The 57,671-nt window shown below is 29.1% G+C and carries 60 protein-coding genes and 4 tRNA genes (1 of these 64 running past the window's edge); 48 read left to right on the forward strand and 16 right to left on the reverse strand.

The genetic code is table 11. The features are described 5' to 3' along the window. Window positions 1-83: 83 nt before the first annotated feature. The 11 genes from Q3223_RS12715 to dnaA all read right to left on the reverse strand — a co-directional run bounded on the left by Q3223_RS12715 (window position 84) and on the right by dnaA (window position 10,713). A complete protein-coding gene (locus Q3223_RS12715; RefSeq protein ID WP_021386626.1) occupies window positions 84-857 on the reverse strand; it encodes a SigB/SigF/SigG family RNA polymerase sigma factor in 774 nt (257 codons plus the stop codon). After that, complete coding sequence (locus Q3223_RS12720; RefSeq protein ID WP_021386612.1) at window positions 857-1,264, reverse strand: ATP-binding protein; 408 nt, start codon at window positions 1,262-1,264, stop codon at window positions 857-859. The genes Q3223_RS12715 and Q3223_RS12720 overlap by 1 nt, the downstream gene beginning before the upstream one ends. Window positions 1,265-1,267: 3 nt before the next feature. Beyond that, entirely contained in the window at window positions 1,268-1,585 is a 318-nt protein-coding gene (locus Q3223_RS12725; RefSeq protein ID WP_054268631.1) for an STAS domain-containing protein, read from the reverse strand. 11 nt (window positions 1,586-1,596) lie between these two features. Then, on the reverse strand, window positions 1,597-1,857 hold the full coding sequence (locus tag Q3223_RS12730; protein ID WP_021386594.1) for a hypothetical protein: 261 nt from the start codon (window positions 1,855-1,857) through the stop codon (window positions 1,597-1,599). Next, window positions 1,857-2,153: a YtxH domain-containing protein gene (locus tag Q3223_RS12735; RefSeq protein WP_054268630.1), complete on the reverse strand. Its 297-nt coding sequence runs from the start codon at window positions 2,151-2,153 to the stop codon at window positions 1,857-1,859. Before Q3223_RS12735 ends, Q3223_RS12730 begins: the two co-directional genes overlap by 1 nt. A gap of 68 nt (window positions 2,154-2,221) precedes the next feature. Next, window positions 2,222-4,648: a DNA gyrase subunit A gene (gene gyrA / locus Q3223_RS12740; RefSeq protein ID WP_054268629.1), complete on the reverse strand. Its 2,427-nt coding sequence runs from the start codon at window positions 4,646-4,648 to the stop codon at window positions 2,222-2,224. 19 nt (window positions 4,649-4,667) lie between these two features. Next, window positions 4,668-6,569 (reverse strand): DNA topoisomerase (ATP-hydrolyzing) subunit B, encoded by a 1,902-nt coding sequence (gene gyrB, locus Q3223_RS12745; RefSeq protein ID WP_054268628.1) that lies wholly within the window; start codon window positions 6,567-6,569, stop codon window positions 4,668-4,670. Continuing rightward, a complete protein-coding gene (gene recF / locus Q3223_RS12750; protein WP_407812070.1) occupies window positions 6,570-7,685 on the reverse strand; it encodes a DNA replication/repair protein RecF in 1,116 nt (371 codons plus the stop codon). A gap of 16 nt (window positions 7,686-7,701) precedes the next feature. Then, window positions 7,702-7,908 carry a S4 domain-containing protein YaaA gene (gene yaaA / locus Q3223_RS12755; protein WP_003420479.1) on the reverse strand — a complete coding sequence of 69 codons (207 nt, stop codon included), beginning with the start codon at window positions 7,906-7,908 and terminating at the stop codon, window positions 7,702-7,704. Window positions 7,909-8,045: 137 nt separating this feature from the next. Next, window positions 8,046-9,152 (reverse strand): DNA polymerase III subunit beta, encoded by a 1,107-nt coding sequence (dnaN, locus tag Q3223_RS12760; protein WP_021408963.1) that lies wholly within the window; start codon window positions 9,150-9,152, stop codon window positions 8,046-8,048. Between the two features lie 241 nt (window positions 9,153-9,393). After that, window positions 9,394-10,713 carry a chromosomal replication initiator protein DnaA gene (gene dnaA / locus Q3223_RS12765; protein WP_054268626.1) on the reverse strand — a complete coding sequence of 440 codons (1,320 nt, stop codon included), beginning with the start codon at window positions 10,711-10,713 and terminating at the stop codon, window positions 9,394-9,396. 658 nt (window positions 10,714-11,371) lie between these two features. Here dnaA and rpmH point away from each other — a divergent pair. From rpmH to Q3223_RS12825, 12 genes are all read left to right on the forward strand, one after another. Further along, on the forward strand, window positions 11,372-11,509 hold the full coding sequence (gene rpmH / locus Q3223_RS12770) for a 50S ribosomal protein L34 (RefSeq protein ID WP_003420485.1): 138 nt from the start codon (window positions 11,372-11,374) through the stop codon (window positions 11,507-11,509). Window positions 11,510-11,586: 77 nt separating this feature from the next. Further along, the gene (gene rnpA, locus Q3223_RS12775) at window positions 11,587-11,931 is read left to right on the forward strand and encodes a ribonuclease P protein component (protein WP_003420486.1); all 345 of its coding nucleotides are present in this window, start codon (window positions 11,587-11,589) and stop codon (window positions 11,929-11,931) included. A gap of 32 nt (window positions 11,932-11,963) precedes the next feature. After that, complete coding sequence (gene yidD / locus Q3223_RS12780; protein ID WP_021386578.1) at window positions 11,964-12,215, forward strand: membrane protein insertion efficiency factor YidD; 252 nt, start codon at window positions 11,964-11,966, stop codon at window positions 12,213-12,215. A 31-nt stretch (window positions 12,216-12,246) separates the two neighbouring features. Further along, window positions 12,247-12,954: a YidC/Oxa1 family membrane protein insertase gene (locus tag Q3223_RS12785; RefSeq protein WP_021386599.1), complete on the forward strand. Its 708-nt coding sequence runs from the start codon at window positions 12,247-12,249 to the stop codon at window positions 12,952-12,954. Next, the gene (jag, locus tag Q3223_RS12790) at window positions 12,923-13,552 is read left to right on the forward strand and encodes an RNA-binding cell elongation regulator Jag/EloR (protein WP_407812072.1); all 630 of its coding nucleotides are present in this window, start codon (window positions 12,923-12,925) and stop codon (window positions 13,550-13,552) included. The genes Q3223_RS12785 and jag overlap by 32 nt, the downstream gene beginning before the upstream one ends. A gap of 110 nt (window positions 13,553-13,662) precedes the next feature. Next, on the forward strand, window positions 13,663-15,042 hold the full coding sequence (gene mnmE, locus Q3223_RS12795; protein WP_054272091.1) for a tRNA uridine-5-carboxymethylaminomethyl(34) synthesis GTPase MnmE: 1,380 nt from the start codon (window positions 13,663-13,665) through the stop codon (window positions 15,040-15,042). Window positions 15,043-15,134: 92 nt separating this feature from the next. Next, window positions 15,135-17,030: a tRNA uridine-5-carboxymethylaminomethyl(34) synthesis enzyme MnmG gene (gene mnmG / locus Q3223_RS12800; protein WP_407812073.1), complete on the forward strand. Its 1,896-nt coding sequence runs from the start codon at window positions 15,135-15,137 to the stop codon at window positions 17,028-17,030. Then, window positions 17,023-17,742, forward strand: a complete 720-nt coding sequence (gene rsmG, locus Q3223_RS12805; protein ID WP_407812074.1) for a 16S rRNA (guanine(527)-N(7))-methyltransferase RsmG — start codon at window positions 17,023-17,025, stop codon at window positions 17,740-17,742. The genes mnmG and rsmG overlap by 8 nt, the downstream gene beginning before the upstream one ends. A gap of 162 nt (window positions 17,743-17,904) precedes the next feature. Then, window positions 17,905-18,690, forward strand: a complete 786-nt coding sequence (gene noc / locus Q3223_RS12810; RefSeq protein WP_054272088.1) for a nucleoid occlusion protein — start codon at window positions 17,905-17,907, stop codon at window positions 18,688-18,690. Between the two features lie 136 nt (window positions 18,691-18,826). Beyond that, window positions 18,827-19,600, forward strand: coding sequence for a ParA family protein (locus Q3223_RS12815; protein WP_054272087.1), 774 nt, complete (start codon window positions 18,827-18,829; stop codon window positions 19,598-19,600). Window position 19,601: 1 nt separating this feature from the next. Then, the gene (locus tag Q3223_RS12820) at window positions 19,602-20,465 is read left to right on the forward strand and encodes a ParB/RepB/Spo0J family partition protein (protein ID WP_054272086.1); all 864 of its coding nucleotides are present in this window, start codon (window positions 19,602-19,604) and stop codon (window positions 20,463-20,465) included. Window positions 20,466-20,497: 32 nt separating this feature from the next. After that, on the forward strand, window positions 20,498-21,643 hold the full coding sequence (locus Q3223_RS12825; RefSeq protein WP_054272085.1) for an aminotransferase class V-fold PLP-dependent enzyme: 1,146 nt from the start codon (window positions 20,498-20,500) through the stop codon (window positions 21,641-21,643). 103 nt (window positions 21,644-21,746) lie between these two features. Here the strand turns inward: Q3223_RS12825 and Q3223_RS12830 are convergent, their stop codons facing one another. Continuing rightward, window positions 21,747-22,322 (reverse strand): GerMN domain-containing protein, encoded by a 576-nt coding sequence (locus tag Q3223_RS12830; protein ID WP_167640168.1) that lies wholly within the window; start codon window positions 22,320-22,322, stop codon window positions 21,747-21,749. Between the two features lie 259 nt (window positions 22,323-22,581). Between Q3223_RS12830 and rstA the strand changes: the two genes are divergently transcribed. The 19 genes from rstA (at window position 22,582) to Q3223_RS12925 (ending at window position 35,417) form a co-directional block, all read left to right on the forward strand. After that, window positions 22,582-23,874: a toxin production/motility transcriptional repressor RstA gene (gene rstA, locus Q3223_RS12835; protein ID WP_054272083.1), complete on the forward strand. Its 1,293-nt coding sequence runs from the start codon at window positions 22,582-22,584 to the stop codon at window positions 23,872-23,874. Between the two features lie 104 nt (window positions 23,875-23,978). After that, a complete protein-coding gene (gene yedF / locus Q3223_RS12840; RefSeq protein ID WP_054272082.1) occupies window positions 23,979-24,581 on the forward strand; it encodes a sulfurtransferase-like selenium metabolism protein YedF in 603 nt (200 codons plus the stop codon). A 79-nt stretch (window positions 24,582-24,660) separates the two neighbouring features. Then, window positions 24,661-24,924 (forward strand): DUF3343 domain-containing protein, encoded by a 264-nt coding sequence (locus tag Q3223_RS12845; RefSeq protein WP_054272081.1) that lies wholly within the window; start codon window positions 24,661-24,663, stop codon window positions 24,922-24,924. A gap of 14 nt (window positions 24,925-24,938) precedes the next feature. After that, entirely contained in the window at window positions 24,939-25,124 is a 186-nt protein-coding gene (locus Q3223_RS12850) for a DUF951 domain-containing protein (RefSeq protein ID WP_021386561.1), read from the forward strand. A 102-nt stretch (window positions 25,125-25,226) separates the two neighbouring features. Next, the gene (locus Q3223_RS12855) at window positions 25,227-26,423 is read left to right on the forward strand and encodes a PLP-dependent aminotransferase family protein (RefSeq protein WP_054272080.1); all 1,197 of its coding nucleotides are present in this window, start codon (window positions 25,227-25,229) and stop codon (window positions 26,421-26,423) included. Between the two features lie 216 nt (window positions 26,424-26,639). Then, window positions 26,640-26,918 (forward strand): 30S ribosomal protein S6, encoded by a 279-nt coding sequence (gene rpsF / locus Q3223_RS12860; RefSeq protein ID WP_003420522.1) that lies wholly within the window; start codon window positions 26,640-26,642, stop codon window positions 26,916-26,918. A 36-nt stretch (window positions 26,919-26,954) separates the two neighbouring features. Next, complete coding sequence (locus Q3223_RS12865) at window positions 26,955-27,389, forward strand: single-stranded DNA-binding protein (protein WP_021386628.1); 435 nt, start codon at window positions 26,955-26,957, stop codon at window positions 27,387-27,389. 18 nt (window positions 27,390-27,407) lie between these two features. Next, complete coding sequence (rpsR, locus tag Q3223_RS12870; protein ID WP_003420527.1) at window positions 27,408-27,635, forward strand: 30S ribosomal protein S18; 228 nt, start codon at window positions 27,408-27,410, stop codon at window positions 27,633-27,635. A 142-nt stretch (window positions 27,636-27,777) separates the two neighbouring features. Continuing rightward, the gene (locus Q3223_RS12875) at window positions 27,778-28,098 is read left to right on the forward strand and encodes a MazG-like family protein (RefSeq protein ID WP_054272079.1); all 321 of its coding nucleotides are present in this window, start codon (window positions 27,778-27,780) and stop codon (window positions 28,096-28,098) included. A gap of 7 nt (window positions 28,099-28,105) precedes the next feature. Then, a complete protein-coding gene (locus Q3223_RS12880; protein ID WP_054272078.1) occupies window positions 28,106-29,062 on the forward strand; it encodes a YybS family protein in 957 nt (318 codons plus the stop codon). A gap of 10 nt (window positions 29,063-29,072) precedes the next feature. Further along, a complete protein-coding gene (locus Q3223_RS12885) occupies window positions 29,073-31,067 on the forward strand; it encodes a DHH family phosphoesterase (RefSeq protein ID WP_054272077.1) in 1,995 nt (664 codons plus the stop codon). Beyond that, window positions 31,068-31,517, forward strand: coding sequence for a 50S ribosomal protein L9 (gene rplI / locus Q3223_RS12890; RefSeq protein ID WP_054272076.1), 450 nt, complete (start codon window positions 31,068-31,070; stop codon window positions 31,515-31,517). Window positions 31,518-31,535: 18 nt separating this feature from the next. Further along, on the forward strand, window positions 31,536-32,864 hold the full coding sequence (dnaB, locus tag Q3223_RS12895) for a replicative DNA helicase (RefSeq protein WP_054272075.1): 1,329 nt from the start codon (window positions 31,536-31,538) through the stop codon (window positions 32,862-32,864). Window positions 32,865-33,068: 204 nt separating this feature from the next. After that, the gene (locus Q3223_RS12900; RefSeq protein WP_231301228.1) at window positions 33,069-33,377 is read left to right on the forward strand and encodes a hypothetical protein; all 309 of its coding nucleotides are present in this window, start codon (window positions 33,069-33,071) and stop codon (window positions 33,375-33,377) included. Window positions 33,378-33,458: 81 nt separating this feature from the next. Next, window positions 33,459-34,748 (forward strand): adenylosuccinate synthase, encoded by a 1,290-nt coding sequence (locus Q3223_RS12905; RefSeq protein ID WP_074179470.1) that lies wholly within the window; start codon window positions 33,459-33,461, stop codon window positions 34,746-34,748. 327 nt (window positions 34,749-35,075) lie between these two features. After that, window positions 35,076-35,151: transfer RNA gene (locus Q3223_RS12910), tRNA-Lys, on the forward strand. A gap of 4 nt (window positions 35,152-35,155) precedes the next feature. Beyond that, a tRNA-Glu gene (locus Q3223_RS12915) sits at window positions 35,156-35,230 on the forward strand. Window positions 35,231-35,234: 4 nt separating this feature from the next. Next, window positions 35,235-35,310: transfer RNA gene (locus Q3223_RS12920), tRNA-Val, on the forward strand. 32 nt (window positions 35,311-35,342) lie between these two features. Then, window positions 35,343-35,417, forward strand: a tRNA-Thr gene (locus Q3223_RS12925). A 348-nt stretch (window positions 35,418-35,765) separates the two neighbouring features. Here the strand turns inward: Q3223_RS12925 and Q3223_RS12930 are convergent. Beyond that, complete coding sequence (locus Q3223_RS12930; protein ID WP_167640163.1) at window positions 35,766-36,758, reverse strand: ATP-binding protein; 993 nt, start codon at window positions 36,756-36,758, stop codon at window positions 35,766-35,768. Between the two features lie 8 nt (window positions 36,759-36,766). Then, window positions 36,767-37,825, reverse strand: coding sequence for a DnaD domain protein (locus Q3223_RS12935; protein ID WP_054272071.1), 1,059 nt, complete (start codon window positions 37,823-37,825; stop codon window positions 36,767-36,769). Window positions 37,826-37,949: 124 nt separating this feature from the next. Between Q3223_RS12935 and Q3223_RS12940 the strand changes: the two genes are divergently transcribed. The 5 genes from Q3223_RS12940 to rlmH all read left to right on the forward strand — a co-directional run bounded on the left by Q3223_RS12940 (window position 37,950) and on the right by rlmH (window position 44,204). Continuing rightward, on the forward strand, window positions 37,950-39,413 hold the full coding sequence (locus tag Q3223_RS12940; protein WP_054272070.1) for a M1 family metallopeptidase: 1,464 nt from the start codon (window positions 37,950-37,952) through the stop codon (window positions 39,411-39,413). A gap of 732 nt (window positions 39,414-40,145) precedes the next feature. Continuing rightward, window positions 40,146-40,610, forward strand: coding sequence for a GyrI-like domain-containing protein (locus tag Q3223_RS12945; protein ID WP_054272069.1), 465 nt, complete (start codon window positions 40,146-40,148; stop codon window positions 40,608-40,610). 137 nt (window positions 40,611-40,747) lie between these two features. Beyond that, the gene (locus Q3223_RS12950) at window positions 40,748-41,545 is read left to right on the forward strand and encodes an MBL fold metallo-hydrolase (protein ID WP_021386601.1); all 798 of its coding nucleotides are present in this window, start codon (window positions 40,748-40,750) and stop codon (window positions 41,543-41,545) included. Between the two features lie 12 nt (window positions 41,546-41,557). Next, window positions 41,558-43,657, forward strand: a complete 2,100-nt coding sequence (locus Q3223_RS12955; RefSeq protein WP_054272068.1) for an EAL domain-containing protein — start codon at window positions 41,558-41,560, stop codon at window positions 43,655-43,657. A gap of 67 nt (window positions 43,658-43,724) precedes the next feature. Next, window positions 43,725-44,204, forward strand: coding sequence for a 23S rRNA (pseudouridine(1915)-N(3))-methyltransferase RlmH (rlmH, locus tag Q3223_RS12960; protein WP_054272067.1), 480 nt, complete (start codon window positions 43,725-43,727; stop codon window positions 44,202-44,204). Window positions 44,205-44,269: 65 nt separating this feature from the next. Here the strand turns inward: rlmH and dpaL are convergent, their stop codons facing one another. Then, on the reverse strand, window positions 44,270-45,487 hold the full coding sequence (gene dpaL / locus Q3223_RS12965) for a diaminopropionate ammonia-lyase (protein ID WP_407812090.1): 1,218 nt from the start codon (window positions 45,485-45,487) through the stop codon (window positions 44,270-44,272). Window positions 45,488-45,655: 168 nt separating this feature from the next. On the opposite strand from dpaL, the gene Q3223_RS12970 reads away from it, so the two are divergent. Further along, entirely contained in the window at window positions 45,656-46,549 is an 894-nt protein-coding gene (locus Q3223_RS12970) for an AraC family transcriptional regulator (RefSeq protein WP_074179473.1), read from the forward strand. Between the two features lie 107 nt (window positions 46,550-46,656). Here Q3223_RS12970 and Q3223_RS12975 read toward each other — a convergent pair whose 3' ends face one another. After that, complete coding sequence (locus Q3223_RS12975; RefSeq protein ID WP_407812075.1) at window positions 46,657-47,538, reverse strand: LysR family transcriptional regulator; 882 nt, start codon at window positions 47,536-47,538, stop codon at window positions 46,657-46,659. Between the two features lie 270 nt (window positions 47,539-47,808). Between Q3223_RS12975 and Q3223_RS12980 the strand changes: the two genes are divergently transcribed. From Q3223_RS12980 to dapA, 11 genes are all read left to right on the forward strand, one after another. Beyond that, window positions 47,809-49,197 carry an LVIVD repeat-containing protein gene (locus Q3223_RS12980; RefSeq protein ID WP_407812076.1) on the forward strand — a complete coding sequence of 463 codons (1,389 nt, stop codon included), beginning with the start codon at window positions 47,809-47,811 and terminating at the stop codon, window positions 49,195-49,197. 26 nt (window positions 49,198-49,223) lie between these two features. Continuing rightward, a complete protein-coding gene (locus tag Q3223_RS12985; RefSeq protein ID WP_219674270.1) occupies window positions 49,224-50,180 on the forward strand; it encodes an NAD(P)H-dependent oxidoreductase in 957 nt (318 codons plus the stop codon). A gap of 48 nt (window positions 50,181-50,228) precedes the next feature. Next, window positions 50,229-50,438 carry a hypothetical protein gene (locus Q3223_RS12990; RefSeq protein ID WP_219674269.1) on the forward strand — a complete coding sequence of 70 codons (210 nt, stop codon included), beginning with the start codon at window positions 50,229-50,231 and terminating at the stop codon, window positions 50,436-50,438. Next, window positions 50,431-50,943, forward strand: coding sequence for a DUF1097 domain-containing protein (locus Q3223_RS12995; protein ID WP_074179484.1), 513 nt, complete (start codon window positions 50,431-50,433; stop codon window positions 50,941-50,943). Before Q3223_RS12990 ends, Q3223_RS12995 begins: the two co-directional genes overlap by 8 nt. Window positions 50,944-50,974: 31 nt before the next feature. Next, window positions 50,975-51,829: an acetyl-CoA hydrolase gene (locus Q3223_RS13000; RefSeq protein WP_407812077.1), complete on the forward strand. Its 855-nt coding sequence runs from the start codon at window positions 50,975-50,977 to the stop codon at window positions 51,827-51,829. 273 nt (window positions 51,830-52,102) lie between these two features. After that, window positions 52,103-52,630, forward strand: coding sequence for a cysteine hydrolase family protein (locus tag Q3223_RS13005; RefSeq protein WP_219674267.1), 528 nt, complete (start codon window positions 52,103-52,105; stop codon window positions 52,628-52,630). Between the two features lie 480 nt (window positions 52,631-53,110). Further along, the gene (locus Q3223_RS13010) at window positions 53,111-55,198 is read left to right on the forward strand and encodes a BglG family transcription antiterminator (protein ID WP_207713619.1); all 2,088 of its coding nucleotides are present in this window, start codon (window positions 53,111-53,113) and stop codon (window positions 55,196-55,198) included. Window positions 55,199-55,212: 14 nt separating this feature from the next. After that, window positions 55,213-55,500 carry a PTS sugar transporter subunit IIB gene (locus Q3223_RS13015; protein ID WP_054272057.1) on the forward strand — a complete coding sequence of 96 codons (288 nt, stop codon included), beginning with the start codon at window positions 55,213-55,215 and terminating at the stop codon, window positions 55,498-55,500. 26 nt (window positions 55,501-55,526) lie between these two features. Then, entirely contained in the window at window positions 55,527-56,798 is a 1,272-nt protein-coding gene (locus tag Q3223_RS13020; RefSeq protein ID WP_054272056.1) for a PTS ascorbate transporter subunit IIC, read from the forward strand. Window positions 56,799-56,862: 64 nt separating this feature from the next. After that, window positions 56,863-57,462: an SIS domain-containing protein gene (locus tag Q3223_RS13025; protein WP_054272055.1), complete on the forward strand. Its 600-nt coding sequence runs from the start codon at window positions 56,863-56,865 to the stop codon at window positions 57,460-57,462. A gap of 4 nt (window positions 57,463-57,466) precedes the next feature. After that, window positions 57,467-57,671: the beginning of a 4-hydroxy-tetrahydrodipicolinate synthase gene (gene dapA / locus Q3223_RS13030; RefSeq protein ID WP_219674282.1), read on the forward strand. It continues 692 nt past the right edge of the window; only the first 205 of its 897 coding nucleotides appear in the window; the start codon lies at window positions 57,467-57,469; the stop codon falls past the right edge of the window.

The raw sequence follows: 57,671 nt of genomic DNA on the forward strand, positions 1-57,671 counted from the left end.
ATTTATTTCTTTTTCCTTTTTTCAAGGACAAGTAATACTATACCACCTTTAAAACAGTAGGTCAATACTTTTTTTATATTTTTTTATAAATTCTTTTCATATTCTTTTTTTAGCTTTTCTACTACTTTTTTCTCCAGTCTAGAAACAGTCATCTGAGATATCTCTAATTCCTTAGCTATACTAGATTGTGTTTTATCAAAGAAAAATCTATCTTTAAATATTTTTACTTCCAATTCATTCAAAGTTTTAATAAACTTATTAATAAAATCTTCATACTCTATACTTCCAAAATTACCTTCTTCTTTTCCTATCTTGTCAATAAGAGTTATATCTTTATCTTCTGAATCATCATTACTTGATGAATCTAAAGACATAGGTTGATACCCGTAAGAAGCTTCCATAGCCTCTAGAACATCTTCTTCACTAACTCCTATATAATCAGCTATATCTTTTACTTTCGGATGCTTTTTATTTTCTTGCTCCAATTTAATCTTTGCATCACTTATCTTTTTACTTAGTTCCTGTATTCTTCTTGGTACTCTAAGTGTCCATACTTTATCTCTAAAATATTTTTTTATTTCTCCTACTATAGTTGGTGTCGCGAAACTGGAGAATTCAAATCCTTTTTCAACATCATATCTATCAATAGCATAAATTAACGCTAATGAAGCAACTTGATATATATCTTCAAAATCAACACCCTTATTTATATACTTCTTAGCTAACAATCTTGCTAAATACAGATGCCTTTCAATAAGAATATTCCTAATATCTACATTTTTATTTTTATTATATAAATTAAATAGCTCTTTTGTATCCATATTTAGGTAATGTGTAGCATTAGCTACATTTTTCATTAAATATCAACTCCTAAATATTTAGTCATTTTTATTTTTGTTCCTTGATTGTGTTCCGATTCAATATCTACATCATCCATTAAAGTTCTAATTATAAATAGTCCAAGACCACTCTCTTTTGGATTCTCTAAATCTGGTGTACTTATTGAGCTAACATCGTATCCTTTTCCATTATCCTGAATTTCTATATTAATTGCATTGTCTAAGATATTAAATACTATATTGAACACATCATCTTTACTGTGCTTTATTGCGTTTGTACACGCTTCTGATACTGCTACCTTTATATCTTCTATATCATCTATTGGAAATCCCATTTTATTAGCAATTCCAGACGCTGTTAATCTTATTATACTAACATAATCCGGATTTGTAGTAATTTCCATCTTTATAGTCTCACAAGCCAAAGTCTATCCCTCCACTTTAAATATTTTATCTAGACCTGTTATAGTAAAAATCTTTCTGACATTACTCTTAGGATTTACTATGTATATCTCTTTTTCGTTTATTTTTAATTTTTTTAATACACCTATCATAGCTCCTAAACCTGTTGAATCTATATAATCTAAATCTTTAAGATTAATTTTTACATCTAACATATTTTTTTCTATCAAGTTATGCAAATGTTCCTTTAGTTTATCTGCTGTAGAAACATCAAGTTCTCCATCAAGACAAACATTCCAAAATTTATTTTGAGAATCTAAATTTGAATCTATATTCATAGACATGTAAAAACCTCCTATTTCCTCTTAATAATTTTAAATATATTTCCTATACTCATTATTTTGTTAATTACATAAACTATATCGTCTATTCCCTTTGATATTGATGACGCATTCTCAACAATATCCTGTATGTGTCTCTCATTATAATCTACAATTTTATAAGCCTTTTCAACAACCTTATTTAGACTATTTAGAGTTTTTGCTAAATAAATTGCTACTATAAGAGCAGAACTACCTACTAACACTGCTCCAATCTGCCACCCCCATGCATTCATTAGTTAACATCTCCCTCCTCATCAAAGCTTTTACTTATTACTATGTCTTCTTCAGAAATCTTTATATCTTCTTCATTATTATCATCATCTACTAAATTTATTATTCTCTCTTTGACATCATTAAATGTTTCATGTAGAACTTCTTTTGGATTTTCTTTCACATCATTAAACTTCTCTTTTGTTTCTTTTCTTAATTCAGAACCTTTTTTTGGTGCAAAAAACAGACCAAATACAAAACCTAAAATAGCTCCTATTAATAAAAATCCACCTTTTTTACAACTTTTTTTATTACACATAACAATTACTCCTTTCAATTTTAAATTTTTATCTAAGTACATTATACAAAAAGAATAGGATATTTATCCTATTCTTCTTCAATATTTATTTTGGCAATCGAAACTACATTGACCTCGTCATTAGTTTTCATTAATTTAACACCACTTGTAACCCTTCCAAATAGTGATATCTCATTAACTCTTATTCTAATAAGAACTCCATCAGAATTTATAATCATTATCTCATCATCTTCATTAACCATATCTGCACCTACAATTGTGCCAGTCTTTTCAGATATATTATAAGTTTTAATTCCTTTACCAGCTCTTATTTGGCTTCTGTATTCTTCTATATTTGTTCTTTTTCCAAAGCCATTTTTACTTACAACTAATACATCTGTACCTTTACTACAAAGGTTCATAGACACAACAAAATCGTCTTTACTTAAAGTTATACCTTTTACACCCATTGCTGTTCTACCCATATATCTTATATCATTTTCATCAAATCTTATAGACATACCATCTTTAGTGACTAAAAGTACTTCTTGTTTTCCATCTGTAAGTTCTACTCCAATAAGTTCATCATCATCTCTTAAACCTATAGCAATAAGACCAGATTTATTTATATTTCTAAACTCTTCTCTCTTAGTCTTTTTAACAATACCTTTTTTTGTTGTAAGTAGTAAATATTCATTTTCATCATTTCCATCTATAGGTATCAATGTAGCAATTTTTTCATCTGCTGATAATTGAAGTAAATTCACTATAGCAGTACCTTTAGCTTGTCTTTTACCTTCAGGTATTTCATATGCATTTAGTTTAAATACTCTACCTTTATTTGTAAAGAATAACAGTCTACTATGAGTAGTTGTAGTTATTAAGTGTCTTACAAAATCTTCTTCCCTAGTTGTAAGTGCTGAAATACCTCTTCCACCTCTTTTTTGACTCTTGTAAGTGTCTGATGGAAGTCTCTTTATATAACCAAAGTGAGTAAGAGTTATTGCTATTTCTTCATCGCTTATAAGGTCTCTCATATCTATTTCGCCTTCAGCATGTCTTATCTCAGTTCTTCTCTCATCAGCATAGTTCTCTTTTATTATTGTAATTTCGTCTTTTATTACATTTAAAAGTAATCTTTCATCAGCTAAAATTTCTTTTAATCTATTTATCTTCTTAATTAACTCTTCATATTCAGCTTCTATCTTATCTCTTTCTAGACCTGTAAGTCTTTGAAGTCTCATATCTAATATAGCTTGTGCTTGAATCTCAGTTAAATTAAATTTATCTATTAAACCTTGTTTAGCCTCTTGACCTGTTTTTGAAGCTCTTATCAAGCTTATAACTGCATCTATATTATCTAAAGCAATTTTTAATCCTTCTAAAATATGTGCTCTTGCCTCAGCTTTATTTAATTCAAATTTAGTTCTTCTTGTAACAACATCTTCTTGATGTTTAATATAATGATATAATATTTGCTTAAGATTTAAAACTCTTGGTTGTCCATCTACAAGTGCAAGCATTATTATACTAAAAGTATCTTCCATTTGAGAATGTTTATACAGATTATTTAATACTATATTAGCATTAGCATCTCTCTTTAATTCTATAACAATTCTCATACCATTTCTATTACTTTCATCTCTTAAATCTGATATACCTTCTATTCTTTTTTCTTTAACTAACTCAGCTATTCTCTCAACTAATTTAGCTTTATTTACTTGATAAGGTATCTCTGTAACTATTATTTGTTGTTTTCCCTTTGGAAGCTCTTCTATAAAAGCTCTAGACCTAACTTTAACTTTACCTCTCCCAGTTCTGTATGCTTCTGCTATACTCTCTTTTCCCATTATAATCGCAGCTGTAGGAAAATCTGGACCTTGCACAAATTTTATTAAATCATCTACACTACACTCTGGATTATCAATTAAATATATCGTTGCATCAATTACCTCAGCTAAATTATGTGGAGGTATTGAAGTTGCCATACCAACAGCTATACCATTAGAACCATTCACTAATAAATTAGGATATCTTGCTGGTAATACTGAAGGCTCTTTTAATGACTCATCAAAGTTTGGTTTAAAGTCTACAGTTTCTTTTTCTATATCTCTTAATAACTCTAATGATAATTTACTCATTTTGGCTTCTGTATAACGCATAGCTGCTGGTGAATCTCCATCAACAGAACCAAAGTTACCATGACCATCTACTAAAAGTGCTCTAGTTGAAAAATCTTGAGCCATTCTTACCATTGCATAATAAACAGCAGTATCTCCATGAGGATGGTACTTACCTAAAACGTCCCCAACAATACGGGCTGATTTTCTGTAAGGCTTATCTGGAGTTAAATTTAATTCACTCATTGAGTACAATATTCTTCTATGAACTGGTTTTAAACCATCTCTAACATCAGGAAGAGCACGTCCAGCTATAACACTCATAGAATAATCAATATATGATTTTTTCATTTCTTCCGCTATTTCAATAGGGAGTATTTTGTTTTTTTCTTCCATGTATACTAATCCCCTCTCTCTATATATCTAAGTTTCTAACAAATCTTGCATTTTCTTCTATAAATTCTTTTCTTGGAGCAACCTTATCACCCATAAGCATTGAAAATACTTCATCTGCTATTGCCGCATCCTCTACTGTTACTTGTAACAATGTTCTTGTATCAGGATTCATAGTTGTATCCCATAATTGCTCTGCATTCATCTCTCCAAGACCTTTGTATCTTTGAAGCTCCGCACCATTTCTTCCAATTTCATCTAATAAGATATTTAGTTCTTTATCTGAATAAACATAATGTTCCTTTTTTTGCTTTGTTACTTTATATAAAGGCGGTTGTGCTGCATAAACATAACCTTCATCTATAAGAGGTCTCATATATCTAAAGAAGAATGTTAATAATAAAGTTCTTATATGAGCTCCATCTACATCGGCATCGGTCATAATTATAATTTTATGGTATCTAGCTTTATCTATATCAAAATCTTCTCCAATACCACAACCATAAGCTGTTATCATATTTTTTATTTCATCTGAAGATAATATTCTATCTAGTCTTGATTTTTCAACATTAAGTATCTTCCCTCTTAATGGAAGTATAGCTTGGCTATTTCTATCTCTACCTTGTTTAGCTGAACCTCCTGCTGAATCCCCTTCGACTAAGAATATTTCACTTTTGGCAGGGTCCTTTTCTGCACAATCTGCAAGTTTTCCAGGTAAGGATGTACTTTCTAGTACACTTTTTCTTCTTGTTAACTCTCTTGCTTTTTTTGCAGCTTCTCTAGCTCTTTGTGCTCTTAAAGCCTTATCAACTATTATTCTAGCTGTTGCTGGGTTTTCTTCTAGGAAGGACCCAAGTTCATCAACTGTTACACTATCAACTAAACCTCTCATAAAACTATTACCTAGTTTTGTTTTAGTTTGACCTTCAAATTGAGGCTCTGGTAATTTAACTGATACCACTGCTGTAAGACCTTCTCTTATATCTTCACCAAGTAAGTTAACATCATTTTCTTTTAAAAATTTATTTCTCTTAGCATAATCATTTACCGTTTTAGTAAGAGCAGCTTTAAATCCACTTAAATGAGAACCACCTTCATGTGTATTTATATTATTTGCAAAGGAATATATGTTCTCTGTATAACCATCTGTATATTGCATAGCTAATTCGACAAAACAATCATCGACCTTTTTATCTATATAAACTATGTCATCATGTATACCAGTTCTAGATTTATTTAAATACTTAATATATTCCACCAAGCCACCTGTATAGTGAAATTCTTTTCTTTTCTCTTGACCTTCTCTTTTGTCTTCAAATACTATTTTTATACCTTTATTCAAAAAAGAAAGTTCTCTAAGTCTATACTCCAATGTTTCATATTTAAATTCTATTTCATCAAATATTGTCTCATCTGGCATGAACTGAATCATTGTTCCTTTATCTTGTGATTCTCCAACTACTTCAAGTTTAGATGTTGGTAATCCCTTTTCATATGTCTGCTTGTATACTTTTCCATTTAAATAAACCTCTGCTAGCATCCATTTTGACAGTGCATTAACTACAGAAACACCAACACCATGAAGACCTCCAGATACTTTGTATCCTCCGCCTCCAAACTTTCCTCCTGCATGAAGATTAGTTAATACTGTTTCTAAAGTTGATTTACCAGTCTTAGGATGTATTTCAACAGGTATACCTCTTCCATTATCCTTTACTAAAACACTGCCATCTTCATTGATAGATACATATATGTCTGAACAATATCCTTGCAAAGCCTCATCTATACTATTATCTACAACTTCATAAACTAAGTGATGTAAACCTCTAGGGCTTGTACTACCAATATACATACCTGGTCTTTTTCTAACGGCTTCTAATCCCTCTAATACTTGTATCTGACTTGCACCGTATTCTTGTTTCATTTAATTTCCTCCATTCTCTATGCTAATAACATCGCCATTTTCAATATTAAATATTGTAACATCTTTTTCATCAAATATTTTTTTATGTGAAACCTCAGCACTTGTTATAAACATTTGAACATTGCTTAAATTGTTTACTAAAAGTTTTTGTCGTGCTTCATCTAACTCACTAAAAACATCATCTAAAATTAATATTGGATATTCTTCAACTTCATTTTTTATTAATTCTATTTCTGATAGCTTTAATGATATTGAAGCTGTTCTTTGTTGACCTTGTGAACCAAAAAGTCTTGCATCTAAATCATTTATGAATATATTTAAGTCATCTTTGTGTATACCATATCTGGTAGTCTTAGATTCTATATCATTAGGTCTATTCGATGACAACTTGGCTAAAAATTTATTATATACTGTCTCTATAGTATCTTCATCAGTTATATTTATTTGATTCTTATATATAATTGACAATTTCTCAATTCCATTAGTCAAATTCATATGCATATTTTCAGATATATTAGCTATCTTTTTTACAAAATCTCTACGTAAAATATAAATATAACTTCCATACTTTGCTAATGTATCATCATATACATCTAATAAAGCCTCATCAACATGCATGCTTTTAAGCACTCTGCTTCTTTGAGAAAGTGTTTTATTATAATTGGTAAGATATTTATAATATTTAGGCATAATCTGACTAATCTCTTTATCTATAAATGTCCTTCTCTCTTTAGGTCCTTCTTTAACCAGTCTCAAATCTTCAGGAGAGAATATGACAACATTTAAGTTGCCAAGTAATTCCTGTATTTTTTGTAAAGGGACTTTATTTATTCGTATCCCCTTTTTATCTTTTCCAATAATTAGCTCTATTAGACTATATTTATTATATTTTGAAAAACTTCCTCCAATATATAAATTTTCACTATTAAATCTAACCATTTCTTTATCTTTGTTGGTTCTGAATGATTTACCAAAAGAGAGCATATAAATAGATTCTACTATATTTGTCTTTCCTTGACCATTTTTCCCAACAAGAAGATTTACTTTTCCATTAAATTCCAGATGCAACTTTTCATAATTTCTAAAATTAACAAGTTGCAAACTTTTAAGTTTCACAAAAAGTTCTCCTTTTTTACAATACTTTTATTTTAGTTCCTTCTATTTCAACTATATCTCCTGATTTTATCTTTTTTCCTCTTCTTAATTCTATTTCATCATTTACTGTCACTAAACCTTCTTGGATTAAAAATTTTGCATGGCCTCCTGTTGATGCAATCTCTGCTAATTTGAGAAATTGGTCCAACTTTATATATTCTGATTCTATAGTTATTTCAGTCATAATAGTTCCTCCTTGTCACTATTTTAGGTAAACCCCTATTGATACACTAAAAGTATATTATACCATAAATGTGCTTATAAAAGGAGTTGTCTAATATTAGAAAAATTTTTCTACAAAAGACAACTCCTTCATGTCTGCTATATATTTGATGATATTCTTACTGGAAGTAGTAAGTAAATATAATTAACATCATCTGTTGGTTTAATTATACAAGGATTTACATTTGTAGTAAATTCTATAAATATTTCTTCATTATCTATATTTTTTAAACCTTCAATAAAGTATCTAGAATTGAAAGCTATATCTAAATAATCTCCATCTAAATCTATTTCAACTTCTTCATATACATTTCCTTTTTCTGTATTAGAGGTAATTGCCATTACTTTATCTCTTATAGATAATTTTATAAGATTATTTTTTTCTGATTGAGATAATAAAGATGCCCTTTCTATACTATTTAAAAGTTCTTTAGTATTTAATTTAACTCTACTATTATGCTCTCTTGGTAATAATTTTTTATAATCGATAAAATCTCCTTCAAGCAATCTCGTAATAATTTTTGTATCATTAATTATAAAAATAGCATTTTTTTCATTAAATCCAACCTTAACATTATCTTCTCCAGAAAGTAAGCTATTTACATCTATAAGTGTCTTTCCTGGAATTATAACTTTTATATTTTCAGTTAAACTATCCACTGAACAACTTTTTACAGCCAATCTATATCCATCAATAGCGACTAAATTCAAATTTCTATCCACAATTTCTAAAAGTTCTCCCATTAAAATAGGTTTTGTTTGGTCCTGTGAAATAGCAAATACGGTTTGTTTAATCATATTTTTTAGAATTTCTTGAGGTATGCTATATAAATCTTCTTCGTTTAATTCTGGTAGCTTAGGAAATTCTTTAGCTGCATATCCTTTAATCTTGAATCTTGAATTTACACAATTTATGTAAATATTATTTTCTGAATCTGTTTCTATCTCAACAAACGAATCTGGTAATTTTCTAATTATATCTCCAAATAATCTTGCATCTACAACAACATCACCTTTTTCTATAATCTCTGCTTGTACATACGTTTCTATTCCTATCTCAGCATCATATCCAGTAAGTTTTAATTGACCTTCTTCTGTAGATATAAGTATACCCTTTAATAGTTCTATAGTTGTTTTTCCATTAATAGCTTTTTGAGCAATCCCAATTCTATTTGCTAGGATTTTTTGGTTACAAATTATTTTCAATGTGGATAACCTCCTTTGGTCTTTTATATAAAAAAATAAGTTAAAATCATAGTAGTAATAGTAGTAGGTGTTGTTGATAATGTTAATAAGTACTTATAACGTTATAAATACAAAGATATCAACATGTGTATAAAATGTTAATATCTTTGTTATTAGAGACTTAATTATTTGTTAATAATTTTTATTCAAAAAAAATATTAACAAGTTATCCAATAGATATAAACAGACAATTGTGTATAAATTATCCCTTTAAATCTGATATGATTTTCTCTATTTTAGTTTTAATTTCTTCGCTTTCTGCTATATCTTTAGATACCTTATCATGAGCATGAATTACTGTTGTGTGGTCTCTACCCCCAAACTCTTCTCCTATTTTAGGAAGGGATAAATCAGTAAGTTCGCGCGTTAAATACATAGCTATTTGTCTAGGATAAGCTATTGAGCGTGTTCTTTTTTTAGAATTAAAATCTTCCATTTTTATACTAAATACAGAAGATACTTTTTCTTTTATTCTAAGAACATTTATTTCTTCATTTTTAGATGTAGTTATAATATCTTTCAAAGCTTCTGTAGCAAGATCAAAAGATATCACTCTATTACTAAGAGAAGAATAGGCAACTACTCTAGTTAAGGCACCTTCTAGTTCTCTTATGTTTGACTTAATATTTTTTGCTATATATGACATAACTTCATTTGGTACTTCGATGCGTTCCAATTGAGCTTTTTTTCTAAGTATAGCAATTCTCGTTTCAAAGTCTGGTGCTTGAATATCAGTTATAAGTCCCATTTCAAATCTCGATCTTAGCCTATCTTCTAGTGTAGGTATATCTTTTGGTGGTCTATCACTAGATATAATTATTTGTTTATTTGCCTCATGAAGAGTATTAAACGTATGGAAGAACTCCTCTTGAGTTCTTTCTTTTCCCGCTATAAATTGAATATCATCAATTAATAATACATCTACATTTCTGTACTTATTTCTAAATTCTTCGTTTTTATCATCTTTTATAGAGTTTATAAGTTCATTAGTAAATTTTTCTGAAGAAACATAAACAACTTTTGAGTCTTTTTTTTGACTAACAATGTGATGCCCTATAGCGTGCATCAAGTGGGTTTTACCTAGCCCAACTCCTCCATACAAAAAAAGTGGATTGTAAGCCTTAGCAGGAGATTCAGCGACCGCAACACATGCAGCATGAGCAAATCTATTGCTATTACCAATAACGAACGTATCAAATGTGTATTTTGGATTTAGGTTAGGGTAAAGTACTCTATAATTTAAATCTGTACTATCAGAATTTAGGTCAGCAACCTCTTTTTCGCTCAATACAAATTTAATATTATATTTTTTTAATGACAGTTGATTTATGGCATCTTCAATTAAATGCAGATATCTGTTTTCTAAGATATCTTTATTAAAATCACTAGGAGCCAACAGTATTAAGTCATTAAGATGTATTTTTAATGGTACGATGTTTTTAAAAAAGGTATTAAAACTTACTGAAGTTAAGTCACCTTTTATTAATTGTAGGGTTTTGTCCCATAAAGAAACTATATCCATAATATAAACCTCCGAACAGAATAATTAATATTTTCCACAAAGTTATTAACAGAAAAGCAAAAACATATATAAATTTTACAGAATAACTAAATTTATGGATAATGGTGTTGATAAATTAATAATAGTATAAATTATTAAAAAAATATGAAAAGATATAAACAATATGTAGATAAAGTTATAAATAACATAAACATACAATAAATGGTGATTATAACTAGAGTATTGTCAGTAATCTTAAAAGTTATACACAAAAGTATCCACAAGCTGTGAATAATTTTTAATAAGTTGATAACATTTATGCACATTATCAACAAGTATATTTATAATATCAAAATATATGTCAAACTTCAATGATTTGTAACTAATTTATCCACAATATTAACTAATTGTTGATAAAAATATAAACATGTTAAAATTACTTTATTTGTGTATATAATTGAAAAAAATAATTTAGAATAAAATTAAATAGATTTTTACTAGTATTTTCAATAAAAAAAATACATAATATATATATGGTAGATTTTGTGATAGAAGCGTCCCAAAAACTCGTTGACAACAGTGGTAAAAGTATTTATAATTATATGTGTTATGTTTACTTTGAGGGTAAAGTTATTATTTTTATAAACGGAAAATGAAATCTGAAAGGCGGTGCAAAATAATGAGTAAAAGAACTTATCAACCAAAAAAGAGACAAAGAAGTAAAGAACATGGTTTCAGAAAAAGAATGAAGACGTCTAACGGAAGAAACGTGTTAAAGAGAAGAAGAGCTAAAGGAAGAAATAGATTAACTCATTAATTACAAAAGGGCCGCTGCAAAGGTGGCCTTTTTGTGTAAATAATTACAATTCATAGCTGTGTTTATGGAGGTTAACTATGGACTTTAATAGGACTAAAGGGTTAAAAAAGGACTCTGATTTTAGAAAAGTATATAAACACGGCAAATCTTTTGCAAACAAATATTTAGTAATATATATACTTAAAAATAAATCAGATTATAGTAGAGTGGGTATTTCTGTTTCGAAGAAAGTAGGAAAAGCCATCACTAGAAATAGAGTAAGAAGACTAATAAAAGAAGTCTACAGATTAAATATTGATGAAAAAATTAAGCCTGGATATGATATAGTATTTATAGCAAGAGTATCTAGTAAAGATGCTACTTTTAAAGACATAGACAAGTCTATAAAAAACTTAGTTAAAAGAACGGATATTTCTATTTAAATTGTATGCTATAAATATGGAGGTTCATAACTTTGAATAAAATAATTTATATATTAAAGGAAATAAGTAAGCATTTATCGAATTTATGTATTTATTTAGTGAGATTTTATCAAAAATATATATCTCCCTTAAAGGGACCTACCTGTAGATTTTATCCAACTTGCTCACAATATTCAATAGAGGCATTTAAGAAATATGGATTTGTAAAAGGTATGTATTTAACAGTAAGAAGAGTTTTAAAATGTCATCCTTTTCATCCAGGAGGTTACGATCCTCTAAAATAAAAGAGAGTAACTATTAGGAGGTATAAAAAAATTGAATATAATAGGAAATTTCTTAGGAATGATTCTTAAGGTAATATTTGAATTTGTTAACCACTATGGTATTTCTATAATACTTTTTACTATTCTTGTAAAGATTATTTTATTACCATTAACAGTTAAGCAGACTAAGTCAACAAAGGCAATGCAAGATATACAACCTCGTATAAAAGAGATACAAGAAAAATATAAAAATAAGCCAGAAAAACAAAATGAAGAAATTGTTAAGTTATATGGAGAGGCTAAAATTAATCCACTATCTGGTTGTTTACCTTTATTAATACAGTTTCCTATATTAATAGGATTATTTAGCGTTTTGAGAGAGCCAGTTGCTCATGGCGTTTTTGCAAATCAAGCTGCATTTTTAGCAGCTGATAATGGGTTTTTATGGATAAAAAGCTTAACAGCACCAGATTATGTACTAGCAGTATTTTCAGGAGCAAGTGCATATGTAATGCAAAAAGTAATGACTCCAAAAGATCAATTACAAGGCTCTATGAAAGTAATGACATATGTAATGGCAGGTATGTCTTTCTATTGGGGATTTATATTCCCAGCAGGACTTACATTGTACTGGACAGTAAGTAACTTATTCTCAATAGCTCAATATTACTTAATAATGAATCCTTTAAAAGCTAAACTGGCTGCTAACTCTAAGGAGGAAAAAGTTAATGAGAAAAAGCCTAAAATTAATAAAAAGTAAAAGCAAGGAAGAAGCTATAAGTAAAGCTATAGCAGAGTTAAATTTAAAAGCAGAGGATATAGAAGTTGAAATACTTGAAAATCCAAGCAAAGGGTTTTTAGGTCTTATAGGTGCTAAAGATGGTACTTATGAAATTTTTGTTATCGAGAGGGAACTAGATGTAGCTAAAAATTTTATAGAGGTAATGTTGAAAAATGCAAATATTGATGCCAAAGTCAATGTATCTCAAAAAGATAATTTAATCATGGTTGATATTGAAGGCAAAGAAGCTGCAAGTTTAATTGGTAGAAGAGGGGAAACTTTAGATTCTATTCAATTTTTAACTGGATTAGCTCTTAATAAAATAAATAAGGATTCTCATACAAGAGTACTTGTAGATATAGAAAACTATAGATCAAAAAGAGAAGAATCTTTAATAAGATATGCTAATAAAGTTGCTAGAGAAGTAGCGAAAACAAGAAAAACTAAAAAATTAGATTATATGAATCCGTATGAGAGAAGAATAATACATTCAGCTCTTCAAAACGACAAATATGTAATTACATATAGTGAAGGTACCGATCCATATAGAAGATTAGTAATTGAGTGTAAAAGATAAAATCAACCTCCTAAACATTAGGGGGTTTTATTTTTTAATATTATTACATTATTGTGATTAGCCAAAAGTAAATCTATATGTAAAAAATTATAAATTAAGAGGTGATAAATTTGTTTATAGATGATACAATTGCAGCAATAGCTACAGCACCTGGAGAAGGTGGTATAGGAATACTTAGAATAAGTGGAGAAAAATCCTTAAAGGTTGCAGAAGAAATCTTTAAGTCTATGTCAGGAAAAAGTATTAAAGAATATAATAAGAGAACATTAATATATGGAAATATAGTAGACGATGAAAATGTAATTGATGAAGTTTTATTGGCATATATGAAAGGTCCAAATTCATATACAGGAGAAGATGTAATAGAAATCAATTGTCATGGTGGATTTATATCAGTAAAGAAAATATTAGAATTAATATTATCAAAGGATATTAGGTTAGCAGAAGCTGGAGAGTTTACTAAAAGAGCGTTTTTAAATGGGAGAATAGATTTATCACAGGCAGAGGCAGTAATTGATGTTATAAAGGCTAAAACAGATATAGCTCATGAAGTTGCTCAAAACCAATTAGAAGGCTCTTTATCAAAAAGAATAAGGGAACTAAGAGATAAAGTCACTGAGATATTAGCCCATGTAGAAGTTGCTATAGATTATCCTGAGGAAGATATTGAACATATAACATATCAGACTCTTAAGGAAAAAACTGATGAACTTAAAAAGGAAATTAAAAAATTATATGATACAGCTGAAAGTGGAAAAATACTTAGAGAAGGTCTAAAAACAGTAATAGTCGGGAAACCAAATGTAGGTAAATCTTCATTACTTAACTCTATTTTAGGAGAGAATAGAGCCATAGTTACTGATATACCAGGAACTACTAGAGATGTTATAGAAGAGTTTGTAAATATAAAAGGAATACCTTTAAAAATTGTTGATACAGCAGGTATAAGAGATACAGATGATATAGTTGAAAAAATAGGTGTTGAAAAGTCTAAAGAATCATTTACTAGTGCAGATTTGATTATAATGGTTTTAGACGCATCTAGAAAGCTATCAGAAGAAGATATAGAGATATTAGAAAATCTTAGAGATAAGCAAACAATAGTACTATTAAATAAGAATGATTTAAAACAGGAAATTGAAGAAGAAAAAATACTTAAATATGTAGAAAATAATAGTATAATAAAAATATCAGCTTTACAGCAAGAAGGTATAGAAGAATTACAAGATAAAATAGAGTCTATGGTATATAAAGGTAGTGTTAAAAATAACTCTAGTTTAGTAGTAACAAATTCTAGACATAAAGATGCACTTAATAAAGCATATAAATCTGCTACAGATGCTTTAATTGCTTTAGAACAAAGCATGCCATTTGATTTTGTAGAAGTAGACTTAAAAAATATATGGGATTATCTTGGTTATATTAATGGAGATACAGTAACAGAGGATTTATTAGATAATATATTCCATAACTTCTGTATAGGTAAGTAAGGTGTAAAACAAATTTGATTTTTTGATTATAGAGGTTTTAAAAAATTATAGTGTTTCTCATGAAACATTAATTTAAAAGAAAGGAATTATAAATGATAAAGTTTGAAGCAGGAAAATATGATGTTATAGTAGTTGGGGCAGGACATGCTGGATGTGAAGCTGCCTTGGCTACTGCAAGAATGGGATATAAAACTTTGATAATAACAATGTCTTTAGACTCTATAGCATTGATGCCTTGTAATCCATCAATTGGTGGAACTGGTAAAGGTCAATTAGTTAAGGAAATAGATGCCTTAGGTGGTCAAATGGGATTAAATATAGACAAGACATATATACAAAGTAGAATGTTAAACACTGCCAAAGGACCAGCAGTGCACTCTTTAAGAGCTCAAGCAGATAAATTTAAATATCATGAAGAAATGAAAAAGACGTTAGAAAATGAACCAAACCTTGATATAACTATGGATGAAGTTGTGGAAATGTTACATGAAGGAAATGTTGTAACAGGAGTTGGAACTAAGCTAGGATGTTCATTTAAATCTAAAGTTGTAATACTAGCTACTGGAGTTTATTTAAATTCAAAAATATATATGGGTGAGGTTGCATTTTATGAAGGACCTAATGCATTAGGATATGCAAAATACCTTACAGATAGTTTAGTTGAATTGGGTCTGAGAATGAGAAGATTTAAGACAGGAACTCCAGCTAGAGTTCATAGAGATAGTATAGACTTTTCTGTGATGTCTTTACAGGAAGGTGATGAAAAAGTAACTCCTTTCTCATTTATGAATGAAAATATAGAAAAAGAACAAGAGCCTTGTTATTTAACAAGAACTACTGAAGAAACTCAGAGGGTTATATTGGAAAATTTAAAAAGGTCTGCTATGTATAGTGGAGTAATAGAAAGTACTGGGCCAAGATATTGTCCTTCTATAGAAGATAAAGTGGTGAGATTTAGTGATAAAACATCACATCAACTATTTATAGAACCAGAAGGTTTAAATACTAAAGAGATGTATATCCAAGGAATCTCAACTAGTTTGCCTTTTGAAGTGCAATTAGATATGTACAAGACGATAAAAGGACTTGAAAACTGTAAGATAATGAGACCTGCATATGCCATCGAATATGATTGTGTTGACCCAACACAACTAAAAATAAGTTTGGAAATAAAGGGAGTTGAGAACTTATTTAGTGCTGGACAATTTAATGGGACTTCTGGATATGAGGAGGCCGCAGCTCAAGGGCTTATGGCTGGCATCAATGCAGTTAGAAAGATAGAAGGAAAAGAACCTTTTGTATTAGACCGTTCAGAGGCATATATAGGTGTTTTATTGGATGACCTTGTGACTAAAGGGACTAATGAGCCTTATAGAATGATGACATCAAGAGCAGAATACAGATTGTATTTGAGACAAGATAATGCAGATATGAGACTAACTCAAAAAGGTTATGACATAGGATTAGTTAAAAAAGATAGATATGAAAGATTCATAAATAAAAAGACTGCTGTAGAGAAAGAATTTGAAAGATTAAAAAATGAAAGAGTTACACCAAAAGAAGTAAATAGCCTGTTGGAAGCAAAAGGAGCGACACCAATAAAGGTTGGAATTTCGTTATACGAGTTTTTAAAGAGACCAGAGGTTACTTATGAATTACTTGAAGAATTAGGAAAAGGCGCTGGCGAAGATGTTTCAAGGGAAGTCAAAGAACAATGTGTAATAATAACTAAATATGAAGGTTATATAGAAAAACAATTAAAACAAATAGATCAATTTAAGAAACTTGAAAATAAAAAGTTAGATGAGAAAATAAATTATGCATCTATAGAAGGACTTCGATTAGAAGCAAGACAGAAGTTGGATGATATAAAACCTATTTCAATAGGACAAGCTTCTCGTATATCTGGAGTTTCTCCAGCTGATATATCTGTTTTGCTTATATATCTAGAACAAGTTAGAAGAACTAGAGGTGGCAAAGGTGAATAACATAGAACTTCTGAAAAATGGGATTGAAGGTTTTAACATAATTATTAATGAGAGTATGCTAGAAAAATTTAAAAAATATAGAGAAATACTAGTTGATTGGAATCAAAAAATGAATCTTACTGGTATAGAAGATGAAAAAGAGGTATATGTGAAGCATTTTTTAGATTCTATTTCAGCTGTAAAAAATGGATATATAAAAAATGGTATGTCTATAATAGATGTTGGTACAGGTGCTGGGTTTCCTGGTCTACCATTAAAAATATGCTTAGATGATTTAGAGCTTACCTTATTAGATTCTTTAAATAAAAGAATAAACTTCTTAGAGGAAGTTAGTAGAGAACTAGAGCTAGCTAATATTAAATTTATACATGGAAGAGCTGAGGATTTTGGTAAAGATGAAAAGTATAGAGAAAAATATGATATTGCTACAGCGAGAGCTGTAGCTGGATTACCAATTCTTATGGAATTTTGTGTACCATTTGTAAAGGTTGGAGGATATTTCATTTGTCTAAAGGGACCAAATGCTAATTTAGAACTAGAAGAATCACAAAAAGCTATTGATATTTTGGGGCTAGAATTTGTTGAAAAAATAGATGTGGAATTGCCAGAAATAGATTTAAATCATAATATATTAGTTTTTAAAAAAATAAAAGAAACACCAGTTAAGTACCCTAGAAAGGCTGGGAAACCAGCTAAGAATCCTATTATATAGTTAAAAGATTATTATAGGTAAGCTTAATTATTTCTCAGGAAATAATTAAGCTTATCTTAAACAAAACAAAAATAAAGGAATTATTAAAGTGGATGCAGAAATAAATTTGTATGTACATATAGAGAACAAAAATATTTATATCTAAAATAAGAGAGGTATGTTATGGAAGATAAAAGAGTTATGGAGATACCTATAGAAGATGTAGTTCCAAATCCATACCAACCAAGAAAAATATTTTCACAAGTTTCATTGGAGGAATTGAGTAATTCTATAAAGGTATATGGTATAATTCAACCTATAACAGTTAGAGCAAAAGATGGTAAATATGAACTAATTGCTGGAGAAAGAAGATTAAGAGCAGCTAAATTGGCAGAACTTAAAACTGTACCAGCAATTATAAATAATATGAACGATGAATCTTCTGCTGTTCTAGCGTTATTAGAAAATTTGCAACGAGAAGACTTAAATTTCATTGAAGAAGCAATTGGTTATGAAAACTTAATAAAAGAACATGCTTTCACTCAACAGCAACTAGCAGAGAAATTGGGCAAAAATCAATCTACTGTAGCAAACAAGCTTAGAATATTAAAGCTTCCAAACAACATAAAAATGAAGCTGATAGAGAATAACTTAACAGAGAGACATGCTAGAGCATTCCTTAAACTACCAAGTGAAGATTTAATGCAAAATGTACTAGATAAAGTTATAAAGAATGAATTAACTGTTAAAAAAACAGAGAAATTGATACAAGAGATATTAGAAGAAACCAAAATTCAAGAAGAGCCTGATAAAAAACAGAATATAAAGGGTGCTATGAGTATAAGAATTTACATAAATACTATAAAGCAGGCCTTTGATGCTATATCAAATACAGGAATTGATGCTAAGTATAATGAAATAGATAAGGGAGATTACATGGAAGTCGTTGTAAAAATTCCTAAAAAATAGAGATTACTGCTTACCAGTAATCTTTTTTTGTAATATAAGCCTTGTAATATAAATTGATTTATAGACATTATTTGTAATTATAAAATCACCTAGTCAACATTTAAAATTAATTTAATTCTTAAAGGGGGGGAACATCATGGGCAAAGTTATAGCTGTATTCAATCAAAAGGGTGGAGTCGGAAAAACTACAACAAATGTAAATTTAAGTGCTAGTTTAGGAATCTTAGGAAAGAAAATATTAGTATTAGATTTGGACCCTCAAGGAAATACAACTAGTGGATATGGTATTAATAAAAATGAAGTAGAAAATACAATCTATGAAATTATGCTAGATGGGTTACATATTAAAGAAGCAATAATAAATACTGAGTTTGAAAATATCGATTTAGTTCCATCAGCTACTGAGTTATCAGGTGCAGAAATAGAACTTACTTCTAAAAGTAATAGAGAGTATATTTTAAGAAATTCCATAAAAGCAGTAGCAGATGAATATGATTATATATTTTTAGATTGTCCACCCTCACTTGGGATGCTTACAATAAATTGTCTAACTGCTGTAGATAGTGTCTTAATTCCTATACAATGTGAATATTATGCTTTAGAGGGAGTTAGTCAATTGATGGAGACTATAAAATTGGTAAAATCAAGATTAAATGCAGACATAGAGATTCAGGGTGTTGTTTTAAGTATGTTTGATGGGAGAGCTAATCTATCAATACAAGTAGTTGAAGAAGTCAAAAAATATTTTAAAGGAAGTGTATATACAACTCTAATTCCAAGAAATGTAAGGCTTGCAGAAGCTCCAAGTCATGGAAAACCTGTTATTTACTATGATAAAAGGTGTAGGGGCTCTATAGCTTATTTGGAACTAGCAGAAGAATTTATAGATTTAGAAGAGGAGGAATATTAGTATGGAGAATAAGTCTAAAAGAAGTAACAGATTGGGTAGAGGTCTTAGTGCATTGATACCAGAAATTAAAGGAGAAACTTCAGAAAAAGAGATAATCAACATCGATATAGACAAAATATATCCAAACGAAGTTCAGCCTAGAAAACAGTTTGATGAAGAAAAAATAAAAGTATTATCTGATTCTATAAAAAATTATGGCGTATTACAACCAATAGTAGTTAAGATGGATGAAAATGACAAATACATGATAATAGCGGGAGAAAGAAGATTTAGAGCATCAAAACTTGCAAATAAAAGTCAAATACCTGCTATAATTAAAGATATAGATATGAAAGACATAATGGAGATAGCTTTAATTGAAAATTTACAGAGAGAAGATTTAAACTCAATAGAAGAGGCCCTAGCATATAAAAGCTTAATAGAACATTATAATGTAACTCAAGAGGAAATATCAGAAGCTGTTGGTAAAAGCAGACCTCATATAACTAATACTCTAAGACTTTTAAATCTTGGACAAGATGTTATAGATATGATAGATAGTGGTAGAATTACAGCAGGGCATGGTAAGGCGTTGTTGAGAATTGTAGATAAGGATTTACAGCTACAAATAGCAAAAAAAGTAGAAGAAGAAGAGCTTTCTGTAAGAGAAGTCGAAAATATAGCTAAAAAAATATCTGAAAACAAAGAAGAAGTACCAAAAAAATCTAAGCCTAAGGATGTATTTATCTTAGATGTAGAAGATAAACTTAGAAATATATTTGGGACGAAGGTAAATATTTCTAAAGGAAAGAAAAAAGGTAAAATAGAGATAGAATACTACAATGATGATGATTTAAACAGTATTGTATCAATGCTTCTTGAATAAAACAAAACTATAAAACGGAGAGGAAGATTGTTATGATTTATTTAGATAATGCTGCAACTACATATCCAAAACCAGAAAGAGTGTATGATGCTGTTTTAGATTGTATGAAGAACTACTGTGCAAATCCAGGTAGAGCTGGACATAAGCTTGCTATGAGAGCTGCTAGGGAAATATATGATACAAGAGAGAATATAGCTAAGTTATTTAATGTGAGCAATCCTATGAATATAGTATTTACATCTAATGCTACAGATTCTTTAAATCTAGCAATAAAAGGTGTATTACAGGATGGTGACCATGTAATAACAACATCTATGGAGCATAATTCAGTAATAAGACCTATAAAAGCATTGGAAAAAAGAGGTATTGAAAATACTGTAGTAAAATGCGATTATGAAGGCTTTCTAGATTATGAAGAATTAGAGAAGTCAATAAAGGGAAACACTAAATTGATTGTAACGACACATGCATCTAATGTATGTGGTACTTTAATAGATATAAAGAAGGTTGGAGAAATAGCTAAAAAACATAATATATTATTTTTAGTAGATGCATCACAAACAGCAGGTGTCTATGATATAGATGTAAATGAATTTAATATAGACATGTTGGCAATGCCAGGTCATAAATGCTTATTTGGACCTCAAGGAACAGGTATACTATACGTAAGAGATGGTTTAAATCTAAATATATTAAAAGAAGGTGGAACAGGAAGTAAGTCAGAAGAAATGGTTCAACCAGAATTGTTCCCAGATAAATATGAGTCAGGGACTCATAATACTCCAGGTATAGCAGGTCTTAACCAAGGTGTATTATTTATATTTGAAAGAGGAATCAACAATATAAGACAACATGAAGAAGAATTATGTCAATATATGATAGACAAGTTAGAGGAAGTGCCAGATATAAAGATATATGGACCAAAAGATAGTAAAAAAAGAGCGTCTGTAATAGCTATAAATATAGGAAACATGGATTCTGGAGAGGTTACTTTTTTACTAGACAGTGATTATAATATAGCAACTAGATCAGGAATACATTGTTCTCCACTAGCACATACCACTTTAGGCACTTTAAAACAAGGTGCAGTAAGATTTAGCATAGGATATTTCAATACAAAAGATGAAATAGATAAAGCAGTAGAAGCTTTAAAGAAAATTTCAAAAAATAATAAGTAATATTAAGTATTATAGAATTAAAGAATATAAAAAATAGTGTAGATTATATAATCTACACTATTTTAGTATGCCTTAAATGTATCTTAAAGTGTGTCCTAAAAAATTACTTTAAGTAATCTCCTTCTTCAAGAACTATATGGCCACTTTCATAATTAGCACCATCAACAGTAAGTTTTATTTGTTCAACATTCATATTTTTTATGTAAGTACGAGCAACTGAATCAAGCATTAAAGTTTCTGCATCACTACCTAAGTTTGACTTTGTAAAATCAGAATTAACATCTAATATACCAGTTTTTACACCATCAATGTCTTTTGTAGTAAATGAGTTTAATTTTGCAGATTCTGGAACAACTTTAAGTTTTTGAAGCTCCTCAAATAAAGTATTTTCATCAACTTTGTTTAGGTCAACTTTGTTTTCTATTAAATCTGTCTGGTCTACATCGAAAGAGTAAATAATAGCTGATTGAGTTTTATTTTCCTCTTTTGGAGTAGAAGTAGCTTTTTTATTAGGAACCTCTTTCTCGGCATTATTTTCTTCTTTTGGTTGCTCAACATTTGTATTACTCTTAGTTTCTTTTTTAGGTGTATCATTCCCAACTTGAGCATTAGTACAACCAATTGCGAATATAGATATAGATAATATACTTAACACTAACATTATTTTCTTATTTTTCATAAAAATTTCTCCTCTCATAAAAACTATTCTTATATATAATTATAGTCGTTATGAGCAAATATATGAATACAAAATAGTAACAAATTTAAAAAATGATTTATTTAAATTAATTAAATCCAAAATAAACTAAATTTTAGTCATTTTTATGGGAAATCATTTAATGTACACAGAAAATATTGTAAAATAAAAGTAGTGTTTTTAAAATAAATATAATTTATAATTATATTATAAAAAAATGTCTTCAAAAGGTGGGAATAGTATGGAAATTTTGAGCTTAGGAGAAAAGATTAAAAAATTAAGAAAAGAAAAAAACATGACATTAAAAGAATTAGCTGGAGATAGGATAACAGCAGCACAAATAAGCCATATAGAGAGAGATAAATCTCATACTAGTTATGAACTGTTGGAATATCTAGGCGATAAGTTAGATGTAAGTGTAGAGTATTTATTAGAAACCAAAGAAATGCAGTCAAAAAAGATAACTGATAATTTAATACTACAGAGCGAAATCTACATAAAAGAAAATGAGTTAAACAAGGCTGAGGACCAAATAAAAGAAGTTTTAAATATATGTAAGAGATACGATTTAATGGAGAACTATGGCAGATGTAATTTTTTAATGGCTAATATTAACCTAAAAAAATCTGATTATAATGATGCTATAGAAAACTTTGAAAAGGCATTATACTTCTTTATAAAAAATAGTGATAGTGAAAATATACTTAAGTGCTATTTAAATATAGGAAAGATATACATGCAAGAAGACTTTTATAAAGGTGCTATAAGCCACTTTAATTTTGCAGAAGAAATTTTGTCAGAGAGTAAATTTGAGGATGTTAATATATACAAGGAACTATATAGTAAGATGGCATATTGTTACATAAAATTAGATAATCCAAATATGTCATTGAAGTACATAGATAAGATAAATGAAATAGACAATAGAAATGATAGAAAAGAAGATGTCGATATTTTGGTGTTAAAAGCAAATAACATGCTTGAGATAGGAAAATATGAGGAATCAAAAGATTATTTTAAAAAAGCATTAAAGATACTTGAAAATGAAGATAATAAAACTGGATTAGCAAATGTATATTTAACAATTTGTGATGTTTACAGAAAAATAGGTGAAACAGATAGAGTACTTGAATATTCACAAAAGGTATATGACATAAAGAAAAATGATGAAGATGAATATATGATGTCAGGATTATTCAAGATAATAGAAGCATATATAGATAAAGAAGATTATGATTTAGCTAGAAAATATTGTAAGATAGCCTTAGCTTCATCAATAAAAAATAAAAATAAGTTCAATGAATATAGAGCATTAAAATTCTACTCTAATATGTATAAGAATCAAAATGAGATTACCCTTGCAATTGAGTATTTAATCAAATGTATAAAAATAGTATCAGACCTAGGAAATAGTAGAATATTGGCTAATTTATATATAGACTTAGGTCAATTATATTCAAGTATCTCAAAAGAAAAAGAGTTAGAATATTATCAAAAAGGTGTATTTATGTATAAAAATCTAGAAATAATGTAAGAAAAATAAACCTATAAGGTTATAGAAACAATCTATAACAAGCAAGATAACATCTATGATAAAATATAAATTGTATGAATATTTTTAAGGAGATGAATCAAACAATGAGTATAAAAATAGATGCTAGAGGACTTGCTTGTCCTAAACCAGTTATAAATACAAAAAAGGAATTAGATAAAATAGAAGAAGGTATTGTAGTTACAACAGTTGACAATGAAACAGCTAAAGAAAATGTATTAAAACTTGCTAAATCTTTAAATTGTGAGGCAAGTATTGTTGACGAAAAAGAAAATTTTATATCTATAGAAATTATAAAAGGTCAAAATATCTTAGATAAACAAGATATTGTAGACAAGGAAGAATGTAAACTAGAAGATACATGTATATTTATATCTTCAGACAAAATGGGGCTTGGAAATGATGAATTAGGGAAAGTATTAATAAAAGGATTTATATATACTTTAACTGAATCTAAGCCTTATCCTAAATATGTACTTTTAGTTAATGGAGGAGTAACACTAAGTGCTGAAAATGAAGAAACTATAGAAAATTTAAAAATACTTGAAAATGAAGGCGTAGAAGTCTTATCTTGTGGTACTTGTTTAGACTACTACAATTTAAAAGACAAACTACAAGTAGGTTCAGTTACAAATATGTATACTATAGTTGAAACATTAAAGAATGCATCAAATACTATTTCTATATAATGTACGTTTGTTTAATAATATAAAAACTAATAATAATGATTAATTTAAAGAAAAACAGATAGTCAGAAAGGATTAAGCAATGAATCAGATGTATATAGTGTCATTTAATTCGACACATCATGCAATAAGATCAGAAAAGTTATTTGGTGAAAATGGTCTAAAGGTAATGGCTCTTCCAACACCAAGAGAAATAACAGCAAGTTGTGGGATATCAATTAAATTTTCTTTTGAAGACATGGAAAATATAAAAACAATTTTAACTGAAAATAATGTAGATATAAAAGGAATTTATTGTATAAGTAAATTAGAAGATGGTTCGAAAGAAGCAGAGAAGCTAGATTAGGAGGCTAATTATTTATGCCAATGGATTTAAAAATAGGAGACATTGTCGAATTAAAAAAACAACACGCATGTGGATGTAAAGAATTCGAAATTATAAGAACTGGAATGGATATAAAGATAAAATGTACCAAATGTTCAAGGTTAATAATGCTTGATAGAGAGACCTTAGAAAAGAGAGTAAAAAAGCTAATAAAAGAATGATATAAAATTAACATTTAAAAAATGTCAAATACCGTATATTAATATCCGAAATTTTGGTATAATAGAAAATGAAGAAAACATTTTCATGGGGGTGCTTTAATTATGGCAATTAAATATGCAAGAAGAATGGAAGGTTTACAAGGATCTGAAATACGTGAGCTTTTAAAACTTACTCAACAACCACAAATAATATCTTTTGCTGGTGGAATGCCTGCTCCAGAATTATTTCCAGTTGAAGAAATGAAAAAAGTATCAGTTGCAGTGCTTGAAGAAAATGGAAGATCAGCTATGCAATATACTACAACAGAAGGATATGAACCATTAAGAGAGAAAATAGCAGCTAGAATGAATGAGAAAAATCAAACTAATGTAGACAAAGACGATATATTAGTTACAAGTGGTTCTCAACAAGGTCTAGATTTTGCAGGAAAAGTATTTATTGATGAAGGTGATGTAATTTTATGTGAAAGCCCATCTTACATAGGAGCTATAAATGCATTTAAATCTTATCAACCTAAATTCATAGACGTTCCAACTGATTCTGATGGAATGATAATGGAAGAATTAGAAAAAATACTAGAAACAACTGATAGAATAAAAATGATTTACGTAATTCCTGACTTCCAAAATCCAACAGGAAGAACTTGGCCACTTGAAAGACGTAAAAAATTCATGGAAATAGTAAACAAATTTGAAATACCAGTAATAGAAGATAATCCATATGGAGATTTAAGATTTGAAGGAGAATCTTTACCATCTTTAAAATCAATGGATACAAAAGGATTAGTAATATTCTTAGGAACTTTCTCTAAAATATTCTGCCCAGGATACAGATTAGGATGGACTTGTGCTTCTCCAGAAATATTATCTAAATTTAACTTTGCAAAACAAGGTGCAGACTTACAAGCATCAACTATATCTCAAATGGAAGTAAGTAAATTCATGGATATGTATGACTTAGATGCACACGTTGAAAAAATTAAAGCAGTTTATATTAAACGTAGAGATGTAATGCTTAAGACTATGGAAGAAGAATTCCCAGAAGGATTAGTATTTACTCATCCAGAAGGTGGATTATTTACATGGGTAGAGCTTCCAAGTAATTTAAATGCTAAAGAATTAATGCCAAAATGCTTAGAAAAGAATGTTGCTTATGTTGCTGGAGGAGGATTCTTCCCTAATGGTGGTAGAGAAAATACTTTCAGACTTAACTATTCAAATATGCCAGAAGAAAAAATAATAGAAGGTATAAAAAATATAGCATCAGTTTTAAAAGAAGCTATGGGTGTTGAAGCTTAATTAAAAATAATAACTTATATAGATATATTATAGGGGATGGCTATTGCCATCCCTTGTTAATTTAAGAATATATAATTTGCCTTATATTAAACTTTGTCCAAAATTTAAATTGACATAAATGAGAATAAATGATAAAATGTGTAGGTATGAGATTTTAGTCTCATTTCTCTGCTCTAAGAGTGTAGAGCCGTTAAGTCCAAAGGGAGGTGAATTATAGTGAGAAATTATGAATTAGTTTATGTGGTAAAGCCAAACTCTGATGAAGAAGTAAGAGAGGCTATACTAAACAAAGTTAAGGAAGTTGTTGCAACTGACGGAGAAATAGTTAAAGTTGATACTTGGGGAACTAAAAAATTAGCTTATCCAATAGCTAAGTTTACAGAAGGTTTTTACGTATTAGTTAACTTTAAATCAGCAGTAGACGTTCCTAAAGAGATAGACAGAAACTTAAAGATAAATGAAAACGTAATAAGACACATGATAGTTGTTGCTTAATAACTGGTTTTATTATAAAAAATAGGTGGTGTTTTTATGAATCAAGTTGTATTAGTGGGAAGATTAACTAAAGACCCTGAATTAAGATACATCCCAGGTACAGGAACACCAGTGGCATCCTTTACAATAGCCATTGATAGAGACTATGTAAAAAAAGATGGATCTAAAGAAACTGATTTTATACCTGTTGAAGTAATGGGTAAATCTGCTGAATTTTGTGCTAACTACATAACTAAAGGTAGATTAGTTGCATTGCAAGGATCTATAAGAGTAGACAATTATCAGACACAATCAGGTGAAAAGAGAACTTTTACAAAAGTAAGTACTAGATCAGTACAAGCTTTGGATAGTAAGAATAAATCGGAAAATTCATATAGAGAAAGTGCTCCAGCTTTTGAGCCAAGCTTTGAACCTCAAGGTCTAGACCCACAAGGTTTCCAAGCTATAGATGATGACGATATACCATTTTAAAAAGGAGGGAAAAAAGTCATGATGAATAAAAAAAGACGTAAGAAAAAAAGAGTTTGTCAATTCTGTGCTGACAAAAACGCTAAAATAGATTACAAAAGTACTCAAAGATTACAAAAGTATATAACTGAAAGAGGAAAGATATTACCAAGAAGAATATCTGGAACTTGTGCTAAGCATCAAAGAGAATTAACAGTTGCTATAAAAAGAGCGAGAAATATAGCACTTTTACCATATACATTAGACTAAAAAAATGAGCCTTGTGCTCATTTTTTATTATAGGTATTTATATATCTAAATGAAGCGAGCTATAAAGCTCGTTTTTTTGTTTATATACTTAAATATATTATTATTTATGATATAATATTATATATTAAGGAGGGTTGTAAACGTGAAAATAGATAAAGGTTCTGAAATAACGAGAAACATAAAGATAATAGAATGGATGAAAACAGAAATATTAATGAGTGTAAGTGATTTGTTTAACTTATTATTTAAAGGGGTAAAACCTTTAGATGAAGCAATTCAAGATACTCTAGCAAATATAATAATGATAACATATCTCTTAGCAAAGAGATTAGGAATTAGTTTTAGAGATGTGGATTATAAAGTCAAAGAAAAAATAAAAATTGGTATAGATGAAGAGCATAGTGTTGAAAGATGGTATGGAGATTTATCTAATTTAAAAAAACATATGGATAATAGGGAGTGATATTAAATTGAATAATAAAATTAGACTATCTAAAGCAATGCATATAATAGTTTTAGCTATAATAATCGCTTTAGTAATAGCCTATATTCCAATGCTAGGAATGTTTAGTATATTAGCAGCTGTTCCATATGTAATTATAGGTGCTATTACTGATAGAAGGTATTCTTTTATATCTATTTTGATTACATTTTGCGTACTAATTCTATTTGCAGACATTTCTTATGCATTAAATATATGTATAATGTATTCTTTACCAGGTATAGCAATAGGAAAGATGTTAAAGAGAAGTTTTGAACAAGAAGATAGCAATAAATTTGAACCCATATATGGTGGAACAATAATATTTGTACTTTCAATGCTTGTATATTTCTTTGTATTAAAAACATTTTTAAATGTAAATTTATTAGATGAAGTTTCTAAGATGATAGCAGAAATTGTAAACATCCAAAAGAATAGTTTTTCAGCAACTGAACTTAAAATATTTGATAAGATGAAGCCAGATGAGATTGTAAGCTATTTTACAAACATGTTACCAATGATGCTATTTTTACAAGGGTTATTATCAGCATTTGTAACATATTATTTAAGTGTATTTTTTATCAAAAGAATTACAAAGATGGATATAAGATTTCCTAAATTTGCAGATTTTTATTTACCAGGAAATGCTATACTCACAACTTTCTTACTTTATTTGTTAGTCTTATTTATTCAAATTATTGGTTCAAAACTATATACAGAATTAATAATGACTAATTTACAGCTAGTTTTTAATTTAATGTTTGTAATTCAAGGTATAGCAGTTTGTATTTATTTTTTAAAGAAATGGATAAGACAGGGACCAAATAAAATTATGTTTCTTTCAGGGATAATTTTATGTTTATTTGGATTTATGGGAATATCTTTTGTTGGTATGGTAGATAGTATAATTGACTTTAGAAAGGTGAGAAGTTATAAATCCACTTAGGAGGATAGAAATGAGTAATAAACAAACCTTTAAATTAAATATGCCAGAAATAAATTTATATATAATTGTTATTGGTATTTCTAGTATAATTTTGCTTTATTACAACTTGTATGTAGGGTGTTTATTTTTCTGTATTTTTGTATATATGGTTTTTCACAATTGGAGAACAACTAATATTAGACGTCATGAATGGACAGAGTATATTCAAAATTTATCTTTAGACATAGATGAAACAACCAAGAAAGCCATAATAAATCTTCCAATACCACTGTGTATCTTGGAGTTTGATGGAAATATATCGTGGTATAATGGAAAGTTTTATGATATGATTGGTCAAAAAGATTTACTTGATAAAAATATAGAAGAGATAGTTAAAAATCTTAATTTAAGAAAAGTATTGAATGAAAATAAAGAGATGTACACAGAAATAAACTACAAAGAAAAAGAATATACAATAATTTATAATGTTATAAAAAATGATCAAGAAAAGAATCCTAAATATTTGATGATATTATACTGGATAGACAAGACAGAATATTTAAAAGTAAAACAAGATTATGATGACGAAAAAAATGCAATGATGCTAATACAAGTAGATGGATATGATGAAGTATTAAAAAGTGCAGCAGAAGACAAGAGAGCTTTAATTAATGTTGAAGTAGAAAAAATACTTTCTGCTTTAGAATTAAACTCCAATGGTGCATTGAGAAGAACTTCAAAAGATAAATTCTTCTTGGTAATGCATAAAAAAGAGTTAAAGAAATTAGAAACTGAGAAGTTCTCTATTTTAGATACAATAAGACATATTGATTATGGAAATAATCTTCCTGTTACTATAAGTATAGGAATTGGTATAGATGGAGATACATTAAATGAGAACCTAAAACTTGCTACAGGTGCACTTGATTTAGCACTTGGTAGAGGTGGAGACCAAGCCGTTGTAAAAACAAAAGATAAATTTGTATTTTATGGAGGAAAATCTAAAGCTGTAGAAAAGAAAACCAAAGTAAAATCTAGATTGATAGGTCATGCCTTAAGAGAGGTTATACAACAAAGTGACCAAGTTTATATAATGGGACATAAATATCCAGATATGGATGCTATGGGAGCTGCAGTTGGAGTTTATGACATATGTAAATCCTGTAACAAAACAGCAAATATAGTTTTACAATCGGTAAATGAATCTATAGAAATATTTATAAATAAAATAAATGAAAATAATTATTATAAGAAACTATTTATTGGAAAAGAAGATGCTATTGACAACTGTACTAAAAACACGTTAGTCGTGGTAGTTGATACTCATAGACCTAATTATACCGAATGTGAAGAGCTATTAAAGCTATCAGAGAAGATAGTGGTAATAGACCATCATAGAAGAGGTGTGGAATTTATAAATGATGCAGTACTTTTATTCCATGAGATATATGTATCTTCAACCTGTGAAATGGTTACAGAATTAGTTCAATATATGGATGAAGATGTAACAATAAATAAACTAACAGCTGAAGGTCTTTTAGCAGGAATAAGTCTAGATACTAAAAACTTTGCATTCAAAACAGGTGTTAGGACTTTTGAAGCTGCTTCTTATCTTAGAAAAGTTGGAGCAGATACTATTGAGGTCAAAAAATTCTTCAATTCTGATGTGAAAGATTTCATAATAAAAGCTGAAATAATTCAAAGTACTAAAATAATTAACAATAGAATATGCTTAGCATATTCAAGTACAGAGATAGATAGTATAAATGTTATAATAGCTCAAACTGCTGATGAGTTATTAAACATAAAAGAAGTAGAGGCTTCCTTTGTATTAGGTGAAAAAGATGATACGATATTTATAAGTGCGAGGTCTTTAGGACAAATAAATGTACATGTGCTTATGGAGAAATTAGGAGGCGGGGGACATATAGATATAGCTGGAGCACAGTTAAAAGATGTTTCTCTAAAAGAAGCTTATAAGATGGTAAATAAAATAATAGAGGAGTATTTGGAGGAGGAAGAATAGATGAAAGTTATATTATTAAAAGATGTAAAAGGAACTGGTAAAAAAGGGGAAATGAAAGAAGTAAGTGATGGATATGCAAGAAATTTCTTATTTCCTAAAAAGATGGCTGTGCAAGCAGATAATGTAGCAATAAAAGAGTTAAATGAAAAGAATAAGTCTAAAGAGATAAAAGCGAAAAAAGAATATGAAGAAGCTGTTTTATTAGGGAAACAAATGGAAGAAATCAATATAGAAATATACTCAAAAGCAGGAGAAGGTGGAAGACTTTTTGGTTCAATAACTGCTAAAGAGATTGCTGAGCAATTAAAGAAACAAAAAGATATAGATGTAGATAAAAGAAAAATATTATTAGATGAACCAATAAGAACTCTAGGTTCAACTTTTGTAGAAATAAAAATACATCAAAAAGTAACTACTAAAATAAGAGTAGATGTAAAAGAAAAACAGTAATAACTAGAGGTGATAAAGATGGAAGATATGACGAGAATTCCTCCTCATAGTGTAGAATCAGAACAATCAATATTGGGTTCTATACTTCTAGATAAAGATGCTATAATAACAGTTACAGAAACTATAAAGCCTAATGATTTCTATAAAGAGGCTCACAAAATAATATATGAATGTATGATAACTTTAAGTAATAAAGGTGAGCCTATAGACTTGATAACACTGACAGAAGAACTAAGAAAACAAGGGCATCTTAATGATATTGGAGGAATCAGTTATATTACAAGTCTTTCTACTATAGTACCTACGACTTCAAATGTAAAATACTATGCTGACATAGTAAAAGAGAAGTCTGTGCTTAGAAAGCTTATAAAAGCTTCTAATGAAATAATAAATCTAGGATATAGTGGAGCAACTAAAATTGAAGATGTTTTAGAACAAGCTGAAAAGAGCATATTTGATATATCACAGGAGAAAACTAGTGATGATTTTAAATCTATAAACTTAGTTTTGATGGACGCCTATGATATGATAGAAAAATTATACACTAATAAGAGTGATGTAACTGGCATAACTACTGGTTTTAAAGATTTAAATAAAAAAATAAATGGTCTTCAAAGGACTGATTTAATATTAATTGCAGCCAGACCAGCAATGGGTAAAACTGCTTTTTCTTTAAACTTAGTACAAAATGCCGCCTTAAAAGGTGATGCATCTGTAGCTGTGTTTAGTCTAGAGATGTCTAAAGAACAATTAGTACAACGTATGTTATCTTCACAGTCTAGTGTAGAATTAAAAAAGATAAAGACTGGAACACTTAATGATAATGACTGGCCTAGAATTATAGATGCTATGGCAGTGTTGTCAGATGCGAAAATACACATAGATGATACACCTGGTATAAAAATATCAGAATTAAGGTCAAAGTGTAGAAAGTTAAAGATAGAAAAAGGTCTAGATTTAGTGCTTATTGATTATCTTCAACTTATGGAAGGAGAAGGTAATAACGAAAGCAGACAACAAGAAATATCTAAAATATCAAGGTCACTAAAGATACTAGCAAAAGAATTGAACTGTCCTGTTGTGGCATTATCTCAGTTATCACGTGCACCAGAACAAAGAGCAGACCATAGACCAATGTTATCTGACTTAAGAGAATCTGGAGCAATAGAACAGGATGCAGATATAGTCATGTTTTTATATAGGGATGAATATTATCATGCTGATTCTGAGAGTAAAAATATAGGAGAAGTAATAATAGCAAAAAATAGACATGGTGAAACTGGTTCTGTAGAACTAGTTTGGCTTGGTGAAGTTCAACGATTTGGGGATAAGTTGAGAGACCTATAATCTAACGAATATCCACAGAACATCCTTTCTTTCTACAGGAAAAATGTGGATACATGTCACTAAATATGTCTAAACCTTGAAATATAGCTAAAAAATTATCCACAGTATCCACAGATGGCCTGTTGATAAGTGTGAATAAGTAGATAAAGCAAGCTTTTAGCTTGCTTTATCTGTGTATAAATATTAATTATTAGGAGGAATAATATGGAAAAAATAAGCTTAACGTGTATATATCCCAATATAATTAAAGTACTTGATGAAATAAACTTATTTAGAGTAATTGATAATAACCTAAAGGAATCAATTGTTGTCTATGCTAGTATTGTGGATAGTCAATATTATATAAATATGACTAACACAAACTTTGGAAATATAACTAACATATGTAAGTTAGAAAAACTTCTAGATGTGGATAAATTTATGGAAAAAGTTATAAACTATGAAAAAGAAATCATAGAGAAAAATGAATTTTCAAAAATAGAAAAATATCTGTTAAATATTGGAGAACGCTAAAAAAGTTGAAAAAAATACGAATGTTTGATAGAATAAATAAGTAAAGCGTTCGAGAGTATATAAAATATAGAGGTGAATTACATGAAAACAGTTGCAATTGTTGGTTCTCAATGGGGAGATGAAGGTAAAGGTAAAGTTATAGATTATCTTGCTACTCAAGCAGATGTAGTAGTAAGAGGACAAGGTGGAAATAATGCAGGACATACATTAGTTGTAGAAGGTAAGAAGTATGCACTACATTTAATTCCATCTGGAGTATTAAATCCAAAAACAGTGAATATAATAGGAAATGGTATAGTATTTGACCCTAAAGGATTTTTAGAAGAATTGGAAATGTTTAAAGCGGATAATATAAATACAGAAAATATAAAAATAAGCGATAGAGCCCATGTCATATTCCCATATCATAAAGAACTAGATGCATTGTCAGAAGAAGCCAGAGGCGACTTAAAGATAGGTACAACAAAAAAAGGTATTGGACCTTGCTATATGGATAAAACAGAGAGATCTGGAATAAGAATCTGTGATTTAATGGACAAGGAAAAATTTGCTATAAAATTAAAAGCTCAGATAGATGCTAAAAATGAAATAGTTAAGAATATATATGGAAAAGAAGAATTATTTGATTTTGAAACAATATATAATGAATATATCGGATATGCAGAACAAATAAGAAAATACGTTGCAGATACATCAGTTATTGTATATGATGCAGTGAGAGCAGGTAAAAAAGTATTATTTGAAGGAGCACAAGGTACTTTATTAGATTTAGATTTAGGAACATATCCATTTGTTACATCTTCTCACCCAACATCTGGTGGATTTGCAATTGGTGCAGGTATAGGACCAAACATGATAAAAGATGTTGTTGGGATAGTAAAAGCATATACTACAAGAGTTGGAGAAGGTCCATTTGTTACAGAACAAATAAATGAAACTGGTGACAAAATAAGAGAGCAAGGTCATGAATTTGGAGTAACTACTGGTAGACCCAGAAGATGTGGATGGTTTGATGCAGTTATAGTTAAGTATGCAGCTAGGGTTAATGGTTTAACTAGTATCTCATTTATGTTACTAGATGTTTTAACTGGATTTGATAAGATAAAAGTTTGTACATCTTATAAGATGGGTGATAAAATAATAACAGATTTCCCTGCATCATTAGACGACTTAGCAAAATGTGAACCTATATATGAAGAATTAGATGGATGGAATGAAGATATAACTCAAGTAGATAATTTTGATAATCTTCCAGAAAATGCAAAGAAATATATAGCTAAAATAGAAGAGTTGGTCGGAGTAAGTGTAGACATGGTTTCTGTTGGGCCTAATAGAGCTCAAACAATAATAAGAAAAAATATATTTGCTTAATATTTTATTAAACAATTTAAATTGTGAATAATAAGGAAAGAGTATCTTAAGATAATGATTATAGTTATTAGAGATACTCTTTTGTGTTAGATTTGTATTAAGTCTTTATTCAGTTAAAATTATTTATGTATGTTCTATGTGTGATTAAAGTTGAATTTCTGTATTCTAATTACATATTTTATTTAAAATGCTTGTTGAAAATAAGTAGTTCAAAAGGATTATAATTATATGCTAAAAAAAATAAAAAAACTATTGACTAAAAATTGTACAGCAGTTATAATATAACTTGTGAGTGAAAGAAACGACGAAAAAAGTCGAAAAAAATGTGGTCTATTAGCTCAGTCGGTAGAGCACCTGACTTTTAATCAGGGTGTCCCGCGTTCGAGTCGCGGATAGATCACCAAAATGGCTCGTTGGTCAAGAGGTTAAGACACCGCCCTTTCACGGCGGTAACAGGGGTTCAATTCCCCTACGAGTCACCAGTATGGGACTATAGCTCAGCTGGGAGAGCACCTGCCTTACAAGCAGGGGGTCACAGGTTCGATCCCTGTTAGTCCCACCATTTTTGAATTAGAGATAAATACTAGATTATATGCTGGTGTGGCTCAACGGTAGAGCAGCTGACTTGTAATCAGCAGGTTGTAGGTTCGATTCCTATCACCAGCTCCACAAAGTACATAAATTCAAATTAATATAATTTTCTACGTTATAGGATACTTTTAAGTATCTTTTTTTGATTGAAAAATTAAATTTAATTACAATAAAGTATTAAGTTATTTGTAAGGATATAATTTATAAGATTAAAATTTAGAGTATTTTTAGAATAGTATTATATAATCTGCTAAGTTTATAATATTGATAAATTATAAGTAATATAAAGAATTAGATGTATTAAAGATACTTTAGAAATGTACTTATAGTAGAGAGATTAGTTTCTTTAGTATAAGTTTTAAACAGAGAAGCAAGTTTGTCTTACCTCTCTATTTAAAAATAAAAAAATGTTTTTTAAGGGCTACTTTATTTAAATCTTTCCCATCTCAAATCATCACCAGTAAATTCTAAAATCCTAAATTTGTCTAAAATTCTAGAAAGAGTTCTTTGAGTATAAGTATTTCCTATTTGGGATGGTGTTAAGTTGGTTGAGATAATAATTTTTTTACCAGTAACAAGTCTTGTGTTTACAATGTTGAAGATTTCTCCACTAGTAAAAGAGTTATTAAGTTCAGTACCAAGGTCATCTATTATTAATAAATCACAATCAAACAAGTTTTTATAATTATCTTCACTTATCGGATTATTTGTGTCTCTTCTAAATTTATAGTCTTCGAGAATATCTAATATTCTAAAAGAAGTTTGATAAATTACAACATTTCCTTTGTCCAATAATTCCTTTGCAATACAATTGCACATATATGTTTTTCCCAGTCCAGTAGAACCATAAAACAGTAGATTTTCATCATTATCTTCCTTGAAAGCATGAACAAAATTTTCGCAGACACTTAAATTATTTAGCATATTTTCTCTAGGAGATATTTCTCCATCAGAGCCTTTCTTAGGAGAAAATATATTCAAGTTAAAATTCGAAAAATTTTCCTGACTTAAAATCCTGTCTAAATTAGACATTTTATAAGCTTCATTTACAATTTCTTGTTTAAGGCAAGAGCATTTTTCCCCATTAGGTAAAAAACCTTTATCTTTACAAGAAGTACATTGAAACTTTATTTCTAAGTAATCAAGAGGGATATTATTCTCAGCTAAAAGTTCCTCCTTCTTTACTTTTAAAGATTCTATAGTATTTTTAGATTTATTTACAATCTCATCTTTAGATTTAGGATTTAAAAGTACTATTTTAGCTAGACTAAGGCCTATTTTAGAAATCTCATCATCTATAGATTTTATTTCAGGAATTCTATTATATACCTCATTTTTTCTATGTTCTAATAAGAGTTCACTATTATCTCTTCTCTTATCATATTTAGCAAGTATTTTTCTTATTTTATCTTCATTCATTTAATCACCTACTTAAACTTTTCTTTTTGACTTTTTTTAATAATCTCATCGAGTTCATCAGATGTATACTGAGTGAATGTCTCATTGAAATTATGAAACTTAGTTTTCTTGTAAGTATTGTTGTTTTGAGTAGTATTAATCTGCTTCTTATTAATATTCTCCTTAACTATACGTTCTTCCTCTTTTTGCTTTAAATCATTTAAATTTTTTATATTTTTTTCATTCCAATTTTTAATTATACCATTTATATAAGATATACTTGGGTTTGAAATATTTTTAGATTTAGAGCAAGCATTTATTATTAAGTCCATATCCATACCAAATTTATCAAACCAAGTGTCCATAAGTTCTTTTTCTGACTTTGATGGTTGTCTTGAAAATCCTAATTCATTGAAAATAGTTTTGTATAAAATATATCTTTCACTTCTAACTAAAAAGCTATCTTCAACATCTTTTGGTGTATATAAATTTGAATCATACCAATTCCTGATAATACCCTCAATGTATTTAACTGGTTTTGATGTACCAGTTTTATCTTTTACATATTCATAAGCACAAAGTATCATATCAGGACTCATATTGTATTTATTCATTATATCCATGATACTTATCTTTTCACTTGGGTCGAGATAGCGGCCAACTATTTTATTTATGGAATTGAACATTTTTCTAATACTTGGATTTTCAGAAGTAGATACAACTTGGTCTGTATTAGATTTTATAGATGAATTATTACCTAATATATTCTCAATATAGAAATTTTTTAAATCTAAAAATTCTATTGAATAATTAAAATTATCATATTCTCCATTGTCATGTATTTTTATAATCTTCTTTTCCTCCCAAAATTTCCAAGCAGATAACACATCAGACAAAGGTATATTTAGGTTTTTGGCTATTGAATTATTGTCGAACTTAGGATTAGAAGTAATATCACATGCTTGTCTATAGCCTAAAAGATAAACTTTTACGTATAACCCGTCCGCCATTGGCATAAATATATCTATAAAGATATTGGGAATAGTGATTTCACCTAAATCTATTTCATTGCTTTCTTTGAAAAACATTTTATCACCTCAGATTAAATTATATCATTTTTTATATTATATTTGTCTGTAAACAAATAAAAGGTCGCAAGATTAGCATGTAAATATTTTCTAGAAAGATTCATTTTGAAAGGGAGGAGATATTTTGGTTATAAAATTCAACCAAAAAGTAAGAAGAACATTATCAGTAGCAATTTTATTTATGGTATTAATAATAGGTTGCTTTATAGAAAAGGATGACAGTTTAGAAGCGTATAAAGAAAAAACTAATTCAAAGATAAATCAATATAATATGGATGTTATATTTGATGATGAAACGAAGAGGCTAATGTGTAATCAGAATGTTGAGTACATAAATAATACAAAATCAAACATGGATAAAATATATTTTCATATATATCCAAATGCTTTTTCAAAAAAAGAGTTTGCTCCTTTTGAAAAAGAGGAAATGACAAAAGCTTATCCTAATGGGTTTAATGAAGGGTACATAGATATAAAGAATATATTAAATAGGAATAGTAAAATGGAGTATAAGATTAAAGGGGATAAAAATGATATATTAGAAATAGAATTAGGGAAAGAATTAAAACCGAATGAAAGAATATCATTAGATATAAAATATAATGTAAAAATACCAAATTCAGTTGGAAGATTTGGATATGGGGAAAATACTATAAACGTTACTAACTGGTTTCCTATAGTTTGTGTTAATGATGAAAGAGGTTGGAATCTAAAGAGTTATGAAACAATTGGTGACCCATTCTATAGTGAGACTAGCGATTTTCATGTGAAACTATTAATTCCAAATAAGTATAAGATTGCTCACACAGGAAAACTTATTAATGACAAACATGACAATAAAAAGATGCTATATGAAATAGAAGCTGAAAGTGTTAGGGATTTCGCATTTATATTAAGTAGTAAATTTGATGTGACTAAGGTAGATTCAAAAGGAATAGCAATTAATACATACAATTTAAATAAAAAACTTTCTAAAAAAGCAACTGAAGTGGCAAAAGATTCAATAGATATATTTAGTGAATTATTTGGGAAATATCCATATAAAGAATACTCTGTCGTAGCGAGTGACTTTTTTATAGGTGGGATGGAATATCCTATGCTCGTTATGATAGACCAAAGCTTATATAATGAGAAAAATGAATTTCTACTTGAATATGTTATTGCCCATGAGACAGCACATCAATGGTGGTATTCTGCTGTTGGAAATGATGAAATAAGTGAACCTTGGTTAGATGAAGCACTTACTGAATATTCTACAATAGTGTATTTTGAGCAAAAATATGGTAAAGAGATGGCAAATAAACTTCTAAAAACTATGGAGATACAGACAAAGAGTTATTTGAGTGAGAATATATTTAAACCAGCAAATGAGTATAAAAATTCTACTGAATATAGCTTGAATGTTTATACAAAAGGTGCAATAGCGTTTAATGAAGTGAGAAAAGAAGTTGGTGATAAAGTATTCTTTGAGACTTTAAATGAATACTATAATAAATATAAACATAAAAATGCTAATGGAAGGGCTTTTGTGGAGATATGGAGCAATAAAGGGGTAGATATAAATAAGATTATAAGTGAATACAAGTAAATTTTGTATAGGGAATGTTTCAAAATAAGAATTTGGAGCATTTCCTTTTTTATGTAAAGAACAGAAAAATAGAAATGGAGGTTCTTAAGAACCTCTAGTCTACAGGAGAATTGTTCTTAAAAAAAGAAAAGTATCATGTCTAATTGTTGTTTCAAAATAAGTATTATATCATTATACTTTATTTGAGTGCATATTTACCTTATAGCTACAACAATAGTTTTTTATTTAGCAGAGTTTATATGACTTGTACTATTCCAAAATTTTTTTCATCATCATAGTATCTATACTGATTTTCTTCATTTCTAAATGATGGCTCTAAGATATCTTATTTATCGTAATAGTGTAGAGCTTTTACAGTTAAACCAGATATTTTAGAAAACTGACTTACTCTATACATAATTACCTCCTTTGATTTTAATTGTAAACTATCCTCTGCACTGGAATGTTAGGAAAATTATAACGTATTAAAGATAGCTATACAATAAACTATTTATATATAATGTCTTATAGAATATAGAGTTAATATTCCTAGCAATTTATAATATCTTTTTAAAGTAACTTGCTTTATGGTTTGCATATTGAAAACATTGTATATAGTATTCAAATATGCTTATGCAATTTAATAAATATTACTTTGGGGCTTGAAAAGAGCATTGTAGGACAAGCCACAATATATGCTAGATGATATCATGTTAACTATAAATATAAAATAAACTTATTGGAGGAAATGAAATGTCAAGAATAACAGATATTACTGTGGTCGAACAGAGTGCATATTATGCTTTAGTAATAAAGAAAACAATTAACTTCATGGTTGAATTTCAAGAGTTTTCTGCTGAAGGATATGCCAAAATCATGGACTATATAAAAAGTAAAAATACTTTTGTAGCAGGAGCACCTATTGTCTGCTTTCACAATATGGACTTAGAAAACTTAAATATTGAAATAGGCTTTCCTACTGCAACTAAGATGGAAGGCGTAGATGATATTCAGGGTATAGAAATACCTGCACAAAAGATAGTTACTGCAATTGACCAAGGTGATTATATTTTGCAAGACCCTACATTAGAAGAATTGTTTGCATGGGTACAGAGTAGCCCCTATGAAATGCTTGGAGAAATTTATTATCAATACTTAAATACACCAAATCGCCCAACAAATGAACTATTGACTAAAATGATGTTGCCTATTCGTTAATATGAAGTATCAAAAATAAAACATGAAAATTTAAAACAGGAGTTGAACTTAAAATTTGATTGGAAAAAATCAATTTCGAGACAACTCCTGTTTTTTTGGTATAATATAATTTATAAGGCAGAAAAAGAGGTGAAGGAATGCTAAAGTATTGTTCAGTTGGAAGTGGCAGTAGTGGAAACTGCCATTATATAGGGTATAAAAATACTAATATACTAGTAGATGCAGGGTTAAGTGGAAAGAGAATAACTACAGGTCTTAAAGACATTGATGTAGATGCAGATAAATTAAAAGGAATATTTATAACACATGAACATGTTGACCACATAAAAGGGGCAGGTATATTATCAAGAAAGTTTGATATACCAATATTTGCTAATATAAAGACATGGTGTTCTATGAAGGATAAGTTAGGAGATGTCAAAGATAAAAATATGAAAGTTTTTGAAAATGATAAAACTTATTCACTAGGAGATATTATAGTGAGACCTTTTTCAATAGAACATGATGCATCTGACCCAGTTGGATATAATTTCTATACAGAGAGTGATGAAAAGATATCTATAGCTACTGATATAGGATGTATAACTCAAAATATAAAAAAACATCTATATAAATCTAAGTTAGTAGTATTAGAATCAAATTATGACCCTAATATGCTTATGATGGGTTCATATACATATGCTTTAAAGAAAAGAGTAATGTCAAACACTGGACATTTATCTAATGAAGATGCTGCTAATTTCTGTGTTGAGCTGATTAATGAAGGTACAGAATCTATATTATTAGCTCACTTAAGTAAAGAAAATAATTTTCCAGAATTGGCATATGAGACTTCAAAAGGAGTATTAGCATCAAATGATATAGTAGTTGGACAAGATGTGAAGCTAGATGTACTATCACGAAATGATGTTTCTAATGTTTATGAAATGAAGTAGAGGTGAATAACTTTGCTAAAAAGAAATTTCGAAAATGTTGAAGATAATAAAATTTTATATTCTATAAAGCAAGGAATGATTTTAGCCATACCTGCTATTATGACTGGCTCAACTGCTCTTGTCATTTTAAATCTTCCAATAAGGGCGTATCAAGAATGTTTATCAAATTTATTTAATGGAGAAATCACAAAGATTCTTAACTTTATAAATGGCTCTACTTTAGGAATAATTTCATTAATAATATTATTAACAATAAGTTATAGTTATGGGAAAATATATGGGAGCAAGTATACAGTACTTGTTCCTATAGTTGCAATGTGCTCTTTTTTAGTGTTTTCAAGTGGCAATGAACTTAATTATATAGAAGTATTTAACACAAAGTGGCTATTTACGGCTATTATTGTCGCTATGACATCATCTGTATTGTTTGTAAAACTTACAGAATCTTTTGTCACAAGTGTAAAGTTTCATACAGAGGGAGCAGATGCAGACTTTAATATGGTAGTCTCAGCTATAGTTCCATTTATAATTGTAGTATTTTTATTTTCTATTTTTAGAGTAATAATGATAAGTTTAATTGGTAGTTCAAACTTTCAAGATATATTTTACGATTTATTTTCAAATGTATTTAGCAAAATGGGAAGAAATCTCATGAGTGCCTTATTATTTATTTTCTTGATGCATTTTATGTGGTTTTTTGGAATTCATGGGAGTAATGTTCTAGATACAGTTGCAAAAAGTTTATTTGAAAATAGTATGGCAATTAATATCAATTTAGTTAATAATAATCAATTGCCAACAGAAATCTTTACTAAGACTTTTTTTGATACAATGGTCTTGTTGGGTGGATGCGGTTCTTTGCTATGTCTAGTAATTGCGATTTTTCTTAGTGAAAAACGTATAAATGTAAGAAAGCTAGCCAAAATTGCTTCCATACCAGCTCTTTTTAATATAAATGAGATGTTAGTTTTCGGAATACCAATTGTTTTTAACCATATTATGTTTGTACCTTTTGTAATTACGCCTATAATCTTGACTATTACAAGTTATATAGCTATGTCTATAGGGTTTGTTCCATGTACAGTTTCTCCTGTAGAATGGACATCGCCTATATTTTTAAGTGGTTATATGGCTACAGGCTCTATAAGAGGAAGTATGTTACAATTGTTTAATCTATGTATTGGGGTTATGATTTATATACCATTTATAAAGATGTCGCAAAATAGATATACATATATGTTTAAAAATAATATAGAAAACTTAACAAATTTAGTAAAAAGGTATGAGTTAACAGGTGAACAGCCAAATCTTTTAAATTACAGTGGTAAAATAGGGTCAATTTCAAAAATGTTAGCTTCAGATTTAAAGTTCGCCATGAAAAGAGGAGAGATAGAACTTTTTTATCAACCTCAAGTCAATTATAATGGAATTGTTGTAGGAGCAGAAGGATTACTTAGATGGAAACATTCAATAGGAGGATTCATTTATCCACCATTAGTTATAATTTTGGCTAAAGAAGAAGGGTTCTTAGATGAGCTTGGAGAGTATATTATTGATAAAGCATGTATTGACTTAAAGAAGAGTGAGAAGTTATTGAGAAATCCTGTTAAATTCTCTGTAAATATATCTCCAGACCAACTTGATGACCCTAAATTACCAGAGCAAATAAAAAATATCATTAATAGGAATGATATAAATCCTAATATGTTAGGTATAGAAATTACAGAACAGGTTGCATTATCAGGTTCGCAAATAATTATAGAACGTATCAATGCGATACATAACTTGGGAATAAAGCTAATTATGGATGATTTTGGTATGGGTCATAGCTCACTCATATATCTTCAAAATAATAATTTTGATATAGTTAAATTGGATGGTTCGTTAGTTAAAGAGATACTTACAAATAAAAGAAGTAGTGAAATTATAATGTCTATTGTAAATCTTTCAAAAAATTTGGAGTTTGACATAGTTGTTGAATATGTTGAAAATTTGAGTCAAAGAGATAAGCTATATGGATTAGGATGTGAGATATATCAAGGATATTATTATAGCAAAGCTGTAACTTTTGAAGAGTTTATAGAGTATGCAAATCAAGAAAGAGTGAGATAATTTTATAAGAGTTTATAGATTATATTAGGATATAAATGTGTAGCAAAATTAAGTTTAGGAGAAACATATGAATATAAGTATAGTTGTGGTAGGTAAAATTAAAGAGAAATATTTAAAATTAGGTATTGATGAGTTTAAAAAAAGACTTTCTAAGTACTGTAAGTTGGAAATTATAGAGTTGGACGATGAGAAAGCTCCAGAAAATTTGAGTGCTAAGGAAATGGAAATTATAAAAGATAAAGAAGGTAAGAAAATTTTAGGGAAGATAAAGCACAATAGTTATGTTATAGCTTTAGCCATTGATGGAAAGAATTTGTCTTCTGAGGAGCTTGCTAAGACTATGAGTGATTTAGCAGTTAGAGGTAATAGTAGTCTCTGTTTTATAATTGGAGGTTCTCTAGGGCTTTCTGATGAAGTCCTAGGAAGAGCTGATTATAGGTTATCTTTTTCTAGGATGACTTTTCCTCATCAGATGATGAGGTTGATATTGTTAGAGCAGATTTATAGAGCATATAGGATAAATAATGGAGAACCGTATCACAAGTAAGTGATATAACAGAATCAATAAAGTAAGGTAGATAAGGTAATGAATACCTAATCTACCTTACTTTATTAAATTGATGTATAAGCGCCATCCCACACTATTCTTTTATAATTTTCAGGATCAGTATCACCCTCTGTACTTATAACAAGTATTTTTGAATCTTTATTTATGTTTAGCTTATCAGCTATTTCTTTTAATCCATCTTCCTCTAAAATCAAACTTAAAATCCCTAAACCTACCGCACCAGATTCTCCAGATACAACCTTAGGGTCTCCCTTTAGTGGGTTAGCAAGTATTCTCATTGCTCTTGCAGCTACATAATCAGGGCAAGAAATATACATATCAGAATAATCTCTTAAAATATTCCAACCTATAGTGTTAGGTTCACCACAATTAAGCCCTGCCATTATAGTTTCCATAAAACCTGTAACAGCATGTGGTTTTTGGTCATTTATTTCTGCTGATTTAAATATACATGCTGCTTCATTTGGTTCAACTATAGTAGTTATTGGTCTATTATTGCCAAATACATATTCTAGATATCCTTGTACAGTTCCAGCAAAAGAGCCAACCCCCGCCTGAAGGAATACATGAGTAGGCATTCCATTATCTAAAGAATTTATTTGCTCTATAGCTTCATCGATAAGAGTAACATATCCTTGCATAATCCAAGTTGGAATTTCTTCATAACCATCCCAAGCAGTATCTTGTATTATAACACCATTATTTTCATCAGCATATTTAGTAGCTAATCTTACTGCATCATCATAATTTAAGTCTGTTATAGATGCTTCTGCACCTTCTTTTCTAATATTATTTAATCTTATCTCAGAAGACCCTTTTGGCATAAATACTACTGATTTTTGTCCAATTTGATTTGCAAACCAAGCAATCCCTCTTCCATGATTTCCATCAGTGGCTGTTACAAAAGTTAAGTCTCCAAGCCTTTCTTTTATATTTTTACTATTTAGCATTTCAAAAGAAAGATTAGAAATATCCATATTTAATTTTTTTGCTATATATTTTCCAACCGCATATGAACCACCAAGACTTTTAAATGCATTAAGTCCAAATCTATATGACTCATCTTTTAGCCAGATATTACTAATACCTAATTCATTAGCTAATTCACTTAAACTGTGAAGAGGAGTTACTTTATACTCTGAAAAGCTTTTATGGAAGTTTCTAATTTTTTCTATTTGTTCTTTGTTAATAAAGTCTACACTTACTTTAGATTTGTGTAAATTTCTTGCCTTTTCATTTTGTATATATTTGATATCTTTTATATTTCTCATAGTTTTTATCTCCTAAAATTATTTATTATTTATTTCTTAATTATAATTATATTGACTAATTAGCAAAAAATATATAATAATATAGGCAATAAATATCGTTATATTATCAAGTTGTGTATGATTAAAAAAAATCGAAATTAGCAAAAGGAGACTAGATTTGTGAAGGATAATATTGTTACTAATAAAAATAAAAAAGAAGTAACACAACAAGGTTCATTTGAATTTCCAATTACAGTCTATAAGACTAAAATAAGTGAAAATATTTTGGGGTATATTGATTGGCACTGGCATGAAGAGTTACAATTTTGTATTGTAACAAAAGGTAATATTAATTTTAATGTTGATGGAGATTCAATAATTTTATCTGAAGGAGAAGGGATATTCATAAATGCAAGGCAATTACATCAGGCAAAAAATTATAAAGGAAGTGATTGCTCTTATATAAGTGTAGTTTTTAATTCAGACTTTATATCTAGCTTTGCAGGAAGTCTCATAAATATAAAATATATACAACCTTATATAGATAATTCTAGAATTAATTATTGTATTTTGAAAAATGATATTGACTGGAAATCGGTTATACTAAACAATATCTTTAAAATTTATGAAGAGTATAATAAAAAGGAAATGGGATTTGAATTACATATATTTATATTATTAATAGAAGTATGGAATATTTTAATAAAATCTTATTTTGTATCATTTCCTAATGATAATGCTAGAAATAATAGTTTGCATATAAGAAATATAATTGGCTATATATGTGACCATTATATGGAGAAAATCGAACTTAATGATTTAGCAAAAGAAGTTAATTTATCTAAAAGTACTTGTTGTCGTGAATTTAAAAAATATATGAATTGCACTATTTTTGAATATATTATTAATTACCGCTTGGTAGCTAGCTCAAATTTATTAATTTCAACTAATGATTCGATTTCAGATATAGCTTATCAGTGTGGATTTGGTAGTACTAGTTATTTTATTGAAAAATTTAAAATGAAAACAGGAGTATCGCCGTCTATTTATAGAAGACAAAAGACCAGTTTTTAATAAGATATTATTTTTATATAGAATAAAGTTTAAAAAATAAAGAATAAAAAATAGCATTAACCATGAAAAATGGCTAATGCTATTTTTATAATCAATATTAATTAATTTTATATTATAGAAATAAATTTTTCTAATGCTGGGTTTGTATTGTTTTTATTCCATACAACTACAACTTCAATTCTATTCTGTACTTCCTTTATAGGAACAATTGAAATATCATGTTCTATCATATTACCTACAGCACAAAATGAAGGTAATATGGATACACCCATATTAGAGGCTACTAGAGATTCAATAGTATTGAGATTATTTGAACGTTGTACCACATTAGGTACAAATCCTGCTTCACGATATCTATCTTGTATCATAGATTTTTGACCATATTCATCTCCTGTCTCCTTTACAAAAATAAATTTCTCATGTTGTAACTCAATTAAATCGATACACTCTTTATTATAAAGAGGATGTCCAGGAGGTAAAAGGGCAACTAAAGAATATCTTGCTACAGTTTTATATTCAAAACCTTTTAATGGCTGATTTTCTGGGTTAATAACAAAAGCAAGGTCCATAAAATTATTTTTCACTAAGTTTAAAAGCTCAGTCATCTCGTTAGTACAGAGTTCCATAGATATGTTAGGGTATGTATGAGAAAATTCTTTTAAATATTGCTGAAGTTTGTTTTTTTCATATCCGATTAAAATTCCAATGCTTAATGTTCCAAAAAAACCATTTGCAAACTTTTGTGTTTTTGCAATAGCATCATTGATATTTTTTATTATAGTGCGTGCCTCAGATAAAAAAACTTTTCCGGCTGGAGTTAGCTCAACGTGTCGTTTGCTTCTTGTAAACAGAGTTACATGTATCTGTTCTTCTAAGGCTTTAATTTGTTGTGTAACAGCAGTTTGAGAAATATAAAATTTTTCTGCTGTTTTGGTAAAACTTAAATTTTCTGCTACAGATATAAAATATTCCAATTGTTTAGTATTCAAAGAATCACCCCTTTTTAAACTTATCTTGCTTGTAAACATTAGTTATATAATTAAAACTTATTATAGTATAAGGAAACTTACTTTTAAATAATATTAGAAAATATTTGTATAAAAATATATGTTTAAATGTGCATTTACATTAAATTTTATAAATTTATTAATAAGAATAACTTATATATTCCCATAAAAACGATATTGGATTTGACTGAGTTTATCCCATAAAATGAAAGTATATCAATTGATAATAACCTAGATAAGAAAGGAGAAAAAATGGAAGATAAATTTTATGCAAAAGGTGAAGGTAATAACGGGCATATCAAAAACCTTGAAGTTTGTTCCTTTAACAACTTAGATGGAACTTGTGGAATGTTTCAAATGGCGCTTTATAAAAGAGACGAGAAATATTATTTATATGGGTGTTGTTTCGGGGGAAGTAAAAAGAATGGAGTAATGATTAGTGACATTACAAATCCTTATAATCCAGAATTTATTAAACACTTTCAAGTGTTAGATCCAAAAGAATATCCTACAACAACAACTCCAAAAATTCAAATAGCAGATGATTTAATGATAGTAGCCATGAGTTGTGGAAGTGGTCCAGGAGCACTTGTTGACCAAGCTAAATTAGAAAGTATTAAGTGTGAAGCAGGAATTAGAATATATAGTTTAAAAGAGGACCCTCTAAATCCTAAGTTTTTAGGATATTGGGATTGTGGATTAAAGCATGTAATGGGTGTTCATAGATTTATGTATAATGGTGGAAGATATGTACACTTATCAAGTGACTGTGTTGGATTTGAAGGAATGATTTATAGAATTATAGATATAATAGACCCAACTAATCCAGTAGAAATAGGTAAGTGGTGGAGACCAGACCAATATGCAGATGGATATCCAAATAGAACATTTGATCCAGGAGCGCCTCATTGTCCAGAATTTATGGATAAAGGATGGCTTCATGGACCTCCATTTGTAAGAAATAAAAAAGCCTATTGTGGTTATGGAGGAGCCGGTTTAGTTGTGTTAGATGTTGAGGATTTAACAAGACCAAGATGTTTGGGCGAATTACCATTTATGCCTGCGTTTTCTAGCAGACTTGCAGGAGCAAGAACGCATACAGCACTACCATTACCAGGAAGGGATTTGGTTGTTGTTCAAAACGAAGGAGAACGTTTTCAGTTTTTTAAACCAGAGAATATTACAGATGTCCAAGCTATGAATAATATACATATGGTTGATGTTAGCAATCCAACAAAACCGACATTAATTGCTCAGTTTCCATATCCTGAAGTACCAAAAGATTTTCCTTATCCTAATTTTAATGTTGCAGGGCTAGGAAAACCAGGACCATTTGGACCACATAACCTTCACGAACCAATGGATAATAAGCCATGGTTAGAGCAAAGAGAAGATAGAGTGTATTGCTGTTATTTCCATGCAGGTTTAAGAGTTTACGATGTATCAGACCCATATTATATCAAAGAATTAGCATATTTTATACCACCAAATCCAAATAAAGCACCAGAAGAGTCTTATTTCCCAGGATTCCCTGGACCACGTTTAGCAGTAACAGAAGATATTATTGTTGATGATAGAGGATACATCATTATAGATGCTCTAGATGATGGGTTCTATATATTAAAAATGAAAGAAGATTAATAAACACTAAAGAGGGAGAGTTAAATATGAAAATATTAGGTATTTCTTTTGGAACGAAAAATGGAAATAATGACACAATGTGTAAAGTAGCACTTAAAGGAGCTCAAGAAGTTGGAGCTGAAGTAGAATTTATTCAAATGTCATCTCTTAATATTAAACATTGCACTGGGTGTTGTGCATGTGTTAAGACTTTATTATCTGGAAAAGGTAGTATGTGTATACTAAAAGATGACTTTGAATGGTTACTTGATAAAATAAAAGACGCAGATGGGATAGTATTCTCAGACCCAATATTCGAAGAAGGAGCATCAGGATTATTTCATACTATAATGGACCGTTTTGGGCCAAGAGTAGACAAGGGAAATAATATTATAGGAACAAAAGTTGCAGAAGCTACGGGGGGAAAAATTCCAGACCCAAGAATACTTAAAGATAAAGTAGTATCATTTATGGGAATAGGTGGTTCAGACTGGGGGACAAGAGTTCAATGTGAACATGCTATGTTAGCCCTAATACCAATGTGGAAAGTGATAGATAATGCTTGGTTTCCATGGGCAAAGGAACTAGTCATGAATGATGAAAAACTTGCTCAAGTTAGTCAAATAGGGATAAATATAGTTGAAGCAGCAAAAGATTTCGAAAAAGCTTCATACCAAGGAGAAGAAGGAGTCTGTCCGCATTGCCATAATAGGCTATTCTACCTTGAACCAGGTACTAAAAAGTCAATATGTGCTCTATGTGGCATAGTTGGAGAATTAGATACAACAAGTGGAAAAACTATATTTAGTTTTCCAAAAGAGCAATTAGGACATGCTCATGACACTTTACCAGGTAAGTTTATACATGGTGATGATATTAAAAGAATGGAAGGTCATTATGCAGAAGTTCGTAAAACAACAGAATTTAAAGAAAGAAAAGTAGCTTATAATTTTATAGAACCATTGATTAAAGAAAAGCAAGTTGAAGTTTCATTAGGAGAATAATTGAAATATAAAGGTTCTTTTTAAGGAGTGTTATAGGAGGCCTGTTATATGAAAAAGAAATCAAGTTTTAGACAAATTGTATTTGTTAATACAGTAAGAAGTATCCCTATAGTCTTTATAAGGTCAGTTGTAGCACTAATAATGCCACTATACTTAATTTATTTTGTAGTATCTACGATTGTAAATCCAGTAGCAACTAGGTTGGTAGAGATAAGGCAATCTAGAGAATATGCTAATTACAATATGGAAAATGGATAGAAAGAAAAAAGAAATATTAACACTGTCCATAGGGATTGCTTTATTACCTCCTTTATGGGCAGTGTTAGCACCTTACATAGGGATAAAGACTGGAGCTGTAGCATTAATTTGTGCAGGATTATATGTAACCAATGGCAATAAACAAAAAGATGGATTAAAAATAATGTTTGGTTTTTGGTGTGGAGATTTGTGGGCAGTATTGGCAATTTTAATTATGGAACATATAAACTTCAATCAAAACCTAGAATTATTTTTAACACTTAGTATATTAGGATTTTTTGCAGTTATAATCGCATCTTTATTTGAAAAAATACTTTTCTTACCATCATGGCTTTGTGGCTGGGCTATAGGTCTAACTATTATGACAGGTGAAAATATTATTAATTTACAAGATATTTGTATTCAAATTGCTGTAGCTATGGCAGTAGGAGTATGGTACGTGGGTGCAGGTGTAGATTTGTTTACAATATATATTTTGAGTAAAGATAGGAAAAAGGGAAATTGAAAGCATGTGAATATACTTTGATTATAGGAGAATGGCTATGGGTTTTGAATTTAAAATAATGAGAAGTTTAATATATGTAGGACTTGCCAAGGAAGAATATAGACCTAAGCTAATGGACTGGTTATATCGTCACCATATTCCAGATAGTATTAGCACTTTTGGACCATATTGTACTAAATATGCCTTTTATCAAGCATATCCTACACCAAATGAAGGTGAGCGTTTTGGTGCACGTAAGATGCAACTAACAGAACATTATTGGCTTGTAGATGAACATATGCCTGAGATGGCAAATAGAATTATGACAGAATATATGCCTATGGATGTTCTACGTTGGCAAGGGTGTATACCAGATGTAGAAAATAAAAGGGTTCATGAAAATGCAGAAAGTGGAGATGCAGGACGTGCAGTAGGTGGAGATAATGGATGTCCACCATTTATATTTGCTTTTGTTCCAATAAACTGGGAAGAAGACTTTAGAGGAAAAGGACGTACTGTACAAGATGGACCAAACTATCGTTGGCAATTTATGATTAAGTATCCAGATGGTATTTCTAAAGAAGAAGGAGAAAAATGGTTTTATGATGAGATAGTTCCATACTTTACAAACTGTTGCTATGTTAATCGCTTTGTAAGCAGTAAAATCATGATTAACTATGGAGCAACTGCATTTGACCGTGTAGTAGAACTATGGTTTGAAGGAGAAGAAGAGTGGTATAAAGCTGTAGTTGAAGATGCAAAATCATTTATTAAAAAACCAGCATGGGCACAAGAAGAGGAGTTTCCATATCTAAAGCCACAATTCAATATCGCATCAGTATTTTTAGGTGATATAGCAACGATGGATGCATATTCACAGTATCGTGGATATATTCCAATGAGATAAAAATTATAAGATATTTATTAAAAAGTGTTTATGGTGTATTTAAAGATTAAGACATTCCTTTTATGATAGAGAGTTGAAATAATAAAACTGCTATCATAAAGGGAATATTTTTATGTCTACAAAATACCAAAAGATTGTGAATACTATGTTTACTCAGGTATGCCTAGATTTATATTAGTAGAATTTTTACAAAGAAAAACTCAATAATATTGTATTCACTTTTTATGGTAAAATATAAAGAAATTTTAAAATAACATCTAAGGAGGAGTAAATATGATTTTATTGGTAGTTGATACACAAAAACTAATAACAAACGAAAAGTTATATAATTTTAATAGTTTTGTAGCAAATGTAAAAAGCTTAATTGATATAGCTAGAAAAAGTAACATAGAAGTAATATATGTACGCCATGATGATGGGACTGAAAATGAGTTGACTAAGAGTAAAGATGGCTTTGAGATATATGAAAAATTTAAACCATACAATAAAGAAAAAATATTTGATAAAAAAGTAAACAGTGCTTTTAAGGAAACGGGTCTATTAGAATACTTAACAAATAAGGGTGAAAAAGATATAATTGTTGTTGGACTTCAAACAGATTATTGTATTGATGCAACTATAAAATGTGGATTTGAGCATGGTTTTAATATGATAGTTCCAGCTTATTCAAATACAACTGTTGATAATTTATTTATGTCAGCAGAACAATCATATAAATACTACAATGAATTCATATGGAATGGGAGATACGCAGAATGCATTTCACTGGACGAAACACTTAAAAGAATGAAACAAATATAGACTATTTATAATAAAGAAAATTTAACCTACTTGGTTTTAAAATATTAAAGTCATAAGAGGTATAAGTTACTGAATCTTGTATTTAGATAAATTAATTTCAGAAAAATGATACTAGAGTACAAATTAATAAACAAATCTAATGTATTAGAATGGTACAAGTAAAATAAGGCACATCAATTTTATTTTAAATTAATGTGCTTTTTTAGGTGGAACAATTTATTAAAAGTTAATATGATTTTTATTATTTAAATCACTTTTCTTGTGTTTCTTTACTAAAGAAACCTTTTTTATTTATAAAATCTACAATTGTACTACAGTATCTATTTTAGATAAGTATAATTTTTGTCTCAATCTAAAACAAAAGTTATACTTAAATGAAATTGAAAACAATAAAATTCTCCAATAAAATAAATATTGTGGAGGTGATGAAAGAATCCAATGATAATATGAAGACTAATCTTAATAAGAAAGTAGGGATTAATGGTAGTGGACAAAGAAATTGTATCGATTCTCCAGATTTTATTAAATAGCACATTGATTACAACTAATGGATTACAAGAGGAATCTAATTCTTCAAAAAGACAAATTACTTATAGAATAAATAAAATCAATGACATGCTTAAAGTAAAAAAAGTACCACTTATATGTTTAAGAGCTGATAAAGATATTATCGTTAGAAAAGAAACCAAAAAAGCAATTAAAGAAATTCTAGAAAAAAATTATTCTAAGAATACTTATTACTTTAGTAAAGAAGAAAGACTTTTATATATGTACCTAATGCTTTTTATTAATATGGAAGATATCTCAATTAACCATTTTACAAACTCTATAAAAGTGAGCAGGTCTACTGTAAATCTTGATTTTAAAGATTTAATACCAAATCTTGAAAAAAAGGGTATTGAAATCAAGAATAATCGTATAAGTGGCTATTATTTAGTTGGAAATGAGATGGAAATTAGGAGAGTACTTATTAAGAATATTATAGAAACTTTGTCTAATGAGAAAAGTTCAAGAGTATTTGATATTTTTATAGAAGAATATAATCTAGATAAATTTGAAGAAGCCAAAAAGATTATATTAAAGCTTATAAAAAGATATGAAATTAATTTTGTTGAGGATAGATTAATAGAATTTATTTATATATTTATCTTTCTAAAGGCAAGAATGTGTTCAACTAGAATAGTTACTCAAGAAAATATAGATATCCCTAGTATCGCAGTTATGAGTTCAATGAAGGAATATAAATTTGCTAAGGAATTGTTAGAAGTATATGAAAGTGAAGAAAATATAAGACCTCATAATATAATGTATATTAGTGCTTGGATTTTAGGTATATCAGTAGGAAATTATGAAGAAGACACAGAAGATAAGGTTGTAATTTCAGAAATTGTAAATAAAATGATGACAAGATTTGGGTATTTAAGTGGGGTTTATTATATAAGTCAAGAAAAGATATTTAAACAATTATATTCTCATTTTAGACCAGCCTATTACAGACTTTTATTTAAATTACCTATTTATAATCCAATTTGTGAAAAGGTAAAAGAAGAATATAAATTAGTCTATAGAATTGTAAGTAATGCAATGAAAGAATTCTGTGGCTTATTTGGAGAAGAAATTCAAGAAGAGGAGTTAGCGTACTTAACAATGCACTTTGCAACTCTTTTCTCAAATAAAAAAGAGTTTGATGATTTTAGAAAAAGAATAGCATTAATAGTTTGTTCAAATGGTGTTGGGAGTTCAGCTATTTTACATGCAGAACTTACAAACTTATTTCCTGACTTACATTTTATACCAATGTCAGAATCGGTTGGATTAGAAAATATCAGTGAACCTGTAGACATTGTATTTACTACTAATTATAACACAGAAGGTTTAAAGACAGATGTGCCAGTGATTAAAGTAAGTCCTGTTATGACCACAAAAGAAAAGTATAAGATTACACGTGAAGTGTATATTCAATTGGGAGATATTTTCTTAAGACAACCTAAAATAGATGAGGTTATGAATATAATAAAAAAATATGCAAAAGTAACTTCTGAAAGTATGCTTTCAAGTGAGTTATTAGCTTATTTTGCACAAATAGAGAATTTTACATCCAAGGAAGGAGAGGGGCCTATGCTAAGTGAGATTACTAGTGAAACACTAATAAAATTAAAGGTAAAAGCTAAGAACTGGGAGGATGCTATTAGACAATCAGCTTCTGCCTTAGTAGAAAACAATAAAGTAACTGAGGGATATGTAGATGCAATGATTGACTCAGCAAAGGTATCTGGGCCATACATAGTAATTACAAAACATGTAGCACTTCCTCATGCTAGACCAGAAGCTGGGTCAAAAGAAATTGCGATAGGTATTGCTACTTTAGATAGCCCTATTGAGTTTGGAAATGATGAAAATGACCCAGTAAAATATGTATTTTGTTTAAGTGCAGTAGATAATAATAGTCATTTACGTGCTATGTCTGAACTGGTTGAATTATTGGAGCAAGATGAATTCTTTAGAGCGTTAGATACTGCTAAAGAAGGCAAAGAAATTATTGATTTTATAAAAAAACACGAATTATAAAGGAGGATTTAATTATGTATAAAATTTTAATCGCATGTAGAGCAGGAGTTGGCTCAAGTTTAATGTTAAAAATAAAGACTCAACAAATCATTAAAGAAAATAACTTTCCAATCGAAGTAGAACATGGTTCATTAGATTCATTAAATGGATTCAATGGAGATGCTGTAGAAACATTAATTGATGTTGCTGAAGAATTAGAAAAGAAGAATTTAAGATTTGATATAATTGGAATTCGTAATATTGTTGACCGCAACGAAATCAAGACAGCGCTAGAAAAATTTCTTGCTTCAAAAGAGGAATAAATTTAAGAAAATAGGGAGGAATGTTTATGGAGTTTATTATTAGTTTGTTGAGTACACCTGCTGTTTTGCTTGGTGTAGTTGCATGTATAGGACTGATTCTTCAAAAGAAATCAGCAGTGGAAGTATTTACTGGGTCTTCAAAAACACTTATTGGTTTTCTAATATTTGGTATTGGTGCATCTGCTATGACTGGCGCACTTCAGAATTTCAATAAATTGTTCCAGCAGGGGTTTGGAATTACTGGTGTTATAGCTTCACCAGAAGCAGCTACAGCACTTGCACAAAGTACATACGGTTTTGCAGTTTCATGTACATTAATTCTTGGATTCATACTAAATTTAGTATTTGCACGTATTACAAGGTTCAAGAATATTTTCTTTACAACAGGTCATAGTTTATTTTTTTCTTGTGTATTAGTTTTAATTATGAAAGCACATGGATTCGATAATACAATCACTATTTTAATAGGTGGAGTTATTTTAGGATTTATGTCTGCTGCACTACCTCAATTCTGTCAGCCATTTATGCGTGAGTTAACAGGTGGGGATGAACAAGCCATTGGTCACTTCAATATGATTGGTTATGGTTTATCAGGATATATTGGACGTTTATTTTCAAAACATAAAGATGATACAACAGAAACTATAGAATTTCCTAAGTGGTTATCAATATTTAGAGACTTTTTAATGGGTCTATCTATAGTTATGCTAATCTTATTTTATATTGCAACCTTAAAAGCTGGGAAGGCCTTTACTCAAGAAATTGCTGGTTCAACACATTGGTTAGTATTTCCACTTATAGAAGCATTTACATTTGTGGCTGGGATGTCAATACTGATGTCAGGTGTTCGTATGTTCTTAGCTGAAATAACTGCCGCATTTGTAATTATTTCAGAAAAATATATCCCAGGTTCACGTCCTGCACTGGATGTTCCAACAGTCTTCCCATATGCACCAAATGCAGTTATTATTGGATTTATTTCAGCATATGCTGCTGGTCTATTAGCAATTGCTATTATGGCATCATTTCCTAGTATATTCCCTGTAGTAATTATTCCAGCTGCTCATATATGTTTTTTTTCAGGTGGTACAGCTGCAATATTTGGTAATACCTCAGGAGGATGGAGAGGAGCTATTGCAGGGTCATTTGTTGTAGGATTATTACTTGCATTTTTACCAGTGATATTATATCCAGTTTATGGGACTCTTGGTATAGAGGGCGCAACTTTCCCAAACATTGATTATAACGTAGTTGGTTCAATATTACATAATATTTTACAATTTATAAAGCCTATCTAGTCTAAATCAATGATATAAAAGTCATAGGTATGGTTGATATAATTTAAAGGAGGGCAAGTCTATTATGAAAAATACACTATCTGCATTTCTAGACACTCTATCTACTGAAGTATCAGAGTTTATTTCATCAATAGATGAAATATCTATAAATAAAGCATGTGATTTAATTTTTGAAGTTGAAAAGAATCATGGACGTGTACATGTGACTGGTATTGGTAAACCAGGACATGTATCAGGGTATATTTCTTCATTACTTTCATCTACTGGAACACCAGCATATATATTACATGGTACAGAAGCAGTACATGGTTCAAGTGGTCAAGTAGTAGCTGGGGACGTTGTTATTGCAATATCAAATAGTGGAGAGACTCAAGAATTAAAAGCAACTATTGAGACACTAAAAGTAAATGGAGCAAAGATAATTGGTGTAAGTGGTAATACTAATTCATTCTTAAAGGATGTTTCTGATATATTTTTATTTGCAGGTGTTAAACATGAAGGTGATTGTCTTAATAAGGCTCCTCGTGCTTCAATTCTTGCGGAAACTATAGTATTACAGTCATTAAGTGTTGCATTACAATATGCTAAAGGACTTGATGTACAACAGTATTTGAAGTGGCATCCAGGAGGAAGCCTTGGAAAGTCTATTAGAGAGGAAATGTAATTTTATGAAATATAAAGGTATTATATGCGCAATGATAACACCTTTTGATGAAAACCAAAATATAAATCCACAAGCAACATGTGAGTTAATTGACTATCTAATAGATAAGGGAGTTTATGGATTATTTATTTTGGGAACTAATGGTGAATGTCATGTACTAACAGATGATGAAAAGGTTGAATTTGCAAAAATTGTTATCAATCATACTA

Source organism: Clostridioides sp. GD02367 (assembly GCF_045900275.1).
Lineage (GTDB): Bacteria > Bacillota > Clostridia > Peptostreptococcales > Peptostreptococcaceae > Clostridioides > Clostridioides difficile_A.

Excerpts from the sequence above, each read along its gene's own strand:
- Q3223_RS12715 (WP_021386626.1), bottom strand. The coding sequence starts at position 857 with ATGAAAAATGTAGCTAATGCTACACATTACCTAAATATGGATACAAAA.
- Q3223_RS12725 (WP_054268631.1), bottom strand. The coding sequence starts at position 1,585 with ATGTCTATGAATATAGATTCAAATTTAGATTCTCAAAATAAATTTTGG.
- Q3223_RS12730 (WP_021386594.1), bottom strand. The coding sequence starts at position 1,857 with ATGAATGCATGGGGGTGGCAGATTGGAGCAGTGTTAGTAGGTAGTTCT.
- Q3223_RS12735 (WP_054268630.1), bottom strand. The coding sequence starts at position 2,153 with ATGTGTAATAAAAAAAGTTGTAAAAAAGGTGGATTTTTATTAATAGGA.
- gyrA (WP_054268629.1), bottom strand. The coding sequence starts at position 4,648 with ATGGAAGAAAAAAACAAAATACTCCCTATTGAAATAGCGGAAGAAATG.
- gyrB (WP_054268628.1), bottom strand. The coding sequence starts at position 6,569 with ATGAAACAAGAATACGGTGCAAGTCAGATACAAGTATTAGAGGGATTA.
- yaaA (WP_003420479.1), bottom strand. The coding sequence starts at position 7,908 with ATGACTGAAATAACTATAGAATCAGAATATATAAAGTTGGACCAATTT.
- dnaA (WP_054268626.1), bottom strand. The coding sequence starts at position 10,713 with ATGGATATAGTTTCTTTATGGGACAAAACCCTACAATTAATAAAAGGT.
- rpmH (WP_003420485.1), top strand. The coding sequence starts at position 11,372 with ATGAGTAAAAGAACTTATCAACCAAAAAAGAGACAAAGAAGTAAAGAA.
- rnpA (WP_003420486.1), top strand. The coding sequence starts at position 11,587 with ATGGACTTTAATAGGACTAAAGGGTTAAAAAAGGACTCTGATTTTAGA.
- jag (WP_407812072.1), top strand. The coding sequence starts at position 12,923 with ATGAGAAAAAGCCTAAAATTAATAAAAAGTAAAAGCAAGGAAGAAGCT.
- mnmG (WP_407812073.1), top strand. The coding sequence starts at position 15,135 with ATGATAAAGTTTGAAGCAGGAAAATATGATGTTATAGTAGTTGGGGCA.
- noc (WP_054272088.1), top strand. The coding sequence starts at position 17,905 with ATGGAAGATAAAAGAGTTATGGAGATACCTATAGAAGATGTAGTTCCA.
- Q3223_RS12815 (WP_054272087.1), top strand. The coding sequence starts at position 18,827 with ATGGGCAAAGTTATAGCTGTATTCAATCAAAAGGGTGGAGTCGGAAAA.
- Q3223_RS12820 (WP_054272086.1), top strand. The coding sequence starts at position 19,602 with ATGGAGAATAAGTCTAAAAGAAGTAACAGATTGGGTAGAGGTCTTAGT.
- Q3223_RS12825 (WP_054272085.1), top strand. The coding sequence starts at position 20,498 with ATGATTTATTTAGATAATGCTGCAACTACATATCCAAAACCAGAAAGA.
- Q3223_RS12830 (WP_167640168.1), bottom strand. The coding sequence starts at position 22,322 with ATGAAAAATAAGAAAATAATGTTAGTGTTAAGTATATTATCTATATCT.
- rstA (WP_054272083.1), top strand. The coding sequence starts at position 22,582 with ATGGAAATTTTGAGCTTAGGAGAAAAGATTAAAAAATTAAGAAAAGAA.
- yedF (WP_054272082.1), top strand. The coding sequence starts at position 23,979 with ATGAGTATAAAAATAGATGCTAGAGGACTTGCTTGTCCTAAACCAGTT.
- Q3223_RS12845 (WP_054272081.1), top strand. The coding sequence starts at position 24,661 with ATGAATCAGATGTATATAGTGTCATTTAATTCGACACATCATGCAATA.
- Q3223_RS12850 (WP_021386561.1), top strand. The coding sequence starts at position 24,939 with ATGCCAATGGATTTAAAAATAGGAGACATTGTCGAATTAAAAAAACAA.
- Q3223_RS12855 (WP_054272080.1), top strand. The coding sequence starts at position 25,227 with ATGGCAATTAAATATGCAAGAAGAATGGAAGGTTTACAAGGATCTGAA.
- Q3223_RS12865 (WP_021386628.1), top strand. The coding sequence starts at position 26,955 with ATGAATCAAGTTGTATTAGTGGGAAGATTAACTAAAGACCCTGAATTA.
- rpsR (WP_003420527.1), top strand. The coding sequence starts at position 27,408 with ATGATGAATAAAAAAAGACGTAAGAAAAAAAGAGTTTGTCAATTCTGT.
- Q3223_RS12885 (WP_054272077.1), top strand. The coding sequence starts at position 29,073 with ATGAGTAATAAACAAACCTTTAAATTAAATATGCCAGAAATAAATTTA.
- rplI (WP_054272076.1), top strand. The coding sequence starts at position 31,068 with ATGAAAGTTATATTATTAAAAGATGTAAAAGGAACTGGTAAAAAAGGG.
- dnaB (WP_054272075.1), top strand. The coding sequence starts at position 31,536 with ATGGAAGATATGACGAGAATTCCTCCTCATAGTGTAGAATCAGAACAA.
- Q3223_RS12900 (WP_231301228.1), top strand. The coding sequence starts at position 33,069 with ATGGAAAAAATAAGCTTAACGTGTATATATCCCAATATAATTAAAGTA.
- Q3223_RS12905 (WP_074179470.1), top strand. The coding sequence starts at position 33,459 with ATGAAAACAGTTGCAATTGTTGGTTCTCAATGGGGAGATGAAGGTAAA.
- Q3223_RS12930 (WP_167640163.1), bottom strand. The coding sequence starts at position 36,758 with ATGAATGAAGATAAAATAAGAAAAATACTTGCTAAATATGATAAGAGA.
- Q3223_RS12935 (WP_054272071.1), bottom strand. The coding sequence starts at position 37,825 with ATGTTTTTCAAAGAAAGCAATGAAATAGATTTAGGTGAAATCACTATT.
- Q3223_RS12945 (WP_054272069.1), top strand. The coding sequence starts at position 40,146 with ATGTCAAGAATAACAGATATTACTGTGGTCGAACAGAGTGCATATTAT.
- Q3223_RS12950 (WP_021386601.1), top strand. The coding sequence starts at position 40,748 with ATGCTAAAGTATTGTTCAGTTGGAAGTGGCAGTAGTGGAAACTGCCAT.
- rlmH (WP_054272067.1), top strand. The coding sequence starts at position 43,725 with ATGAATATAAGTATAGTTGTGGTAGGTAAAATTAAAGAGAAATATTTA.
- Q3223_RS12980 (WP_407812076.1), top strand. The coding sequence starts at position 47,809 with ATGGAAGATAAATTTTATGCAAAAGGTGAAGGTAATAACGGGCATATC.
- Q3223_RS12985 (WP_219674270.1), top strand. The coding sequence starts at position 49,224 with ATGAAAATATTAGGTATTTCTTTTGGAACGAAAAATGGAAATAATGAC.
- Q3223_RS12990 (WP_219674269.1), top strand. The coding sequence starts at position 50,229 with ATGAAAAAGAAATCAAGTTTTAGACAAATTGTATTTGTTAATACAGTA.
- Q3223_RS12995 (WP_074179484.1), top strand. The coding sequence starts at position 50,431 with ATGGATAGAAAGAAAAAAGAAATATTAACACTGTCCATAGGGATTGCT.
- Q3223_RS13000 (WP_407812077.1), top strand. The coding sequence starts at position 50,975 with ATGGCTATGGGTTTTGAATTTAAAATAATGAGAAGTTTAATATATGTA.
- Q3223_RS13005 (WP_219674267.1), top strand. The coding sequence starts at position 52,103 with ATGATTTTATTGGTAGTTGATACACAAAAACTAATAACAAACGAAAAG.
- Q3223_RS13010 (WP_207713619.1), top strand. The coding sequence starts at position 53,111 with ATGGTAGTGGACAAAGAAATTGTATCGATTCTCCAGATTTTATTAAAT.
- Q3223_RS13015 (WP_054272057.1), top strand. The coding sequence starts at position 55,213 with ATGTATAAAATTTTAATCGCATGTAGAGCAGGAGTTGGCTCAAGTTTA.
- Q3223_RS13020 (WP_054272056.1), top strand. The coding sequence starts at position 55,527 with ATGGAGTTTATTATTAGTTTGTTGAGTACACCTGCTGTTTTGCTTGGT.
- Q3223_RS13025 (WP_054272055.1), top strand. The coding sequence starts at position 56,863 with ATGAAAAATACACTATCTGCATTTCTAGACACTCTATCTACTGAAGTA.